We start from the raw sequence: 54,215 nt of genomic DNA, 5'->3' as shown, positions 1-54,215 counted from the left end.
AATCGTTGTCAATAACTTTTTCAAATTTTTTTCAACTTCTACTGCAACATACCCATAGTCCGTACGGGATTCGAACCCGTGTTACCGCCGTGAAAAGGCGGTGTCTTAACCCCTTGACCAACGGACCTTGAGCTTTTTCAACTCTTTCTATTATACCCACTTTTTCTGCCTTGTCAACTAATTTTTGGAAAAAGTAGTTGACAAAAACGAAAGCTATAATTAGCTAAAAATTGATTTTATATATTCTTAAGTAATATTACAATTCGGCAATTTGGTTTAAGTTAACTTCTGCCACAGTATCATTACCAAACATTGAAATAATCATTTTCACTTTGTTACTATCAATTTCAGTGATTTTCCCTGTGTAATCAGCAAAGGCACCATCAATGATTCGAACTGTTTGACCGACTTCAACATTGATATCGAACTCTTGCACCGTTTGTCCCATTGATACCAAGATATCTCTAATTTCTTGTTCCAAAAGTGGTGTTGGTTTTGATCTGTTACCGTGTGACCCAACAAATCCTGTAACGTTTGGTGTATTACGAACTACAAACCAAGCTTCATCAGTCATAACCATTTCTACAAGGACATAACCAGGGAAACGATTTTCTTCAACTTCTTTTTTCTTCCCATTTTTTTCGACTTGTACTGTTTGAGTTGGAATTTCTACACGTAGGATATTCTCCAACATATTGTAGGTTTGTGCACGTTGCAAGAGATTTTCTTTTACTTTATTTTCATAACCAGAATATGTCTGTAGGACAAACCATCCTTTATCAAAACTATCCATCTTTTTCCTTTCTTATTGGTAAACTTTTTTCAACCTATTTATACTATTTTAAAAAATGTTAATGAATCGAATCAATCCGCTAACGATTAACTGGTCAAAAATATAAATGATGACAACAAAGAAGGCAGTGTATTCCATGATAGATTTAAAATCTACCCAACTTTGTTTTCGTGTTGGCCAAGTTGTATCTTTAAGAAGTGTAAAGATATCCTTAATAAAACCCATTCTTTTCTCCTATCTCGTTTCTCGGTGTGTTGTGTATTTACCACAATGTTTACAAAATTTATTTACTTCTAAGCGAGTTGGTTTTGGATTACCACTAATTTTAATCGAGTAATTTCGCGAACCGCAAACCGCACAGGCTAAACTTGCTTTTTTAAGTACCATAGCGCCTCCGTACCATCTATTATAACAATAATCCTTGTCTTTGACAAGTTAAATTGCACTTTGCATTTTCTTATTTTTTAAAATAAAAAAGCCTAGGAATAATCCTAGACCCTATTTTACATTATTTACCAAGGTAGTATTCAGAAACTACGTTCAATTTTTCGTCAAATTCGAATACCAATGGTGGGAAGTTAGGGATTTCCACATCCATGATTTCGTCGTCTGACAATTGTTTGATGTGTTTTACAAGGGCGCGGATTGAGTTACCGTGTGCACCTACGAATACGTTTTTACCATCTTTAAGTGCTGGAGCGATTTTATCTTCCCAGAATGGAAGAGCGCGTTCCAAAGTCACTTTCAAGTTTTCAGCATCTGGAATGACTGAGTCATCAAGTGAAGCGTAACGACGGTCTGTGTGAGCTGAGTGCTCATCATCACGAGCCATTGCTGGAGGCAATACATCGTATGAACGACGCCAGATGTGAACTTGCTCATCACCAAATTGTTCAGCAGCTTCAGCTTTGTTTTTACCAGTCAAACCACCGTAGTGACGTTCGTTCAAGCGCCATGATTTTTCAACTGGAACCCAAAGTTGGTCAGATGCTTCAAGTGCAAGGTTAGTTGTTTTGATTGCACGTTTCAATACTGAAGTGTAAGCTTGGTCAAATTCAATACCAGCTTCTTTGATCAATTTACCAGCATCGATAGCTTGTTGAGTACCTTTTTCAGAAAGATCTACGTCAGCCCATCCTGTGAAAAGGTTAGCTTTGTTCCATTCAGACTCACCGTGGCGAGCGAAAACCAATTTTACCATTAGTTGGATTCTCCTTTTATTTTTCGAGGTTGCCCTCGTTTATCTATTCTATTTTACACAATTTTTCACAAAAAAGCTAGTTAAAATCAACGAAAAGAGAAGAGCTCTTGGACTCTTCCCTAAAAAATAATTTATTCTTCAATTCTAAATTGTTTCAAGCTTGCTAGGTACAGAGCCCCACCAATCACAAGGACAATTCCACCAATCCACCCAAGGAAAGGAATCAAGGCAACTACAGATCCAACGATAAATAGAATCGATGGTGCTAGTGAAATACGATTGTCATCCTTATAGTAGACAAGTGAGAGGATTCCAAGAATGAGGGTTGCAATTTTCACTAAAGAGAAAACAATGAAAATAATGCCCAAAATTAGCCCTGCAGCATCTTCGTCTTCAGAAATGGCTGCAAGAAATACCATAAAAATTGGTAAGAAAGCTAAAATTGCCCCTGCAATAATACCAATAAAGCCATCTACTTGTGCTAGTGTTTTTGTCTTCATAAATATCTCCTTTTATTTTAATAAGGTATATTATACCATATTTTTATTAAAGTTATTATTTTTTAAAAAAATACAGGAAGACCCTGTATTTTTGTTAGATTATTTAGCTTCAAATCCTTCTGTTACTGCATCCGCAAAGTTTTCTTCAACGATGCTTGCACAGTGATTACAGATGGTTGCATTATAGCTACGTTCTGCTGTACTTGGATCGATACGACGGCAACGATCACAAACTTCACCAGCCGCACGCTCAACCGTGAAGGCTACATCTTCAAAGGTCACTGCACCTTCTGGAGCGGGACCTTCAGCGATGGTCAATTTAGAGACGATCAAGAGTTGGGCTACATTGCTATCAACAGCTCCAAGAAGTGTTTTCACCACTTCATTTGGATAAACTGTCAAGTGAGCTTCTAGTGATTTACCAATCACTTTTTCATTACGTGCTTCTTCCAAGGCTTTTTGAGCTTGTCCACGGAAGTCCATAAAGGCTGCCCATGTATCCAAGATTTCCTCTTGATTAGCAAATGTTTGAGCTTCAGGTAATTCTGACAATTGAACAAAGTCTTCTGTTTCAAACTCGAGATATGACCAGATTTCTTCAGCAGTGTGAGGAAGAATTGGTGTTAAGAGCTTTGTGATTTTGACAAGGATGTCATAGAAGACTGTTTGCATCTGACGGCGTTCAAGAGATTTTGCACCTTCGATATAGACAACATCTTTGGCAAAGTCAAGATAGAAAGCAGACAGATCAACATTGATAAAGTTCACTAGGGCTTTATAGATTGTCAAGAACTCGAAGTTTGCATAAGCGTCACGAATAGTCTTAACAAGTTGGTTAAAGCGGATAGTCATGTATTTATCAACTGAACGAAGTTCTTCGTAAGCCACTGCATCCTCAGCTGGGTTAAAATCAGAAGTGTTAGCAATCAAGAAACGAAGCGTGTTACGGATCTTACGGTAAGTTTCAGAAACTTGACTCAAGATATCCATAGAGATACGTACATCGTTACTTGAGTCTACACTGGTTACCCAGAGACGCAAGATTTCTGCACCAAATTGTTTTTCAACGTCGCTTGGAGCAATGGTATTTCCAAGAGATTTAGACATCTTCTCACCTTTACCATCAAGGGCAAAACCTTGTGACAAGATTTGTTTATAAGGCGCTACACCATGGTTCGCCACAGATGTGATGAGTGATGAGTTGAACCAACCACGGTATTGGTCTGAACCTTCTAGGTAGAGGTCGGCTGGATATTTAAGCTCTGGACGGTTTACCACGACACCATTCCATGATGAACCAGAGTCGAACCATACATCCATGATATCTGTTTCTTTCTTGAACTCACCATTCGGTGAACCTGGATGGGTAAATCCTTCTGGCAAAAGGTCTTTGGCATCACGTTCCCACCAGATGATGGAACCGTGCTCTTCAAAGAGTTGAGCCACATGCTCGATGGTTTCAGCTGTCATGATTGGTGTTCCATCTTCTGCGTAGAAGATAGGAAGTGGAACTCCCCAAGCACGTTGACGAGAGATAACCCAATCACCACGGTCACGAATCATATTGTAGAGACGAACTTTACCCCACTCTGAGTGGAATTTGACTTTTTCAATTTCGTCCAATATTTCTTGACGGAATTTTGATACAGAGGCAAACCATTGTGGCACGGCACGCCAGATGATTGGTTTTTTCGTACGCCAGTCAAATGGGTAGGAGTGAGAGATTTCTTCTTGAGCAAGAAGTAAATCACCAAGTTTTTCAATAACCGTTGGCACAACCTTGTCGTAGAATTGACCTTCGAACTCTGCACCTGCATTGGCCATCATGATCCCTCGTTCGTTAACAGTCACAGCAACTTCAAGACCATTAGCCACACCAACATTGTAGTCATCCTCACCAAAACCAGGAGCTGTATGGACGATACCAGTACCGGACTCTGTTGTAACGTGGTCACCAAGGATAACGAGTTCATCTACTGCTGTATCCCATGGGTGCTCTGTCACAATATGGTTCAATTCTTGACCACGGTAAGTAGCCAAAACTTGAACGTCAGACCAACCGAATTTCTCAGACAAGCTGTCCAACAATTCTGAAGCAACCACAAACTTACGAGCTTCGCCAGCTGGTTGAACCAAAACGTAATCAATATCTGCACCAACAGTCAAACCACGAGAAGCAGTGATAGTAAATGGAGTTGTTGTCCAAACAACGATGTAAGTATCTGTATCTAGGACACCCTTGCCATCTTTAACCTTGTTGGCATAGTAAAGTGAAGTTGAAACCAAATCATGGTATTCAATTTCAGCTTCTGCAAGAGCAGACTCGGATGACCATGACCAGTAAACTGGCTTGGCACCACGGTAGATATATCCTTTATTAGCCATTTCACCGAAGACACGGATTTGCGCTGCTTCATAGTCAGGCGTCAAGGTTACATATGGATTTTCCCAGTCACCAGAAACACCCAAACGTTTAAAGTCTTCGCGTTGTTTATCTACTTGAGACAGAGCGTATTCACGGCAAAGTTTCAAGTATTCAACAAGGTCCATCTCTTTGCGTTTGACACCTTGTTTTGCCAAAACTTGCTCGATTGGCAGCCCATGAGTATCCCAACCTGGGATGTAAGGTGCGTAAAATCCTGACATAGACTTAGAACGAACAATGATATCTTTTGAAATCTTGTTCATGGCATGTCCAACGTGAATGTTTCCGTTGGCATAGGGAGGGCCATCATGAAGCGTGAAATGCGGTTTTCCTTCATTTAATTCTTGACGACGTTGATAGAGTTTTGCTTCTTCCCATTCTTTTTGCCAAACTGGCTCTTTTGTCGGAAGACCGGCACGCATTGGAAATTCAGTTTTTCCAAGATTAAGGGTATCTTTGAGTTTCATTATATCTCCTTTATTATATAGACAAATTAAAAACCACGACTCGCTAAAAAGGACGAAAATCGTGGTACCACCTTTATTCGGAAAAAGACTTGGTCTTCTTCCCTCTTTTCCCGTAACGTGGGCAACGTCAAATCTTACTATTTTCAGATTTGATACTAAGAGAGGATAAATTTACCAACAGGGATTGTAGGACTTCCACCATCTCCTACTCGCTAGAAATGTGATTGATAAATTCTTGTTCTCTAATAAGTTTCTTATAAAATTAGAACTGATTCTTGTTGAGCATCGGTATCGTCTTGAGGTCCTTCCTCATGTGCTGGCTCAACAGGAGTTTCAGCAACTGGCTGAACTTCAACTTCAACTTCAGTTGACTCTTCAGCAACTTGTTCAGCCTCTAACAATTCTTTGTTAGCTGCTTCAATACGCGCTTGAAGCTCTGCAACTTCTTCTGGAGAAAATTGACGAGTCATGTCAATTGGTTCTTCATCATGATATGAAGATACATCTTCACCCAAAACTTCTTCGACAACTTCCTTGAATGCTTCGTCGCTCGTTTGAAGATAAGTTGCAGTCGGACGCAAAATTTCTTCCCAATCTGATGAATCAACAATAGCCAACTGACTTTCGATTGTTGATTTCAAACGTTGGTGGAAGACGCGACTCTTGTTCTTCAACTCTTCAGTTTCTACAGCAACTTTTTTAGCATTATCTGTAGCTTGTCGCAAGATTTCATTAGCCTTGTATTTAGCTTCATCAAGCAAACGTTGAGCGTCTTGCTCAGCCTGCTTAATGATGTTATTAGAACGGTCATTCGCAGCTTGTTTTACACGTTCAGCTGTGTCTTGGGCAATCAAAACTGACTGACTCAACGAATCTTTGATTTCGTCAAAATACGACAAACGTTCTTCTAAGTTTTTAATGTGTTGTTCTTTTTCATGATTGCTTCGTACAAGTGCTTCATAGTCACGAACAACAATATCTAAAAATTCATCAACTTCTTCACGGTTAAAACCTCTAAACTGAACACCAAAGGTTTTATCCTTAATTTCTAACGATGTAATTGGCATATTTTTCCTCACTTACTTAATAAAAAATAGAATCATTAATTGCTTCTGGTTCTTGCTCGTTTGTTTCTTCTCTTTTAGGGGTATCGGATGTATACTCAGAGGGAGCTTCTTTTTCACTTGATAATCTTCTTTTAGGGATATTATCCGTAAAATTTAAGAGACATTCTTCTAAATCTTTGATATAGATTTCATTTTCTTGCTTATAACGATATAATTCCTCATAATCATTAAAAAGATTTTCTAAAAAAACATCAACTTTGTCAGTGTCATAACCTCTGAATTTAATCGAGAATTTTATATCTCTAATTTCTGAAGGATTCATTGACATTTTCCCCTCATCTACTTGATAACAATTGGACTGTTAATTTTTTCTTATCCTTTTTGGTTTGACCATTTTCTTTGAGTAAGATAATTCGACCAAAGCGTCTGACGCTGATTAAATCACCAATTTTTACCGGATAGTCCGATTTTTCAACTATATGATAGTTGACTTGAACCAACTTTTTTTCAACCAAAGCCGAAGTTTGGGAACGAGATAATTTCAATATGCTAGATAAGAAGGTATCCAGACGAAGACTTGAAACCAAGACTTCTTTTTCTTGATAGTCATCTTTGGATTCTATTATATCTGAAAAAGGACGTTCTACTAAACTTACAGGCAACTTGGAAATCTTTTGAATTCCATCCTGGAAAAGAGTGGTAAATCTTCGATCGACAATAATTTGGGCTTTATCTTCTGTCACCAGAATGTCTCCGAATAACTTCCGGTCAATACCTAGTCGATTGAGAACTGTACCCAATATCTTTGAATGGGTCAGTTGCTGAAACTTGCTGGGATACACGATCTCAAGCAAGGTCATTTCAAAATCTTCCAAACTTGGCGTGAAGTAATCAGGCGCTAAAATAACCCTAGCGTATTCCGAAGAGATATAACTCGTACTAGAGAAGACTTTTATCCCTCTATTATTTCCCAAAGTTTCCAAGATAAATACTTGGTGAGGATTTATAAAAGGAGATAAAATCGGTGCATAGTGCTCCTCGACTTGACTCAACCATTCCAACCCCTTATCGATGAATGGAATATCCTCCGTTGCGAAATGTTGGTAAAGCTCCTTGCTCATAATACGACCAGCAAATTGATGAGATAGCGGCTAATCATGCGTAAGAGAATTAGGGCAATCCAAACAGAGAAATCCAAACCTGCGATTTGAAGAGGTAGACGTTTTAGAGGTTCAAGAATTGGTTTACACAAAGTCTCTAAAAATTTCCCCAACTGGGTGTCATAGGCATTTGGAAACCATGATAATAGAGCAAAAGCTACAAGTATCAGTGAATAGATATCTGTAGCATTTTGGATAAAACGAATTATTAGAAACATTAACGTACTCTATTTCTCTTCATGTCAAAATCGTACTCTTCGCTTTGAGCTTCTTCTGGCAAACGAATATCCTCAATGTTTACCACAACACCAACAGGCGTCAAAAGATACATTGTGTTCGCTACTTTTCTTAACTCACCAGCAAGGACATGACGTGCTCCATCCAAGTAATCCAAACAACGACGAGCTTGAACTTCTGTCATATATTGGAAGTCAATCAAGATACTTTCATTTCCAGCCAACAAATCAACAATATCTGTTGCGTCTTCGTAACGGCGTGGGTAACGAACATCGATGGTTACTTTTTCAGTAGAGCGATGGCTTTCAATTGCTAGTTGTTGTTGACGGGCATGAAGTTTTGTAATATTTTTCTCTTTTGCTTCGACTGAAGAAGATTCTTGAGCAGCAGCTTGCTGTGGCAATTCTCTTTTTTGAGGAACCGAAGCTAGTGAACGTTCAGGTTGTGCAGCTACAACTTCTGAAGCAACTTCATCTCCATCTTCTGTAAAGTAATCTATAAATTTATCAAATTTATCTTTTAATGACATGATTATTTCCTATTTAAAAAATGCTGTACCAATTCGAACGAAAGTTGAGCCACACTGAATCGCTTCTTTATAGTCACGGCTCATTCCCATACTTAGTTCTGTCATTGGCATATTGGGGAGTTGTTGTTCGCGAATGTATTGTTGCAACTCTTGCGTTTCTTTAAAGATTTTTTGCAACTCTTCTGTTTGGGCCTCAAAGGGAGCCATGGTCATAAGTCCAACATACTCGATTTGATCCAAGCTAGACAAGTCTGGCAAGACTGTCAATAGTTCTTCTTTTGAAAAACCGTGCTTGCTTTCCTCTCCAGAAATATTGACCTGCAAAAAACATTTAACTGTTCGATCGGCACGTTTTTGAATCTCTTGGGCTAATTTCAAAGAATCTAAAGCGTGAAAATAATCAACATAAGGAATGATATCCTTGACTTTTCTTCTTTGTAAGCTACCAATCAAGTGCCAAGTAACATCTTTATCACTTAAAGCATGATACTTTTCAAGAAATTTGTCGACACGGTTTTCACCGATGTGTTTGACTCCTTGGTCAATCAAATTTGCTGCAGTTGCAATATCAACATATTTGGTTACGGCAATTACAGAAACCGAACCGTCTTCACGGCCGGTTTCTTGAATTGCTTTTGTAACCTGTTGAAATACCTGATTTGTATTTTCTTTTAAATCCATCTCTATTAACGATTTTTAAAGAATGGTGGTGTTTCCAACTCATCTTCGTCAGAAGCTGGTGCTTCAAAACGCTCAACTGGAGATACGACTGATTCACCTTGACGAACAATTGAATCACGTCTCAAGTCCCAATCACCAAAAGCTGATGCTTTAGGCGCTTCAGTGTGACGTTGTGAAGGAGTTGGAAGTTCAGCTGTTTCTGCCAAATCAAAATGACGGTCATAAGTGTGTGTATGTCCAGATTTTACTGGTTCACGGAATGACGCTTGTCTTGGTTGTGGCGCTACAACTTTTTCGACTGCATCTTGACGAACTCCAGTAGCAACAACAGTTACACGGATTTCATCTTTCATTGATTCATCAATAGAAGTACCGAGCCAGATATTTACGCCATGTCCAGCAGCTTGATTGACGATTTCAGAAGCTTCTTCTGCTTCAATCAAGGTCATATCCAAACCACCAGTTACGTTAACGATAACATCTTCTGCTCCATCAATAGTTGTTTCAAGAAGTGGTGAGTAGATAGCTTTTCGAGCTGCTTCGATAACACGCTCTTCTCCGCTACCGATACCGATACCCATAAGGGCATTTCCTTTATTGGCCATTACTGTCTTCACGTCTGCGAAGTCCAAGTTGATTAAACCAGGATTTGTAATCAAATCTGTAATCCCTTGAACACCTTGACGAAGAACGTTATCTGCTTCAGACAAAGCTTCAAGAAGAGGAGTTTTCTTGTCAACAATTTCTAATAAGTTATTGTTTGAGATAATCAAGAGAGTATCAACATGTTCGCGAAGTTCGTTAATCCCTTGGACTGCGAATTGACCACGTTTGCTTCCTTCGAAACCGAATGGACGTGTTACAACACCGACAGTCAAAGCCCCTAAACCTTTAGCAATACGAGCGATAACTGGTGCAGCACCTGTACCAGAACCACCACCCATACCAGCAGTGATGAAGACCATATCTGCACCACTGATAGCTTCAGTAATTACTTCTTCGCTTTCTTCAGCAGCCTTACGACCAACTTCAGGCTGTCCTCCAGCACCAAGTCCGCGAGTTAATTTTGGACCAAGTTGGATAACTGTTTCAGCTTTTGTACTGCTCAAGGCTTGTACATCTGTGTTGGCTGCGATGAACTCAACACCTGAAACGCCTTCGTCAACCATGCGGTTAATGGCGTTTCCACCGCCACCACCGACACCAATTACTTTAATTACTGCACCTTGTGCTGCTGCTGTATCAAATGAAAATGTCATATTTTATTCCTCTATCCTATTCATCAAACATGCTTCCGATTAAGCTACGGAATCGCTCAGTTAATTTTGGTTTCTCTTCTGATTGATTTTGAGTTGTTGAATCAGCAACATAAGTTGATTCTGCTGATTCAGTTGAAGTTGTACCAAACACTGAACGTTGAGAAGCCGCAGGTTTTTCCTGACTTGAAGTTCTGAAGTCAATTGGTTGTTGACGCAAAACTTGATCTCCTCTGATAGCTCTTTGAGCCAAAACATTAATTTCTGTAAGGCTTCCAGCAAATTCAGACAAACTAATTACATGAGCAAATGCAGGATTGCGGATACCCACTTGGTTTGGAACGTAAAGTTTTACACGAACTCCAAGTACTTCTTGGGCAAGCTCAACGATACCTGGTAGAATAGCATTTCCACCAATCAGAGCAATACCTCCCGGCAAGTCCAATAAATGTCTTCTTTCCAAATCTTGTTTGATTTGTTCAAAGATGTGTTTCAATCTAGCTGAAATAATTTGAGCCAAGTATTCTTCTGTAACTTCTACAGGTTCTACTTCCCCAATCACTTCAACTTGGAAAGTTTCTTTGCTTGCAAGTTGCGGATAAGCTTCACCGTAGTTAAGCTTCAAACCTTCTGCAATCTTCTTAGAAGTTTTAAGAACTTTTGAAATGTCTTTAGTGACGTAATCGCCACCTTCTTGGTAAACATTTGTGTATTGTAGCTCTTGATTACGGATAGTTGCAACACTTGTTTGGCCACCACCCATATCGATAACAGTCGCTCCAAACTCACGTTCGCCTTCGTTAAGAACAGAATTTACAATTGCAAGTGGTGAAATAATCACGTTATCAACTTGAACTCCAACACGTTCTACAGTTTTACGAAGGTTGTGAAGAATGGTTCTTGGACCTGTATAGAGAAGTCCACGCATTTCCAAACGAACACCCATCATACCACGAGGGTCACGAATACCTTGGAAACCATCAACAACGAACTCTTCTGGCACAAACGTAATCACTTCACGGTCAGGTGTCATGCTTTTTGTCAAAGCTGATTTGACTACATTTTCAACATCCTGATCTGTAATTTCTTTTGTGTCTGAGGTTACAGGAATCATTCCTTGAGTTGGCTCCACTTGCAACAAGTTTGCTGGAAGTCCAACATTTACAGACTTGATAGAAATTCCTGCTTTTTCTTCTGCTTGAGAAATTGCAGACTTGATAGCCGTTGCTGCGGCTTCAATGTCAACGATAATCCCATCCTTGACACCTTTACTTTTGGCGTTGCTAACACCGATTACATTTACTTCACCATCTACAAGCTCAGCAACTAACACTTTAATTGAGCTCGTTCCAATATCTAAGCCTGTAAAGAAACCATTTCTAGTCATTACATTGCGTCCTCTCTATCTTCCAAGTTTCACACTTTGATTTTTTTAATAGCTACAAGAAGGCATAGCTATTCACAGAATATTATATCACAAAAATCCGATTCGTGGCTATTTTTTTATGATTTTATCGAAGGTTTTTCATTAAATTTCTTTTAATATTCTATTACAAGTCCATCTTTTTTACTTTTTCTTTAAATAACATTGTAAAACAGTCAAACTAACTGAAAAAACGGTTCTGAAATTCATTATATTTTCCAAGATTTTTCATGCGACTGTTCCCGTTTTCATAATTGAATAGAAATCTTAATAGTACTCCTAAAAATGAATTATTTATATTCATTATTTATATTCATTTTTTATACTAGATTTATCATCTCTTTAACAAAAAAGAAGTCTAAAAAAGACTTCTCATTTCGTTAATTTTTTTAGAGCACTAGTTAGATAAAAACCTTCTCTGATTTTCTTACCGATATGTTTAGCATTCCCGACCAAACCTTGATAATCGGATTCTGATAGATTCTCAATCGTAGTTTTTATATCATGAAGTGACTCTACTGCAATCCCACAGTCATTCTCAAGGACAAAGTGAGACAAGGCTGACTGACTCCAAACCACTAGAGGAAAACCGGATGCCAAGTATAGCGACGCCTTGTGAGAATTGTTGAAGCGAAGGTATTCACCAAAGACACCACTGCACGTGTCAGCACTATCACCATCCCAGACAAGTCCAAAGCCTCCCTCAAGAACTGAAGGTAACTCATCAGGCAGGAAGGAACCAAAGTAGATTTCGTTTAAAAGAGCTCTATTCTCATCAAAGCCGACACCATAGAGATTATAAGAAGGTTCTGCAGGAAGTTTATAAAGATAACCCGCTTTTTCCTGAGCCAAATTACCTGCGACAATAATGGGCTGATCTTTTGTTTGGCCGCTCTTTTCTTGAAAATCTGGAATCAAATAGTCGAAAATGCCAAGACTTACAATCTTATCTTCTGCAATCCCTTTGTCCACTAAAACAGATTTCATGATTGGATTATGAGCAATCACTCCATCAGCTATCTTCAACAAACTTGATTCTTGAAGATGAACCCGAATCTTATGTTTTAAAGGTACTGTATCCAAATTAGCATATCGTAAAGCTTCCAAATCATGGATAATAAAGTAGACTTTCACCCCACTCCGCTGGATTTTTCTTACCAAGCGAGTGGTGAAAAAACTATGGTGGAGCATGGGAAATTGAATCAATAATTGATCCCCTGATTTCAACTGAGAGAAAGCTTGAGCCAGAGCTTTCGCCTTGTGTTGTTGGGCTTTAACGGTTCCCATATGGTACCAATCCTCAACTGTTAACAACAAAGGTTGATAACCTTCTCGTTTGACGATCTCCTCGACATCATTTCTAGCCTTATTCCCGGCGTTTCGAGCACCAGAATCTTTTAAAAACTCTTCTTTTAGAAAATACTTCATGAATCACTGTTTCTTTCAATCAAATTCATTTGCTACGACTTCCAAAGCACGCTCAATAACCACATGCATGTCGTAGTATTTATAGTCTGCTAGGCGTCCACAGAAGATGACCTTGTCATTTTTAGCGGCTTCTTCTTGGTACTTAGCAAACATGCCATTGTTCTTTTCATCGTTGATTGGGTAATATGGTTCGTCTCCACGTTTCCAATCAGCAGGGTACTCACGAGTGATAACCGTCTTCGGTTGAGTCCCATACTCGAAGTGCTTATGTTCGATGATACGAGTATAAGGAATCTCACGCTCTGTATAGTTGACCACAGCATTCCCTTGATGATTTTCCTCATCCAAGATCTCGTGTTCAAAACGAAGACTACGGTATTCCAACTCACCATGTTTGTAGTCAAAGTACTGGTCAATCATCCCTGTAAAGACAACTTTCTCAGCTGATTTTTCCAGCTCTTCACGATTAGCAAAGAAATCAACCCCAAGTTCTACTTCTACATCGCCCAGCATGTTTTCGATGATGACGTTGTAGCCACCGATTGGAATTCCTTGGTAACGGTCATTAAAGTAGTTGTTATCAAAGGTCAAACGCACTGGGAGGCGCTTAATGATGAAAGGAGGAAGGTCTGTTGCAGAACGTCCCCATTGCTTTTCTGTATAGCCCTTGATCAATTTTTCATAGATATCAGGACCAATTAACTTGATAGCCTGTTCTTCCAAGTTTTTGGGCTCAACATCCTTCATATCCGCCGTTTGCTCCGCAATCTTATTCTTGACTTCTTGTGGTGTCTTAGTTCCCCACATAGCGTAGAAGGTATTCATGTTGAAAGGAAGATTGTAAAGGCTCCCCTTGTAGTTAGCCACTGGCGAGTTGATATAGTTGTTAAATTCAGCAAATTGGTTCACATAGTCCCAGACTTTTTTGTTAGAAGTATGGAAAATGTGGGCACCATACTTGTGGACATTGATGTCTTCAACATTTTCACAGTAGATATTTCCACCGATGTGATCACGCTTGTCAATCACTTTTACTTTTTTGCCACGTTTTGTAGCTTCGTGTGCAAAGATTGCTCCAGACAAACCTGCACCAACGATTAAATAGTCATACATATTAAAACTCCGTTAATAAACTCTACAATTTCTTATTAATGCCGACTCAGAATCAGCAAAAGTTAGTTGTTTTTTAGAAAGGTATCCTATCATGCATTAGACCAGCCTAATATCTAGTACTAGAGCTAGGTCGCATTTAATGCAACAATATCATTTGATTCTTTTTTGCTAAAAGTATTTGTCGTAAATAGTAAAAACATGAATATATTATATGTAGGAACAAACCAAAAAGCTTCAATCATACAGTTAAAAGCAATCAATGATAAAATCGCAACGAATAAATATTGACCATCCTTATACTGTTTTCTCGAGGCGACAACATAAATTACGATCAATAGGACTACAGGAACTATTCCATATGTAAACAACATCTGCACATAAGAAGAATCTACATAGTTATACCCAATTACAGATTCTGTTTTTCCACCTGATCCGATAAATTGAACGTTTCTAGTCCCAAATAGATGCACTTCAAATGTAGTAAATGCATTCCTGCCTAGAGCCAGCCTTCCCGTAATTAATTTGTTTATCGATACTAAAAATGGATCAGACCATGAAAACTTGTATGATAAATAGGTAACAACTGAAGCGAAGACAACAGCCGAATAAGGTAGCAAGGCAAAAATTTTTAATTTTTTCCCCTTGCTAAAATAAAAATAAGTGAAAATAACCGTCGCTAACAAGATTGACAAAGCATTTAAACGTGCATCACAGTATTTTATAATAAAAGCTGATAGCAAGAAGCCAAATAGAGTTCTGGTCCATATCAATTTATCTTTTAAAAGATAAGAAATTGCTAAAAATAGATAGAAGCAATGTGATGCAAAGTCCGTAGGATAAATAAACCCAAACGAATTTCGAATAACACCCGCACGATTATACTGCAAGTTAGGAACCATGCCAACCAGCGATAAAAGAAAAACACCAACTACGAGAATACCAGCTACAACTACATAGTTCCTCAAAACTACTTTCATATCTACATTAACCAAGAGGACTAGTAGCATCGAATAGACTAGAAAATTAAGTCTGTTCGTTTGAAAATACACTAAAACCCCTGAAAGCAACAATAGAATAGAAAGTATTAGATATTTGTATGAGACCCGCATTTTATACAAAAAACGAAGCCCTAAAAGCAATACAACCAAAAATAGGAAATTTACTTTGACTTGAAAAAAAGTCCTATCCAGCATCGTAGTTGATATGGTATTAAAAAACACCACTACAGATACAACAATGCTGACTAGTAGGTTTTCAAATTTAATTTTTATCATATTTTTTGAAAAAGAATCATACAGGGTGAATGATAAGAAAAAGAAATATGGAATTGAATGAGAAAAAATATTTCTTTAATCTTCTAGTTCACTTATACTCTTCTATCCTCCCTTTCCTAACTATTTAATCAACCAAAGCGAATTTAATCTATAAAAGAGTTTATTTTACAATAAGACTATAAGCTACTGAAATTTCTATTTATTCCTTTCAATTTCACTTATTTCAATAACTGCTGTTTCAACTCTTTTGGACTAATTACCTTTAAGAATAGTATTTGAAAAACGTAAAGTATCGCTCCTATTGTAGCAAATACCATAACATTTATAACAGGCGTAAAATTCACTGTAGTTTTTACAACGAATAGTGCACCGTACATAAGAGCTGATGCTCCTATAATTTTAACTGTCGAAGCTAGAATAGGCACTTCCTTTAAATAGTTTCTTGTAAAATACAGTTGAATAGCCCATACTAAGGCTTCTGTTAATACAGAAACAATGGCTGCTCCGATATAACCTAATTTAGGTAGTAATAATAAATTTAAACCGACACTCACAATAGCTGGAATAGTTGTCGAAATCATAAATTCTTTATTTTTATTATGTGGAATCAAGATTTGAATACCCATAATATTTGTCCAGCCAATAAAGAACATTCTAAAAATCATAATTGCTATCGCATATTTAGCATCTTGGAAATCCTGCCCTAAGAAAAATTGCACGAAATCATCATTAACAATTAACATTCCTGCTATTATAGGAAAAATGACTAAATTGTATATTAAGAAAGACATCTGATGCATTTTGTTTACAGCCTTGTGATCTCCAGTTGATAGGAGATTGGCAACACGAGGAAGCATTACGCTTCCTAACGAGGTCACTAGTGTAAGTAAAATATTAACCAATTTTAAGGCTTGGTCATAAATTCCGACGTCTTTAGTTGAGGCTAATGCCCCTAGCATAGTACGATCCAAAGTAACATATAGCGAAATAGCTATTTGCGGCAAAAACAAGAGAATAACTGGTTTCAAGTGTTGTTTAGCATAGGACCAATCAAAATGTGGCTTCCCGATAAATTCTCTAGCTGGCCACCACATACTAAACTGCCCCAATAATTCAAATATTGTTAGCAAAAACACATAAAGATATAAATCATTTGCTGATTTTACAAATAAGAAGATTGAAATGACACCGACCAGTTTAACAGTAATATTCCTAACTGTTATCTTACGAAAATCCTCTAACCCTTGAAATAACCAGGAGATATCCATCCCTTTAGATACCAGACTCAAGCCCAAAATATATGCGACGGGATTTTGCATAAATGACAAGGACAGACATAAGAGAATGTATAAGCATATCGACAGAATGGTCGCACCAAACTGCAAGGTGTATATGCCCCAAAAGTTTTTTCGGATATCTTTACGATGGCCTGAAATTTCTTTTGTACCATAATTGGCCACGCCCAATGTCGCCAATAAAATAAAGTAGGTTACAATTGAATTGAAATAACCATAAGTTCCTAAATCAGCTGAACTAAACACCCTGGTTACATAAGGTGTCGTTATAATAGGAAGAATGATCACTAGAAGTTGATAGGAAAGATTATACGCATAGTTTTTTAAGACTTTCATAAGTTTCTAACCAATCTTTCCTCTAATTTTCTTATATAATCTTGGTGATAGCAACAATAACAAATATTTCACTTTATTTTTCCCTGTTATATTTGGATTAGGAATAATATCGTTAAAGTATCTAGTGTATTCTTTTCTGATTTTATTAACATCCGAATACATACCTGAACTGAGCATAGCATGGACAACATGTAGACCATTAAAGACGTAGCGGACATTTAAAGCTCTTCTCATTTCCTTATCATTAGGATAGTCTCGTTCGACATAGCTTCTATTCCATTCCATGGCTTTGTAAAAATTCAAGAGACGTTCACTGTACTTCGAGTTAACAGTACTTCCCATGCGTCGGTAGTATTTATAAACACTTCTATACCCAACCGCAATTTCAGGACAGTAATGAATATGCTCATAAGCCATTGCCAAATCTTCGTATATCATTCCCTCTGGATAAGGATACTGAAGTAAAATCTCTTTCTTATAGAGTTTACCACCTGGATGTGTTCCAACACTATTTCCGTAAAACATCCGAACAAGGCCTGTATAACGATCTAATTTCTCACTATTTTCGAGAGAAATGTCGTCAGTATTCAATTCTGTTTGATAAGTTCGTACTTCAACAATTGATGTTACGACTAAATCAACTGCGTATTTATCTCTCAAAGCAACTAAATACTCGACAGCTTTCAAATCGTAATAATCATCAGAATCTAAAAACATAATCCAATCAGAAGATGATGCTTGGACTCCAATATTTCTAGCACGAGATTGCCCCCCATTTTCAATATGAAGAACTCTAATGCGCTCATCTTCCTGAGCATACTGGTCACAAATTTCTCCAGAATGATCTGTAGAACCATCGTCTACCAGTATGATTTCTATATTTTTATAGGTCTGTTGTCGTAGACTTTCTACACAATAGCTCAGGCAGTCTTCGACATTGTATACTGGAACAACAATAGAAACCTTATCCATTATGATAATCCTTCCAAAATGATATCAACAACTCGTTTACACGCTTTACCATCTCCATAAGGATTACTAGCTTTGCTCATCTTATTATATTCTTCTTCATTTTCTAAAAGAAGCTTGAAATTCGTATAAATATTTTCTTCTTCTGTTCCTACCAATTTCAAAGTTCCTGCCGCAATCCCTTCAGGACGTTCTGTGGTATCACGCATGACTAAAACTGGTTTCCCTAAGGATGGCGCTTCTTCTTGAACTCCACCAGAATCTGTCAAAATCATGTAGCTTTGGTTCATGAAATTATGGAAATCAATAACTTCTAAAGGTTCAATGATTTTCATGCGTTCATTATCCCCAAAGACTTTACTTGCCAACTCACGAACCTTAGGGTTTTTATGAATTGGGTAAACAACTTTTACATCTTCAAATTCATTTAAAATACGATTAACAGCATTAAACATATTTTCCATTGGTTGCCCAAGATTTTCACGTCTGTGAGCTGTCAACATAATCAATTTACTACCCTTAGCCCATTCTAAAATTGGATGGTCATAGTCTTCTTGAACAGTTGTTTTCAGAGCATCAATGACAGTATTCCCAGTCACAAAGATATTTTTTCTTCCTTCTTTCAGAAGATTCTCCTTGGCCATTTCTGTTGGTGCAAAATGATAATCCGCAATAATAGAAGTTGTTTGACGGTTAAACTCCTCAGGAAAAGGGCTCTGGAGATTATAAGTTCGCAACCCTGCTTCCACGTGCCCAACTTTTATTCCCATGTAAAAGGCAGCCAAAGCTGTGGCAAATGTTGTGCTGGTATCCCCATGTACCAGAACAATATCAGGATTTTCTTGTTCAAGCACAGCTTGAATCTTATCTAGAATACTAGTCGTAATTGTAAAGAGAGTTTGATTGGCCTTCATAATCCCCAAATCATAATCTGGAACGACCTTAAAGACATCTAAAACTTGCTCCAGCATTTCCTTATGTTGTCCAGTTACACAGACAATAGTCTTGATTGAATCATTTTCCTTCAACTCATTTACTAACGGACACATTTTTATTGCTTCTGGACGTGTCCCAAAAACCAACATGACTTTTTTCATTTTGATTCTCCCTGTATTTCTCTATACAATGCTCGATAGTTTTCCAAAAACATAGGATAACTAAATCTGTTTTCATAGTCTTTTTTTGCTTGGCTAGAAAGTTCCTGTCTTAGTGTTGCATCTGTAGCTAATTTATCAATAGCAGATGCTAGAGCAGCAGGGTCTTTTGCTGGGACTAAAACCCCATTTTTATTTGTTACAACTTCGTTTAATCCCGGTATATCAGTCGCAACTATGGTTTTACTATTCATAAATGCCTCAATGGCAACTAAACCAAATCCTTCAAATACTGAAGGTAAAACACAAAAATCAAAACTATTGATACATTCAGCAATGTCCTTGCGATATCCTAAAAAAATTACCGAATCTTGAAGGTCTAGCTCTTTAACCTTGTTTTCCAACTCTTCTCGAAGCTCACCATCACCAACGATAAACAATCGAATATCCTTAACAGTCAATAAAGACATGGCATCAAGGAGATAAGTCAAGCCTTTTTGCTCAGATAACCTGGCAATACAGCCAAGTTTAATCCCATCATAACTTATAATCTCATCGACCTGGTCATCCGTTTCTTTTAAAATGACTCCATTATAAATAACCCGGCTATCAGCAATGCCTACGTCTTCTTTTAAGTTTTTATTTACAGCTTCTCCCACTGCTACACTTTTAGCATTTTTTAAAGCAAATCCATATAGAGGCAGTTTATCTTTAAAGACATTGTGGGCTGTATAAACGTGTATCAATTTTGGATGAACAAGTTTTAATAAACGGATATAAAAAGCAGCCATCCGATGATGAGTGTGGACTATTGTTATCCCTTTTTGTTTGATAATCTGGTGAATACTAAAGAGTAGCTTTAATACCGTCACGGGATTTTTACTATCGATATCTAAAATTTTATGATGTTGAATCCCTTGAGCAGCCAGTTTGCTCTCCCAAAGACCACCCGTAGATGCGACATGAACACTGTCAAACTCATCTTTCAAATCTGAGCTCAACTGGTAAACAATACGCTCCGCACCACCTATATCCATGGTACGCGAAATATGTAAAATACTATTTTTTCGATTTTCGTTTTTCATCTAAAACTCGCTTAATAAAAGTGGCATTCCCTACAAAATAACGTTTAAAGAGGCGTCTAGGTTCATTTGCCACTCGGAACAGCCACTCAAGATGCGCATGTTGCATCCATAAAGGAGCTCGTTTAATATGGCCAGATAAAACGTCAAAACTACCTCCAACTCCCATAAAGACCGAGTTTACTCCATTGTCCATAAACTTCTGGATCAAGTACTCCTTTTTAGGAGAGGTAATGCCAACAAAGACAAAGTCAGGATTTTTCTCACGAATATCCTCTTGAATAGCCTCCTCCTCTTCTGCAGAGAAATAGCCATTGCGATGACCCTCTACTCGGAGATTCGGATAATCCTTTTTAAAGATGGTCAGCATATCGTTCAAGACTTCCTCTTTTGCGCCGAAAAAGTAGACAGAGTAGCCTTTTTCATTGGCCAAGCGAAGCAATTCCTGCATCAAATCAATCCCAGCGACTCTCTCAGGAACTTGATAACCCAAAAAACGGGAAGCAAGAACAACTGAAGCCCCATCCGCATTAATGATTTCAGAATCGTTAACAATCTTTTTAATAGATTCATCTGTTTGGCATTGATTGATTTTGTCCGCGTTCACTCCCATTAGATGGAGTGGACGTTGCTCAAGAACAAATTTTTCAACAGCTTGGACAGTTTCGTCCATTGTTAAGGGGTCAATTCTGACCCCCATTAAATCAAAACTATTCAATTTAATCTCCCCACGTAGACTCAAAATGACCCTTACGCTCAGCTTCTTTGGGTAATTGCATGTAATCACCGTATATTTTTGTCAAATATTCATCGGGATTTGCATGACAACTAATTTTTAAGTTTTCAAACTCTAGTAATTGCGGTTCCCCGAACACTTCTTTTCTTGCGAGTTCTCGTTCGCGGTAGGAACCTAAGACATTTCCGACCATGCTACTAGTCTCGTAATCATATTGTTTAATGATACTTTGTAATTTTTTGTTAATTTTTGAAGTGTTTAAGAGTTTATTTAATTTTAAGGCTTTCGAAACTTTCACAATCGCATTTTCTAACGAACCTCTATCTCTCTCATGTATGCGATCGATGACAGAAATTTTAGACAAGGCACGATACAATTTTATTTTATTCGTATGCAACCAGTAATGGATTCCGTCTTCTGGGTAACCATCTAAGGGAAAGATATCAATAAAAGGACTACACCATTCATTGCCAAATTGAATTTGGATTGAAGTATCCATAATCGAAGTATTGCCTAGATTATCATCGTGAAGTCTTAAAATAACACTTTCAGGAAGCTCTTGCTCACAGATTGACAAGAATTTTTCGTAATCTTTCCTAGGCATCCCTAGATCCATATCGTCATCCCATGGGATAAAACCCTTATGACGAATAGCGCCGAGTAACGTCCCACCCAAGGCGTAATAACGCAAATCATGTTTTTTACAAAGATCGATATAACTTTCTAAAAGAGTTAACTCTCCTAATTGAATCTCTCTCACTTTATTCATTGAATCACTTTGCTCCATCTCTCATCACAACTACTTTTATTGTTTTTAATAAAATTTCGAAGTCTTTCCAAATTGTCCAATCATCGATATAGGCCACATCTAGTTTGACAACATCATCAAAGTTGGTAATTTCACTACGACCACTAATTTGCCACAAGCCAGTAATTCCTGGTTTGAAACTCAAACGACGTTTTTGTTCAGGTGTGTATTTTTCGTATTCGTCCACTGTTGGAGGTCGAGTTCCTACTAGGCTCATATCACCAATCAACACATTCCAAAATTGGGGCAGTTCATCCAAACTTGTCTTTCGAATAAAGTGTCCAATTTTGGTAACGCGAGGGTCATTGTCCATCTTAAACATACCACCTTGCATGGTATTTTGGTCCATCAATTGCTCCTTGATTTCTTCCGCATCTACCCTCATAGAACGGAATTTATAAAAAGTGAAATGACGACCATTTTTTCCTATTCGGGTTTGAGAAAAAATTGCTGGTCCACCATCTTTTCGAATCATTGGAACAAGGACTATACTTACTAGTCCACAGATGATTAACCCAACAATTGCCCCTAAAATATCAATAATTCGTTTGGCGACTATGTGGCTTGGTTTATATAAGTTTGTAGAAAAAGTTACTACATTCAAACCAGCCATCTCATGAATTTGTTTGTTGCGACCTAAATTTTTATCAAAAGCATTTAGATTAACTGTAACATCAATCCCCATCGTTTCAAATTGCGAAATGATGCTACCGATATCATAATCCTCACTAGGCAGGTTCACAAAAACTTCGTCTACAACTTCATGAGTTGCATAATTAATGAGGTTTTCTCGAGGAATAACCGTTACTTTATTGTGTTTAAAATCTGGTTTATCTAGTACACTCACAGCAACAAGTTTCCCACCGACATCAGTTGCATTTAACAAACGGTCGATAACCTTCTCAATTCGGGATGTCGCAGTGATCAAAATGATTTTACGGCTCCCCTTTAAATTATGGTTAAAATGGACCCAATATTTTTTGATAACAAAACTCAGGAAATAATTAAACACTCCGTACAAAGATAGGAAGTAAATCATACCACGCCTTGAAATAACAAATTGGTCTTTCAGGAAAAAACTAGAAAAACTAATCAGCAATGCGAAAAAGATGATGTATTTTATTATCTCTATCAATTCGACGGATTGACTGCGTTTAAAAAAATCCTTACCGTAGCCACTGATATAAAAAGCTGCAAAATGAAGAAAATACAGAACAAAAACCGTTTTTGCAACAATTTCTGTTTCAGATACAGAGATTAGTATATAAGCTAATATACTGACCAGTATACTCTGTAAAAACGCTAAAGTTACGTTGTAGAAACCCCTTCCTTCCATACTTCCTCCCTAAACTTATTTTTTACCGTAGGCACCGTAATTCCCGTATCCGCCATATGTACCGTAAGTACCATATTTTTCAAGTTGAATATTAAATTTATTCAGAATAACTCCTAAGAATGGTGTTCCTGTTTGCTCTAGCTGGTCTTTAGCTTTTTGAACTTCTCTCCGTTTTGTTGCAGAAGCTTCAGTCACCAGGATAGAGGCATCACATTTTTGTACGATAATCGCTGCATCAATGACAATTCCGATAGGAGCTGTATCTACAATGATATAGTCAAAGTATTTGCGCAAGGTCTCAATCATTGCTTCAAATTTTTCACTTTGAAGAAGAGCAGTTGGGTTTGGCGAAACGGCTCCTGATTGAATGACAAACAAGTTTTCTACGTTTGTTTCACACAAACCATGAGATAGATCTTTGGTTCCTGACAAGTAGTCTGTCAAACCTGTAATTTTTTCTCGAGACTTAAAGACACCTGACATGACTGAATTACGAATGTCGGCATCGATAAGGAGCGTCTTGTAGCCTGCACGCGCGAAAGCCCAAGCTATATTGGTTGAAGTGGTAGATTTCCCTTCTCCAGGTCTAACCGAAGAAAGTGCAATTACTTTTAGACCATCTCCACTCAACTGGATGTTAGTCCGTAGTGCGTTATAATACTCCTCAGCTTTTTTTATAGAGTTTAATCGTTGTTCTGATAATTCTAACTTTGCCATATTTCCCTCTTTACTTTAATTTCTCAAGATTTGGAATAACACCTAAAAGCGAGAGGTGCATCACTTCTTCGATATCTTCTGGACGTTTCACTCGATCATCCAACAATTCAACTAAAAGCACGATAATCGTAACGAATCCCACACCTGCTATAGTAGCCATCATTGTATTACGACGAATATTTGGTGAAGATGGTGATGTTGCTGGTCTTGCTTCCTCAAGTGTGGTTACATCTGACACCCGTGTTACAGAAATAATTTTCTGAGCGGCTACTTCTCTGAGTGCATTGGCAATACGACTTGCTTCCTCAGGATTGCCATCTCGAACCGAGATAGATACAATACGAGTGTCTGCCGGAACTGTTACTGAAACTTTTCTTCCAAGAGTTTTTGCATCCATAGGTAATTTTTGGTCGGCAACTACTTTTTCAAGAACATCCTGAGAGAGGATGATTTCACGGTAGTCTTTTACCAAGTAAGCACCCGCCTGCAAATCTTGGTTGGTCAAGCCAGGCTTATCTGCTTGGTTACGATTGACAACGTAGATGCGGGTAGTACTGGTGTACTGAGGTTTTATCACAAACGAGCTATAGGCAAACGCTGCTAGACCTGCTATTATTGCAGTTAAGACGATGAGGAATTTTCGTTTCCAAAGCACTTTTACCAATTGAAATACATCAATTTCAAATTTTTCTTGTTCTTTCATCATTTCTCCTAAATAAGTTGGTCATTTATAATGTTTAATGGGTTTGTTTCAAACAGTTCATGAGCTTTTTCTGCTCCGTATTTTTTAGCGATGAGTTCATAAGCTTCTCTCATATACGGCGGGCGATTATCTAAATTGTGCATATCGCTAGCCACTACATGTACTAGGTCCTTGTCCAAGAAGTATCTAGCACGCTTTTTCATAAACTTGTAGCTGTCACCAAACAGTCGTGGTTTTAATACACTCGAACTATTAATCTGCATATAGCATCCCATATTAATGAGCTCTCTTACTTTTTTCTCATCGTTTTCCAAGGTGTGGTAGCGCTCAATATGAGCAACCACAGGTGTAATCCCTAACATTAGAACTTTGGTCAAAGCGTTATGAATATCTCTGTAGGGTGTATTCATGCTAAACTCAATCAAAGCATAACGACTTCCATTGAGTTTTGGTATAATTCCCTGTTCAAGTTTTTCTAAAACATCACTGGAAAAATAAATTTCAGCCCCGTAAACTATATTCAAATCTGGCGCAATTTCTTGAGCCAACTGTTTAACTTCGCTAAAATTAGCTGCAATTTTGTCTTCTGGCGTTTCAAACATCCCTTTTCTACGATGAGAGGTCGAAACAATGGTTCGAACACCTTGCGCATAAGCTTCCTCAAGGAGAGCCTTGCTCTCAGCTTTATTTTTAGGTCCATCGTCAACATCGAAAACAATATGTGAATGAATATCAATCATCTTATTTTCCTTCCATGGTATCTTTAATGGCCGTTTTAACAGTTTCCAAGCTTGTTGGGTCGATTTCTAACATGTAAAGATTGCTATCCGGCATAGCGTAAGACGGAAGGCCCATACGACCAGTCCCTTTTAAATCTTGATTGGTTACTGTATATTTCCCTCCACTTGCCAACTGAGTATTGACAAGACTTACCATTGTTTCTGGAGGCATATTGGTCTGAATTGAATCCTGCAAGCTCTGAATAATACTGTCATAGTTTTTTAGAGATTCTGCTGAAGTCAATTTCTGGATAATAGCCGCAATGACTTTTTGTTGGTTGCGACCGCGATCCCCATCACCATCCGCAAGCGAATAACGTTCACGCACAAATCCCAAAGCTTGTTCAGAATCCAGATGGACATTGCCGACTGGGAAGTGGTATTTCCCATGACGCGATGTGAATTCTTGGTCATTATAGACATCAACACCTCCAAGAAGGTCAATCAGTTTCAAGAAAGAGGTGAAATTAAGTCGAGCATAATAGTTCAAGTCGATACCATAAAGATTTTCTAAGGTATGGATAGAAGCATCTACGCCATAGATACCCGCATGCGTCAACTTATCGTTTTGGTTGTTTCCACCATCTGCAATAGGGACATAGGCATCTCGAGGAGTTGTCGTCAAGAGAATCTTCTTAGTATCTTGATTCACTGTCATGATGATATTGACATCTGAACGCGAAACAGAACTGATTGGACCATAGGTGTCAATACCGCTGATATAAACATTAAAAGAATTTCCTGTAGCTGCCTTAGGCGCTTCCACTTTCTTAGTCAAGTCCTTGGTATAGATTTTCTTGATCTTCTTAGCGTGGTCAGGATATTCCTGCTCAATCAGATTTTCAAAAACGCCATTTAAGACAATTGCTTTGGTTTCTCCGTCTAACAAACTCTTATAGGCCGCTAGGTAAGAAGAAGCTTCCTCAACTGTCAATTCCTTATTTTGAGTTGTTTTAATGTCATCTATCAATTTTTTGATATTCTCAGCATCTGTTCCTGTTGGAGCTGATACACTAGAAAGTTGAGAAACATTATCGATCTCACTATCTGCAAGTACTGCCACACTCATAGAGTAGCTTGAATAATTTGAAGTTGCATTGAACTGATTGGCGAGCCCTACAAATCGATTGACAGCTACTAATGCTACCGAACTAAATAAGACTGAGACCAACAGAATTATCAGGGTAAGAACCTTAGCTTTTCGCTTGACTACCAACAAGAGGGATAATAATGCTATGAGCACTAAGACGACTGACAAGATGATATTAAAATAACTGACCGCTAAAATCTGATATCTAAAAATCAAAAATAATAAACAAGAAGCAAGAACAGCATAGATTAGCAACAAACCTATGTTTAAACTCTGCTGAAATTTATCAGTTTTACTTTTTTTTATGCGTCTACCTTTCATGGAATACCTCTTCAAAACATTTTAATTTAATTATATCATAAAGTAACTTTAAAGGCTATCTCCATCCGTCATGGAAGCGCTTGTTTTTAAAAATATTTTTAGTTAATGTATATTTACTATCATCTTTTTTCTATGTTTTGTGTTTCCAAAACACAACAAAAACAGAGCTCTTAACAAGCTCCATTTTTTATTATTTAACGTGACTTTCGAATTCTTTTTGATTCTTTTCAACTGAATTTTTACGTTCTTGTTCCCATTTGGCTTTAGCTTCGTCAAATTGAGCAGTTGTTACCACTTCTGTTTGCAATTTCATATACTTATAGTTGCTACCAGTCCCTTTGATTCCGACAAGTGAGTAAGCTCGTGTAAATGGTGTCACACGTGTTACTGAAGCTCCACCACCGTTTGAATTTACAGGGAGCAATAGCGAACTATCAATCAGCCAAGCTTGTGCGTCTGCATAATTTTCATAACGTTTGGCTACGTCTGTATTTTCTGCATCTGCCGCTTTCAATTTTTGAGTATATTGGTCCAATCCGATATTTGTAATCTTATCAGTATCCTTGCTTGGATCAAGTCCTAAAATCTTGAGATAGAATCCATCCTCAGCGTTGAAAGGATTGAGGTAAGTTGATGGATCTTGGTAGTCTGCAGACCAACCATCCAAGTTCAAATCATAGTCATGATCAGCTATAGTTGGCGCTTGGAATGTCGCATTGGCATAGTCTTCTGTTGAAATTTGAACGACATCAATCACTACATTTTCAGCTCCAAGAGTTGATTCGACCGACTGTTTAATCGAATTGATCTTAGGAAGCAGGGTTTTATTCACCTGATCCACCGGCAAGTCCAAATGAATCGGGAATGTCACACCTTGTGCTTCTAGTTCTTTTTTAGCCTCTGCAAACTGAGCTTGAGCTTTTTCTTTATTGAAGTAGCCGTCTTGAGCGTCTTCAAGATTCATATTTGACCACTGCGTACCGTAGTTTACCAACTTAGATGAAACTGTCTCACCAAAAGTCTTGTCACCTACTTGCACGAAAGTTGGTGGCACAAGTGTGTTACGAAGAGTGTTTTTAGCTGCTTCTTCTCCGTTAGACTGAGCCGAGTAGGCTGTACGGTCAATGGCAAAGTTGATAGCTTGACGGAAGTTTTTATTCAAAATCGCAGCTTGGGTAGCTTGTTTTTGCTCATCGCTAGTCTTAGCTGTATGATTGTATGTTTGGCGATTAACGTTAAAATTATAGTACCAAGAAGTCGCATCCTGCAAGCTATAGACGATATTATCCTTGTATTTCTCCTTTGTCTTAGCAAAGTTTGAACTATTTGGATAGACTCCTGCAGATGAATAAGCACCACTTTCAAAGTTACGAATCGTCATATCTTGGTCAGAACCATCCACATAAGCCAACTTAACTCTTTCAATTGTCACTTTTTCTTGATCGTAGTAATGAGGGTTCTTCATGTACTCAAGTGATGATTTTGATGTGAATTCTTTTAACAAATAAGGACCACTATAGAGAATACCATCTGGTTTTAATTCTCCAAACTCTTTACCTTTAGAAGCTAAGAACTCTTCATTGACTGGAAAGAGGATACTATTGGTTGTTTTAGAGTTCCAAAATGGCTCTGGACGTGTCAAACTATATTGGACAGTGTAATCATCTATAGCTTTCACACCAACATTTGAAAAGTCAGTGTTTACTCCTGTCACATAATCATTTAATCCCTTAATTGAGTTCTGAATCAAATCGAGAGCTTGACTCTTGTTATCAGCTGCATACTTGATACCTGTGACGAAATCTTGTGCTTTAATTGGGGCGTACTCTTCCCCGTCAGCAGTGAACCATTTAGCATCTTGACGAAGTTTATAAGTGTAAGTCAAGCCATCCTTTGAAACACTCCAATCTTCTGCAAGAGCAGGAATGAGATTCCCATAATTGTCATTTTCAAGCAAACCATCTACCAAGTTGGTTACAACAGCGGTATTGTCACCAGAGTAATCCAACAGGTAGTTGAAGGTTGTCGGGTCGGCACCAAATGTTGACGAGTAGGTTTTAGCATCTGATGCTGACTTCCCACACGCTGTCAATAAGACCGCCGCGGCAAGCGTCAACCCCGCTCCAATCAGTCGTTTTTTGAGTTTCATGATTCATTTTCTCCTTATATGTTAGGTTTTATGACATAAGTCTATTTTATCAAATTTCACTCTAAAAGTAAAGTTATTTAATTATTTGCCCTCTCGTCAGTATATGAAAAAAAGAAAGAAATCCCGCATAAAACCAGGATTTCTTTCATCGTTGTTTAAGATTATTTAACGTGGTTGGCTAACTCTTTTTGATATTTAGCGTTTGTTTCAAGTTTCTCTTTTTGCCATTTCTTAAGAGCTTCTTCGTATTCTTTAGTGGTTACAATATCATTTTGCAACTCTAAACCTTTAAATACAAACGGATCTCCCTTGATCCCAACTTGAGAGTAGGCTTTCGAAAATGGTACTGTACGACTAACTGTAGGAGAACCTCCTGAAGATGCTACAGGAATAAGGAGTGAGCTATCAGATACCCAAGCCTGTGCTTTGGCATATTTTTCATAACGTTTGTTAAGGTTGGTTGTTTCTGATGCTGCATCATCCAAGAGTTTCTTGTACTCATCAAGTCCAACTTGAGCCATGACTTCTGGATCTTTACCTTTTGTGATACCCAAGTGTTTAAGGGCAGAACCCTTCTTAGCATCCAAGATATTTAGATAGGTAGCTGGATCTTGATAGTCTGGTCCCCAACCAGTTCCGTTCAAGTCATAGTCTTTTTGAGAAGGGACCTTAGCTTGAGATGTAATACTCATTTTCTCATTATCTGTCATTTGAAGCACATCGATGACAACATTTTCAGTTCCAAGTGCTGCTTCGACAGATTGTTTGAGGGAGTTGGTTTGTTGAACAGCAATAACATCTGTTTGTTCAACTGGAATATCCAAATGGATTGGGAAGGTTACACCTTTAGCTTGCAATTCTGATTTTGCTTTTTCAAAGGCAGCTTTTGCTTTTGTTGGATTGTAAAGAGTGTCTTTACCATCTGTCAAAGCTACATCTTTCCATTGGTCTCCGTATGTTACCAATTGTTCTTGAGCCAATTCACCGAAGGTCTTTTCACCGACCTGAACATAGTCATAAGGTACAAGGCTGGTACGGATAATCTTGTCTGCTCCTTCTTCACCGTTCATCTGAGCAGAGTAAGAATGACGATCAAGAGCAAAGTTGATTGCCTGGCGGAAGTTTTTATTGAGAAGCGCTTCTCTTGTAGAAGTTTTTTGTGCTTCATCTGTCTTTGCAGTTTTATTGTAAGACTGACGATTCACGTTGAAAGTAAAGTAATAGCTGGTCGCTTCTTGCGGACTATAGACAATCTTATCCCCGTATTCTTGCTTAGTTGAATCAAAGTTTGAACTTGTTGGGAAGAGACGAGCTGTTGTATAGGCTCCTGATGAGAAACTACGAATCAATGATTCTTGGTCAGATCCATCGTAGAAAGTCAGTTTGACGTGGTCAATCTTAACATTGTCTTTATCCCAATAATTTGGATTTTTTTCGTACTCGATCACTGATTTTGAAGTGAAGTTCTTCAAAATATATGGTCCATTATAGAGAATCCCTGAAGGTGTAGCTGCACCATAATCTTTACCTTGAGAATTCAGGAATTCTTCATTAACTGGGAGCATAGTCGCTGTTGTTACCTTAGAATTCCAGAAGCTTTCTGGTTGATTCAAGGTGTATTGAACAGTGTAGTCGTCAATTGCTTTAACTCCAACTGTTGAGAAGTCATTGCTTTCACCACTGACGTATTCTGCCAAACCTTTGATAGAATCTTGGATCAGACTTAAGCCATCTGACTTACCATCAGCCGCATGTTTCAAACCAGTCACAAAGTCTTGAGCCTTGACCTCGGCGTACTCCTCACCTTCAGAAGTATACCATTTGACACCTTTACGTAGTTTGTAAGTATAGGTCAAACCGTCTTGTGAAACCGACCAGTCTTCAGCAAGAGATGGAATCAAGTTTCCGTACTTGTCATTTTCCAAGAGTCCGTCGACCAAGTTAGCAATGACGTCCGATGTTGAACTTTTACTAGTAACGCTATAGTCCAATGTTGATGGATCGATGGCATATACGTATGAAAATGTTGTAGGAGCATCTGCTTTTTTCTCTGTCTTTCCACAAGCCGCTAAAAGAAGAGCTGCACTCATCGTTATCCCTGCTACTGCGAGCAACTTTTTCGATTTCATCGGTATTCTCCTTTAAAATACTATTTTTCACCATTATACCCTATTTTTTTATAAAAGCAAGGGTTTTCATGCAATTTTTTAGAAAATTCAAACAAATATTTTTTTAAGAAATTTCTACACTTATTTTAGAAAAAACTCAAGCATCTTGGATACTTGAGTTTTTTAGGTTTAATTGGCCAATTCGACACAGAATGCATCCCAAGGAGCTAGTGTTAGTTGCTCGAGCTTTTCTTGAACCTCGGTGTTAGCAACCAAGATTGATTTGAGAACCCCATTAAAGTGAAATTCTTGTTCTTGATTTGAGAGGTTAGCTACTACTAGGAAACGACGTTCCCCGTCCTTGCGAATATAGGCAAAAACTTTCTCAGCCGTTTCTAATAATTCAAAGTCAGCTTGAACCAGCCAGCTGTTTTCTTTGCGAATTTGAACTAATTTTTGATAAGTATAGAAGATGGAATCTGGATTTGCTAAAGCCTCTTCTACATTAATCTTCGCATAGTTTGGATTGACTCCTAACCATGGTTTCGCGCTTGAAAAGCCAGCGTAGTCTGTCGTGTCCCATTGCATTGGGGTACGCGCATTATCGCGTCCAATCACACGAATGCTATCCATAATTTGCTCTAGCGGTACACCTTGTTCTAGCGCTTCTTTGGCATAGTTGATAGATTCAATATCTTCTACTTGGTCCAGTGTTTCAAATGGGAAATTGGTCATGCCGATTTCTTCGCCTTGATAAATATAAGGTGTTCCTCTCATAAGATGAAGCAAGATTGCATACGCTTTAGCAGATTTTTCGCGATATTCTCGGTCATTTCCCCAGATAGAGACGATTCGTGGAAGATCATGGTTATTCCAGAAAAGGGAATTCCAGCCATCCTCAACTCCTAATTCTGTCTGCCACTTGTTGAAAATCTCTTTTAATTTCCCTACATTTAGCTCTTTTTGGTAATGCCACTTAGGTTGTCCTTCCTGATACTGAAGACAGATATGTTCAAATTGGAAGACCATAGACAACTCTTTACCTTCTGGATTCGAATATTTCTTGGCCTCTTCTGGATTTGCTCCCCAAGTCTCCCCTACTGTCAAAAGGTCTTTGCCGCCGAAAGTAGCCTGATTCATTTCCTTGAGGTAGGGATGAAGCATGGGACCATTGTTGACAACCTTCTGGTCAGGTATCTTCCCAATCATGTCAATAACGTCCATACGGAATCCACCAATCCCTTTATCAATCCAGAAATTCATCATCTCATAGATTTTATGGCGGAGCTCTTCGTTTTCCCAGTTGAGGTCTGGTTGTTTCTTACTGAAAAAGTGTAGATAGTATTGACCAGATTTTTCATCATATTCCCACGCAGAACCGCTGAAAGTAGAGGTTAAATCATTGGGTTCATTACGCCAGATATAGTAGTCTCGCTCAGGACTAACAGGATTTTCACGCGCTTCGATAAACCAAGCATGCTCATCGGATGTATGATTGACAACCAAATCCATAATGATTCGAATATCTCGTTTTTTGGCTTCAGCAATCAGCTGGTCCATATCTTCCATGGTTCCAAAGATAGAAGCGATGTCTTGATAATTGGCAATATCATAACCATTGTCATCCATAGGGCTATCATAAACTGGAGAAAGCCAAATTGCTGTGATCCCAAGCTTAGCTAGATAGTCTAACTTACTAGTAATTCCAGGCAAATCACCAATCCCATCTCCATTACTATCCTTGAAGCTTTTAGGGTAGACTTGATAAACAACTGCATTATGCCACCATTTTTCTTGCATATTTTCACCTCTTTTAAATTCACTTTACTCCATCATAGACTTTTTTTATCGTTTGTGCAAGCGTTTGCTTTATCTTTTTTCTTACTTTTATTACTCTCTAGTTTCTTATCTTCTATTTTTTTTATATAATAGAAAATAGAGGTAAAAAAATGAAAAAACAAGCTTTTAGTTCTGAAAAATATCTAAATTTACAACGTGACCATATTTTGGAGCGTATTAACCAGTTTGACGGCAAGCTTTACTTGGAGTTTGGAGGCAAGATGTTGGAGGACTTCCACGCTGCCCGTGTCCTTCCTGGCTATGAGCCGGATAACAAAATCAAACTCTTGCAAGAGTTGAAAGAACAAGTCGAGGTTGTTATTGCCATTAACGCTAGCAATATCGAGCACTCAAAGGCTCGTGGTGACTTGGGTATTTCTTACGACCAAGAAGTGCTTCGTTTGATTGACAAATTCAACGAACTTGGTATCTTTGTTGGCTCTGTCGTTATCACTCAATACGCTGGTCAACCTGCAGCAGATGCCTTCCGTAACCAATTAGAAAAAAATGGGATTGATTCGTATCTCCACTACCCAATCAAGGGATATCCGACAGATATGGACCATATCATCTCGCCTGAAGGTATGGGTAAAAACGACTATATCAAAACGAGTCGCAATTTAATTGTCGTGACTGCTCCAGGACCTGGTTCAGGTAAGTTGGCAACTTGTATGTCTAACATGTACCACGACCAACTGAATGGCGTCAAATCTGGTTATGCTAAGTTTGAAACCTTCCCAGTTTGGAATCTACCTCTCCATCATCCGGTTAACTTAGCCTATGAGGCTGCTACTGCAGACCTAGATGATGTCAACATGATTGACCCATTCCATCTTCAAACTTACGGAGAAACAACTGTCAACTATAATCGTGATATCGAGATTTTTCCTGTTCTCAAGCGTATGCTCGAACGTATCTTGGGTAAATCTCCTTATGCATCTCCAACTGACATGGGTGTTAATATGGTTGGTTTTGCAATCACGGATAACGACGCTGCCATTGAAGCTTCAAAACAAGAAATTATCCGTCGCTACTATCAAACAGTACTCGACTTTAAAGCCGAAAAGGTTGCTGAGTCTGCTGTCAAGAAAATCGAACTTCTCATGAATGATCTCGGCATCACACCAGCTGACCGTAAGGTCGCTGTTGCCGCTCGACAAAAAGCTGAAGAAACAGATGGACCTGCTCTAGCACTTGAGTTACCTTCTGGTGAAATTGTCACTGGTAAGAATTCAGAACTCTTTGGTCCAACAGCTGCTGCTGTGATCAATGCTATCAAAAAGTCAGCTAACATCGATGCCGAAACAAAATTAATTGAACCAGAAGTGGTGAAACCAATCCAAGGTTTGAAAATCAATCACTTAGGTAGTCGAAATCCACGTCTTCATTCTAACGAGATTCTCATCGCTCTTGCAATTACAGCCATGCAGAATCCGGATGCAGATCGCGCCATGAAAGAACTCGGAAACCTCAAAGGAAGCGAAGCTCATTCTACGATTATCTTAACAGATGAAGACAAGAACGTTCTCCGTAAATTGGGAATTAACGTAACCTTTGATCCATACTACCAATACGATCGTTTATATCGTAAATAGATTGAAGACTCGTAAGAACTTCTTATCAAGTATCACCCCTCCTCGATAGATTTCAAATCTCTCTTAAGGGGTGACTTCCTTTTATGCTAGAATTCCGACAATCTTCGGTTATCTTCTTTTCTAATTATTCTAACATTACTTCGGGAGTTTATTTATAATGAGAGAACTACTCAGCCAAAAAGAGCAAAGGCAATTAAAAATTTTAGAGTATTTGTTTGAAAATACTGACTGGATTTACCTAGATGACTTATCTAAAATCATTGGTTACAATGCTCGTATCATCAAGAGTGATATCAAGGATTTACGTGAAATTTTCCCTGACTTTGATATCAGACACTCAACTGCAGGGATTATGATGGTGAATACGAAAAATAATGGTATCGAGCGAATTTACCAATATTTTTTACAAACATCTGATTATTTCCAAATTTTAAAAACCTTCTTCCTTTTGGACAGTCCCTTTACTTATGAGCATCTTTCTGAATCTTTGGATATTTCCCTTCCTTCTTTGCGAAAGAAAGTTGCGCATATCAATAAGATTCTCGATGGAACCTACCGCTTCAAGCTCAAGGTAACCCCTATCTCTATTATTGGAGATGAAAAAGATATTCGATTTTTCTTCTCCCAGTATTTCCATGAAGCTTATAGCTTTTTAGAGTGGCCTTTCACAGAAATCAAAGAAGCAGACATCGATAGCTTTGTTTCCTTCTTTATCAATTTGGCAAAATTCCCTGCAAAATATCAGAACCTCTACCAAATCAGAACTCAGGCTACAGTCGATTTGCACCGAATGAAGAGAGGTTATTTTGTTCGTTTCCCAAAACAAACCACTTCCTGGTTGAGCCCTATCTACGACCAACTCTCTGATTTTCAGCATCAGTTACAAGACTTGGCCAAAGGGCTTAATATTGAAGTCACTCCTGAAACCATCAATCAGATTTTCAGTCCCTTTGCTGAGCCTGGTCTTTTCTTTACAGTCGAAGATTTCCTAGAGGCTCGTCAGTCTTACGAACAAGTCAATCGTTCCTATCATGCTGCTCGAGATATCCTAGACAACTTGACTCGTAGATTTAGCGTTCAATTTTCAAATACGGATACTTTGATTTGGAACCTGCACAACACTGCCTTGCTTGAGCGAAGAGAAATCAACTCCGAATCGATCATTTCACAAAACAAGGATTATACGCTTGGAAAAATTAAAAAATTCTTCCCTAAATTTTATGAAGCAACCGTCTTTGAAATGTTGCGATACAAAAACATTATGGGACAAAAGGAGAAGACTCCTGCCCTTTCTCACCTGATCTACACGCTGTTCACTCACGCTGAGGGGCTTACAGATCAATTATTTGAACATAAAAAGAAAGTCAAAATCTTAGTTCTGAGTGAGTATGACTTTGCCCATCCACAATTCTTGATTTCTCTCTACGAATTCCATACTTCAAATAATATCCAGTATGAAACATGGGATAAGGAAACCCTAAATATTGAAGAAATCATGGACAGTGACTACGATGCTATCATCACTAACTTTGATATCAAAGACATTGAAGACAAGTTAGTGATTAATATCAGTCGACTATCTATCTTGCAAGTTGTCAACGAACTTAATAAGATTTCCATGCAAGATTTATAATAAAAAAGTCTAGTTAAACTAGACTTTTTTATTATTCTACTGTAACTGATTTCGCAAGGTTCCGTGGTTTATCCACATCAAGTCCACGATGTAGGGTTGCAAAGTAAGCGACTAGTTGCGTTGGTACGACCATTGAGATTGGTGAGAGGTAAGGGTGTACGGTCGTAAGAACGATATCGTCTGTATCTTTGGCAACATTTTCTTCTGCGATTGTGAGGACCTTAGCGCCACGCGCTGCCACTTCTTGGATATTCCCACGAGTGTGGTTAGCAAGAACTGGGTCTGACAAGAGGGCTAAAACAGGTGTTCCATCCTCAATCAAGGCAATGGTTCCATGCTTGAGTTCTCCTGCCGCAAAACCTTCACATTGGATGTAAGAGATTTCTTTGAGCTTGAGACTGGCTTCCATGGCTACATAGTAATCTTGACCACGTCCGATGTAAAAGGCATTGCGTGTCGTTTCAAGAAGCTCACGAACCTTGCTATCAATCAATTCTTTTTCTGAAAGGGTTGACTCGATAGACTGAGCGACGATAGACAACTCATGAACCAAATCGAAAGTTTTGGCTTTTTCATTGCCATTTGCTTCACCAACTGCTTTTGCAAGGAAGGCAAGGGCTGCGATTTGCGCAGTATATGCCTTGGTTGAAGCTACGGCAATTTCAGGACCTGCATGAAGCAACATAGTATGGTTAGCTTCACGAGAAAGAGTGGATCCTGGCACATTTGTCACTGTCAAGCTTGGGATTCCCATTTCATTGGCCTTGACCAAAACCTGACGGCTATCAGCTGTTTCACCAGATTGGCTGATAAAGATGAAGAGTGGTTTCTGGCTGAGAAGTGGCATACCGTAACCCCACTCAGAAGAGATCCCAAGTTCAACTGGCGTATCTGTCAATTCTTCCAACATTTTCTTAGAAGCAAATCCTGCGTGGTAAGAAGTCCCAGCTGCTAGAATGTAGATGCGGTCTGCCTCTTGAACAGCCTTGATGATAGCCGAATCTACCACTACTTGACCAGCCTCATCTGTGTAAGCTTGGATCAACTTGCGCATCACCGTTGGTTGCTCATCGATTTCCTTGAGCATGTAGTAAGGATATGTTCCCTTACCGATATCTGACAAGTCAAGTTCAGCAGTGTAACTAGAACGCTCACGACGATTGCCATCATAGTCTTGAACTTCAACGCTATCAGCTTTCACGATGACCAACTCTTGGTCATGGATTTCCATGTATTGGTTAGTTTCACGAATCATGGCCATGGCATCTGAGCATACCATGTTGTAGCCTTCTCCAAGACCAATCAAAAGTGGTGATTTGTTCTTGGCTACATAGATGACATCTGGATTTTCAGAGTCGATCAAGGCAAAGGCATAAGAACCACGGATGATATGAAGAGCTTTTTTGAAGGCTTCAAGTACTGACAAGCCGTCTTCTTCTGCAAATTTTCCAATCAAGTGAACGGCGATTTCTGTATCTGTTTGTCCCTTGAAGTTGTGCCCTGCAAGGTATTCTTCCTTAATTTCAAGATAGTTTTCGATCACCCCATTGTGGACCAAGACAAAACGTCCTGTCTCAGAGCGATGTGGGTGAGCGTTATCTTCTGTTGGTTTCCCGTGAGTGGCCCAACGAGTATGTCCGATACCAGTTGTTCCCTCAACGTCAGCTGTCTTAGCAGACAATTCTGCGATACGACCAACAGCCTTGACCAAATGACTTTCAGCACCACCTAGAACAAAAATTCCAGCCGAATCGTAACCACGGTATTCGAGTTTTTCAAGTCCTTGAATCAAAATATCAGTTGCATTTGTGTTTCCAACAACACCAACAATTCCACACATAGTATATACGACACAGACAAACTGTGCTTTCTCCTTAAAATTGGTATAGTCTAATTCTCGCTTTGAAGAATCAGCAAAAACAGTATATACTTGTTTCTTTCACTTGTCAAGGATAAAAATTGGTATAGCTCAATTGCTTTTAGACTGCAAATAAAGAACCATTCAAGAAATAGCTCTTGAATGGCTTAGAAATATAGCTAATCAACTGATATCCATACCCTATCTAACACTAGATATCATAGTTTATCTTTCCTCACTCCTCGCAGCCAATTATTTATTAGGTTGGATGGGATAGGCGCTTTCAAAAGTATCCACTATCTCTACTAAATGATCATCCAAATAGGCCATGGCTTGATTTCTGATTGGAGCAGGAATTCCATAGTAGGCTTGCGCAAGACCTCCACAGATGGCAGCGATGGTATCGCTATCTCCTCCTATGGAAATAGCATTTCTGATAGCATCTTCAAAATCTTGTGACTCGAAAAAGGCTTGGAAAGCCTGAGGAACTGATCCTTGACAAGTCACATCAAAACTATAGTCCTCACGAATTTGGTCCAGGGTAAAGTCCATGGGATAGTAATTTTTATCGATGTAGTCTCTGATTTCATGGCGGCTAGAACCAGTTCTAGCCAAGAAGATAGCTACTGCAACTGCTTCTGCACCTTTTAGTCCCTCAGGATGGTCGTGGCTGACTTCTGTCACTGCTTGTGACAAGGCTTTTGCCTGTTCTATGCTATCTGCCACAAAGCCAACAGGGCTAATTCTCATGGCAGATCCATTGCCATAACTCCCATAGGGTTGAGGATCATCTGAAAAGATCCAGTAGAAAAAATGACCGCCATAGCCACAATTTGGATATTGTCTCCCTATCTCTTGCATATATTTCACTGCATTTTTCGAGAGTTGACTCCAGTCTTCCCTACTAGCCAATAAGGCTTTAGCAACCGCCAACGTCATGATACTATCGTCGGTCGGACAAGAATCACGAGTGAACAAATCAAACTCTTTACTCTTATGATTATCCGCCTCAAATCGGGAACCAATAATATCTCCAATAACTGCTCCTAGCATAAGCTACCTCCTAGAAGTTTTTCTCCTGTTCACAGGCAATACTTCATGAATTTCCTTCATTATACCATGTTTACTAATGTTTCAGTATTTCCTATGCAATCTATGGGCGCTTTTGTTTGGATTCCACATAGGTATAGGTTCGAGTACGTGGACAATCTTTTTCCATCTTCACTCTAAAATAAAACCGATGTTCCCTTCCGTCCTTGGCATTTTCCTTATTCAAGACAAAGTAGTCCTTTTGGTTAATGGCCATGGTTCGTAGAATATCATCAATCAAGAAAGTCAAGGGTACATTCATGGCAGAGTATTTTTGGAAATCTTCTTCAAAGCGGATGTAATCATCTGAGAAGTAATCCATCTGCAATCTGTTTTCATATAACTCTTTTCTAGTCATCAACTTCCTCCTGACACAGTTGGATGGCGAGAATATCATCTACCCTTATTAATCGATAGCCTTCATCCGTTCTAACCGAGATTTCTTGAGGAGATAATTCTCTTACTTCTCCCAATATCATGCTTTTATGATTTTTCTCCTTGACCATAAAAGAACCTTTTAGTCGTCCAACGTAGAGCTGGGAAAGTAGCAACAACTTCTCGACTGAATTCAAATCTGTCGATAAATCGACACGATTTTTTTCTGCATCGAGTGAACTGGTATGCTCCGATAGAAAAAAGCCCATCCACTTCTGCATGCCTGGATCCTGATAATTCCTCGCGGATTGGAAGGGCAAATAAGAGCGATCAATCATTTTAGTCCATCTAATCCTCCAGCAGAGTGCCCTCCGATCAGCTTACTTCTGGCAATACTTCTCGATGCATCCTCTAAGGCAGTCGCCTTCAAGAGAGAAGTAAAGCCGAATTGCTCTCGAATGGAATCAATGGCGGTCTGGAGCCTTTCTTCTTTTTCTACTTTATCAACATCATCAAAAAGGGAAATCAACCCAAAGGATTCGTCCACAAATCCTGAATAACTAACGGCTACACTCCTGACAGCTCCAGAAGTATATTTGCTATGGAATAATTTCAGTACATAACTGACTAAAAGACTGGTATTATTGGTCGGCTCCACCTTCATCTGGGTATGGATGGAGCGTTTTTGTTCCTGCTTAGAAAACCCAAGATGTATAGAAACGACCGTTGTCTTTTTCCCAGCCCGTCGAAGCCTGATAGCCACCTGCTCAGCCATCTCTCGAAGGATAATTTCGATGTCTCGCTGCTTGACATAATCTCTCGGTAAAATTTGCGAATTGCCTAAGCCGTGAGATTTGGCTTTATAGGGCTTGTGAACATTACTCTCATCAATTCCATTAGCATGAAACCACAAGCGAAGTCCAGCTTGCCCAAGTTCTTTCTTCAGGAAATCCGGATTGCTATTGGCTAATTCCTTAATCGAATAGATTTCCAAGCTATTCAAGCGCTTCTCCATCCGATGCCCAATCCCCCAAAAGTCGGTCATCTTTGGAATGGACCAGACCTTGTCTTCCACATCCTGGTAAGACCAATTGGCTCGCATGGTCGGTGTGTGCTTGGCTTCATTATCCAAGGCCAACTTAGCAAGCAGGGGATTGGCATTCGACATACCGACTGTTGAGTAAATCCCTGTCTGCCGCCAGATATCCCTCTGGATACGAGCCGAAAGCATATCTAGCTTATCTCTACGAGAAATCTGCTGGTCTGGGACAAAATAATTGAGCGAACTGGTCAGGTCAATGAAACCTTCATCAATAGAGTAGGGATAGATATCATCTGGACTGCCATAATTCTGGAAAATGCGCTGAATGTCCATATTGACCGCGATATACTTATCCATCCGAGGAGGGACAATGACGGTCACTCGAGCCCAGTCTTCGATGAATTTCACATAGTCTGGGTCTGTCCGTAAACCTTGTTTCTTGGCATTGTAGTAGGAAAATTTACGCGTCTTGATATCAAAGGGAAGGTCATAAGCACGACCGACATTGGCTTTCCCAAAGACCTTTTTAAACATAGGCGAGGATGCAAGAATAAGCCCAACAGAATTATCCGCCCGACTCATGACACAAAGGGAGGTTTTGAGGGGATGAAGTCCTCTTTCCACACACTCAACGCTAGCATAAAAGGACTTCATATCGACAAAGGCAATATCACTTTTGGGCTCTCTGGAATAATCAAAGTAGCCCATAGACTATCCCTCCATGGGTACGAAATTGCCTACGATAATACCCACAATCCGCGGATCTTCTTCGTAAGAAATGTGAATATCCTTATATTTAGGATTGATGGAGACCAAACGCAGACCATCTTCTTCTCGATAGACCCGTTTGATATAGGTCTGATTGTTGCAAACCACTGCATAGACTGCCCCGTCATAATCAAATCCGGTCTCCCGAATCAGAGCTACTGAACCATTTTGATATTTGGGTTCCATAGAATCCCCTGATACCCAGGAAGCAAAATCGTGAGCCAGTTCTTCATTGAAATAAACCGTATCGAAGTTTCGATCATCATAAACCGAGGCCCCAATCCCAGCCGACATGCGTTCGTAGACATGATACTCGTAGAGTTTTTCTGAAATGGCAGTCACCTTCTTGGCTTGTTCTTCTTGAGCCAAATTGCGAGCATAGACTATCACCTTTTCTTTTCCTTTATTGGAAAGGCTATTATAGAGGCGGACAATTTCGATTTGAGTAAAATAGCCTTTTGGTACTTTTAAAAGATCTTCTAGCTGTTTAACTTTTTCTTTAGAAGGCTCCTTGACTCCACGCTCCCAAGCTGAATAAGCCTGAAAACTAATTCCAAGTCGCTCTGCAATCTCTTTTTGTGTTAGTTTTAGCTCTTTCCTACGAGCTTTGAGTTTTTCTGGTTGGTACATGTTTTACCTCCTAGTGTGATGCTTTCATTGAAGGTTGACTTTATTTTAAAAAATTCAACCTTTTTGGTTTAGTTTTATTATATAAAAAAAGCAGACGAATGTCTAGCGGAAAAATCGAGCTTTACTAAATGTAATTATCTATTATCAAAAAGGTAGGACTAAATCCTACCTTATAGCTTATTTAACTTTTTTGAATTTAGCAATCTTCATGTAATTACTAAACACATCCTTATCTTTATCCTTAAGTGAAGGGTTTTTCACATCCTTAAAAGTTAACACATCTCCAGACACTTCATAACTAATTTCGGTTTTTCCTTGATTAGTTTCCGATACAAGAGTTTTTGATTTTTGATCCACTTTCAAATCAACCGTTTGATTAGACTTTTTCCCAGCTAAATCTGACTCAATTTTCATCTCCCCTTTATCATCATTGATAGTGATAGAAATAGAAACTTTATAATTATCACCAACTAAAGATTGGAGCTCAGACGGTACAATTTGTTTCATTTCCTCTTTTGTGGGTTCAAAAACATAGGTTCCATTATCTTTTTTTGAGTTACAAGCCACAAGAAAAACCGCAGCAACTGCCAACAAAACTCCTAAGAAAAGACGCTTCAAAGATTTCATTTCAATCTCCTTTTAAAATTTAATATCTATATTCTATCAAATAATAAAGGTATTATCAAATAATTATAGAATTAAATCTAGACAATGTATAGGACTCAGTTAAACTCAATCTGAAATTTGATATCTAAGAAATCTCTATACCACAATCAAATGTTATAGCTTTCATCCTTCATCTACAGTATACTAATCGAAAAACACCCCATGGTATGAACCATGAAGTGCTTTGAAACGTTGATAGTATCGTATTGATTAACGTTTTGAGGCAACTGACTTTGTCACGTTGCAGCCACAAAAGATACTTCCTAAATACTAAATAGTTAAAATGAATAATAGTTTGTCAGAATGTTGATCTTCAATTTAGTAGTTTCAACGAAAAAAACTATCGATTGACAGTTTTTCTTTACATACTTACTTTTTGTTCCTAACTAAAAACTATAGAAACTGACTTATTTTATTACAAACTATATTATTAGACTTTTCTTTCTTCCACTTGTTTGTAATAATTTTTATTCTCCCGATATCGAGCCTCTAATACATCCTCAATATGATTCTTATACTCTTGATGATAACTATCCAAATTGTTCTCGATTTCGTAAATATAAGGTTGGATTTCAGCAAAACTACAATCTCTACACGCATAGGTAAGAGTATCTAGAAGATTAGATGTCTCCCTATTAAATCTTTGGTAGTAATTATCTAAATCTATTTCCAAACGCTCTAAGTCTCGCAGTTTACGATTATGCTCATCCTCTAGTTTCTGAAGTTCCTTTTTATCCATGACCAGTTTTCTCCTAGTTTTTGATTGGACTTTGTAAAGTAGGTGTTTGTATGGTCTGGGTTAAGTAAGTTTCAGCTGCATCTGCCGCTTTCCCCTCAAATCCACCCTTAATATTGTTCACATAGGTCTTAGAAGCATACTCTTTCATATTTGCAGCTGCTTCTTGCAACTCTTTCGCTAACTCAGCTCCTTTAGCAAGAATTGACAACTCTTTTGCGGTTACCAAGCCCCCAACTGCTTGTCGTTCTTGTTCTTTCATTCTTTCTTTGAAGCCTCTGTCGAGTTGCTCTCTTGTAATTAAAGTATCCTCATCCGTTAGGACTAACATTTTTCCCCCTCCATGTTTGTTTTACATCCGCCAATAGATTATTAAAAGCCTCAGCGCTTTCCGTATCTATAGTCTCAAAGGAAGCACTAGCTTTAACCAGGCTTTCCCCTAGTTGCTCGATTTGTGTCAGGAAGGATTTGGCTGCTGTCTCCGTATCGCTCGCAAGACCTTCATCCCAAAAATTTGTCGTATCAAAACCAGAAAGTAGATTCGTAACTTCTGAACTTGACAAGTATCCAACCATGTCAAACGCTGTCTGTCTTGTTTCTTTTATCATGTTTTGAATATCTTCCTTAGCATCTGAAAGTAAGGTTTTCACATATTTAACTTTATCTTCCATATCAAAATTCGCTAACTGGGCTGCTGTCTGAAGCAACTGAGCTCGAACCAAGATTCTTTGATTTCCTGAAAGATTGCCGTATCTCAGTTGTTCCTGATAACGAGGAATAGCCTCATAATCCCACTTTATAGATTCCTGACGAGCTTCTTCGACGATTTTACTATATTCAGTTGTAAAATTCTCGTAAACAGCATAACCAATAGCTGCCTTTATTTTAAACTCACCTCTCCTAATTGAATTTAAAATATTAGCTGCTACATTTTCGTCAACTCCTAAAGCCCTAAGAGAATCCAAAGATGTCGCAATCAATCGAGCTAGCTTTTCACCTGCCCTGAGTAATTCGGGATGAAAATCTTCAGACGCGGTCAACAAGTTCCCTGTTCCATCCGATTGGAAAACACCAAAGTCATGGGAACTTTCCGGATCAGAAATCTGGGTATAGTGCAAGGGAACAAGGACATTGACCTTACCGACTGGTTTTTTGAGGAGTTCATCGGAATCCCCAGGTAATTTGGTAATGGTGTGTTCTCGATTAAGCATGCCCACGATATCAAAAGGATTGACATAATACTCGATTTTTTCGCTAATCTTTTGGATTTTCTCATCGCTGAGACCCATTTTCTTTAAACTCTTTGTCGTGTCTGGACCGTCAAAGAGAACAACTTTGCCGATTTTCTTCAGTTCTTGATCAGTGAGTCCAGCTACCCCTTGCGCAGAGACAATGGTCCCTAGGGAGTGAGCTGCGATGTCCATCGTAGCTTGCGGAGCTTTTTCAGTCATCTCTGCGATCTTCGTTTTCATTCCCACTGTCGCTAACTTAGCTTGCGGTGTATGGATATGATTGAGAGCGAACTTAGCGTCGTTGTCGATCCAGTCATTCCAATTTTCCAAACTGATGGCATCGCTCCCGCGGATAGCCATATAGGTTTTCGTAGTATCTTCCCCCAAGGTCGGCGTATCCGTTAAGTAGTAGGCACTAAAACCAGCTTCATCATCAGTTAAGAGTCCTTTTTGATAACGTTTGTGATGAATATCCTGCCTCATCCCATTCGTATCCGGAACTGGTGTCGATGTGACTTTATAAGTATCTCTCAAATCAGGATCCGGTTGCAAGTAGACTTTACCATCATGAGGAAGTTTTTTACCTCCGGGGGTGATTTCCCATTCTCTTTTATCTTTATTATAAAATTTATTATCTCTAGAGAAATCAAACAGCTGATAATCAAGAGCATTGTTATCTGGCGGAAAATTATTGGGGCGCCCATTATATGCAGATTGTGCTAAATCTGCATAAAAATTATCAAAGGTTTTTAAATTACTATTAGTCATAATAATACCATCCCCCATCCCTATAAATTCTTATAGGCTGCATTTCATAAATTCCAAATTCCTTTGGTATACTGTTTGCATTATTGTCTAAAGAAAATCCAACCATGAATTTCGTCTTATCATTATTATTTACCTTTCCTCTAAGTGTCAACATATAGCCACCACCTTGTGGAGTTCCATTTCCTACTTGACTAACCTTCATACTATCCCAATCGAACTGAACACTTTCAACTTTAGGACTTAAAGACTTGACAAAATCAGCCATATCTTCTTCATGTTCTTTCAAATAAGCCAACTGCTTAGCTCGTGGGCTCAGAGTTATTCCTCCAAATAGATTTGTCTCTTGTGCCATCCATGCGCCTCCTCCAAAAATTACAAGGGCTAAAACTAACCAAAGTAAAGTACGTTTTTTCATCTCTTTCCTCCTATATAGCGGAATCTATGTATATTATATCAGAAATGTAAAAAAAAATACTTTTAGCAAGTATTGTAAGTCAATAGGGAATGAGTGATTATAAATTTGAGTAAAAATTATCAAAGGTTTTTAAGTTACTGTTAGTCAAAAATCCTTCCTCCTACTCTTAAATAATTGGCTAAAGCCATTGAATTAGGAATAATTTTACCATTCTCAATATCAAAAGTTACATTCCAGGAAGAGGACTCAATATGATTAAAGCTACCATATACATTTACAATTTCTCCTCCTCCTTGAGGAGTCCCATTCCCGACTTTTTCCCATTTGGTTTCATCCCAAGCAATCTGAACAGATTCAATCTTTGAATTTTTAGACTTTACAAAATCCTTAATCTCCTCTTCATGCTCCTTTAAATAAGCCAACTGCTTAGATCGCGGACTCAGAGTTATCCCTCCAAATAGATTTGTTTCTTGTGCCATCCATGCGCCTCCTCCGAATACTACAAGAGGCAAAACCAGCCAAAGTAAGGTACGTTTTTTCATCTTCTTCCTCCTATATAGCGGAATCTATGTATATTATATCATGAATATAAAAAAAAATACTTTTGGTAAGTATTCGAAGTCAGTAGGGAATGAGTGATGTTAAATTTGAGTAAAAAATATCAAAGGATTTTAAATTACTATTAGTCAAAAAGTTTACCTCCAACACGTAAAGGACTACCAATTCCGATAGAATTAATTAAAATTTTTCCATCTTTAATCTTAATAATAACACTCCAGCTTGAGTTTGATATATTATTAAACCCTCCATAAACCTGAACAATATCGCCACCTCCTTGAGGTGTACCATTTCCTATCTTATCCCATTGTGTCTGTTTCCAATCTATTTGAATAGATTCGACTTTAGGATTTAATGATTTTACAAAATCTTCTATCTCTTGTTCGTTCTCCTTTAGATAAGCCAACTGCTTGGCTCGTGGGCTCAGAGTTATTCCTCCAAATAAATTTGTTTCCTGTGCCATCCATGCTCCTCCTCCAAGTACTACAAGAGCTAAAACAAGCCAAAGTAAGGTACGTTTTTTCATCTCTTTCCTCCTATATAGTGGAATCTATGTATATTATATCATGAATATAAAAAAAAATACTTTTAGCAAGTATTCGAAGTCAACAGGGAATGAGTGATGTTAAATTGGAGTAAAAAATATCAAAGGTTTTTAAATTGCTATTACTCAAATGGTTTCCCTCCAATGCCAAGGCCATTAACTAATGTCATCGAAGCTAAATCAACTTTTCCATCATCTACAATTATCATTATATGCCAACCAGAATTATCAATGTTATTAAACGTTCCATAAACATCAATAATATCTCCTCCTCCTTGAGGTGTACCATTTCCTACCTTATCCCATTGCGTCTGTCTCCAATCAATCTGAACAGATTCTATCTGTGCATTTTGAGATTTTACAAACTCTTTAATCTCTTCTTCATGCTCCTTTAGATAAGCTAACTGCTTAGATCGCGGACTCAGAGTTATTCCTCCAAATAGATTTGTTTCCTGCGCCATCCATGCGCCTCCTCCAAATACTACAAGGGCTAAAAACAGCCAAAGTAAAGTACGTTTTTTCATGATTATCCTCCTTAAACGTGGATTCTAAACCTATTATATCATGAATGTAAAAATTTCTAAGCATTCTATGTCAATAGTGGCGAGCAGTGAAGTCAAATTTCTGTAATCATCAAAAAAATACCCCATAGTGTGAACCATGAAGTGTTTCGAAACGTTTATAGTATCGTATTGATTAACGTTTTGAGGCAACTGACTTCGTCAGTTTGCAGCCACATTTGTAAGCGACTAAAGTCGCAACAACTGTGTCAATTGCACCAATTTAGTCAGAAAGTATAAAAAAGAACACCCCGAAAGGTGCTCTTTGTAAATATAGTCATTCTTTCGAAGAACGTCTACTAAATTGTAATACTTTACAAGCTTTTTTCAATCCTGGTTTGAAAAGTCTGGCTTTTAGGACATCTCAAAAGTGCTCAATAGCAACCGTCAGAAGAGTTTCTGCCGATTTTGATTTCAAGAAATAGGAATAGATGTATTTAAAATAGTGCAATTTCTTAACGCAAAACTTTCAATCCTATCCTCTTCCTTCTTATCCTAACAAAGTTTGTAATATTGGAATAACAACGATAAATAGAACCGTACTTAGAGTCACCACATTCGTAGAGAATTCCACATCTCCTTTTCCCTGATTAGCAAGGATCGGAAGAACAGCTAAAGCTGGTGTAGCGGACTGAATCATAAAGGTCTTAAATTCTACTGTCGCCATATTTGATGCAAAGAACTTCAATACAAGAAGCATGATTAGAGGAGCTAGGATAAAACGTCCAACTAAAGTGACAATTGTATCTTTATCAAAAGTAATAGTATTCAAGCCTGCCTTTGCAAGAACGATACCAATATAAATCAGAGATAGGGGAGTAACGATATTTCCAACATAGGTTAAGGTATTCGTTGCGAAATCTGGAATAGAGATTCGAAGAATCAAAAATAGCAGAGCCACAAGAAAACCTACAAGCGGAGCTGGTAGCAATTTCTTCCAGTCAAATTTACTTGTCTCCTTGCTTTGACCCGATTTACTGTCACTCGTCATCAAATACACGCCCAATGTCCAGGTGGAAATCGTGTTGGTGATATAGTAAATTAAGAAATAAGGAAGAGCCTGATCCCCAAAAAGAGCAACGTTTAAAGGTAAACCAATAAAAATAGTGTTGGCATTCACAAAGGTATTCATCATGGTTCCTCGCCGTCCTGGACGAACCTTGAAAACCATAACAGCAATATAAGCTACGATATAGCCCAAGATAAAGGCCACAAATGTATAAAGGAGACCTCCAGAAAGACTGATTAGTTTATCTAGTGTCAGGTATTTCATTACCGACACAAAGATTGACGCTGGCAAGGCTACATTCATGATCAAACGAGATAGGTTAGGTCCAAAGGCATCTCCAAACCATCCCTTCACCTGAAGAATATACCCCAAAACAATAATAGCGATAATCGGAATGATACTCGTAATCGAGGTTAAAAAGAGTGACATAGGTATCCTTTCTAAATTACTTAAGTCCACAGCCCATACAAATCTGTCGCTAGCGAAGGATAGACAGCAGCAGTGAATTATTTATACTCTGGATACCACTTCAAATCACGAACTGCTTTGGCCATATCTGTTTCCTTAGCACGCGCAAGACCTTGCTCTTGTGCTTTTTTAGCGACTGCTTCTGCTACTTTAATAGAAACATCTGCTACATACTTGAATGGTGGCAAGACAGGAGCCCCTGGTTGGCCTGGATTGACAATACCACTCAATGAATGAGCTGCTGCTCCAATCATTTCATCAGTCAAAAGACTTGCTTCAGAAGCCAACATACCTAGACCAAGACCTGGGTAAATCAAGGCATTATTGGCTTGACCAATCACATAGTCGACACCTTTATAAGGAACCGTATCAGCAGGAATTCCTGTTGCGACAAAAGCTTTACCATCTGACCATTCAATCAAATCTTTGGCACTAGCTTCAGCTAGTTTAGTTGGATTTGACAAAGGGAAAATCATCGGACGTTCTGTATTTTCACACATAGCCTCTACTATTTCTTTAGTGAAAGTATTAGGCTGAGTCGAAGTTCCTACAAGAATTGTTGGTTTCACAGTCTTCACTACTTCAAGCAGGTCAGTCAACTTGTCTGCGTTACTAAAGTCAGCACGTTTCTTAGCAAATGGTTTTTGCTCTGGTGTCAAGTCATCCATGTCATCAAAGAGAAGACCTTGTTTATCAACCATAAAGAAACGTTTATAGGCTTCTTCTTCAGAAAGACCTTCACTCACCATTTCACGAAGAACACGAGAGGCAATTCCTGCACCCGCAGTACCACCACCATAGCAGAGATAAACTTGATCTGTTAATTTTTCACCACTAATATCTAGTGAACCAAAGATACCACCTAGGGTAACGATTCCTGTACCTTGAATATCATCATTAAAAGTTGGAATTTGTTTCCGGTATTTTTCAAGAATATTGGCAGCATTCGAGCGGCCGAAGTCTTCCCAGTGAAGGTAGAGTTTAGGAAAAAGACGTTCTGCTGTTTGAACAAATTGGTCAATAAAGTCGTAGTAACGATCTCCGCGAACCCGTTCGTGACGATTTCCTAAGTAATTAGGATTATTACGAAGTTCTTCACGGTTAGTCCCTGCATCAATAACTAAAGGAAGGACCATAGAAGGATCGATTCCAGCAGCACCCGTATAGACCATCAATTTCCCAACAGAAATATCGACACCATTTGTTCCCCAGTCACCGATTCCAAGAATTCCTTCTGCATCTGTTACAACAATGAGACGAATCTCGCGATCCCCAGCAGCATTTTTCAAAGTGGCTTCAATATTTTCAGGATGATTGATATCAAGATATCCCGCATATTGGGGATCTACAAAGAGGTCACTATAGCCTTCAATGGTATCTGCAATGGTTGGATCGTATACAATTGGATTAAATTCCTCCAAATGTTGAGAAAAGAGGTAATAGAAAAGAGTCCGGTTGGTATTAAAAATTTCCATTAGGAAAAGACGTTTTTCCAAATCATTGGCTTTTGTTTGCATTTGCGCATAAGTTTGCGCCGCTTGTTCTTCAATCGTTTGAACATACGGTGGCAGTAAACCAATAAGACCTAGTTCCTTTCGCTCCTCTAAGGTAAAGGCAGTACCTTTATTGAGGAAAGGGTTGTTTAAAATATCATGTGCAGTCATAGTGCAACCTCCTTTTTATTTCTATTATACCACTTAAAATGAATTGTTCGGAAAACTTTGTTGTTTAAAAAATACGATTGTATCCGCATATGTTATAATGAGTCTACGAGAACAATTTTCTAATAAGCTCTTTTATACTTAAAACACTATTATTGATGATCCTTCAAGTTGTTATATTTTATAAAGTTCTGAACTCATAAAACTCTCGATGATCACTCTTTCCTAAAAGTTTCGAGTAAAAGAAACTAATCATACAAATTGGCAATCCGAATTAAAATAAATATTATATAAGTTTGTTATACAATACTTTGTATTTTTTAAGATGTTTTTTTGTCATGCAAAACTTGTATTCTATTTATATGACGAATAAAAACTATTTACAACACTATATTTCCCAAAAAGTGAAATATTTTCGAACACAGAAAAAAATGAGCCAGGAAGAACTTTCGGAACAAGCGGGGCTCGGGCTTAAGTATATCAATCAACTTGAAAACCAAAATGTGAATCTGACCATTCACAGTCTTGAAAAAGTGATTGTCGCCCTAGAGATGACCCCAGAGGAATTTTTCAATTTTGATAGCCTTGAATCAACCTCTGATAAGACCGACAATCTTTCACTCAAAAGAATCAACATGAAGATTAAACAGCTCCCTATTGATAAACGAGAAAAGATGTTGGTCATTTTTGAAAGTATCTTAGATAACCTCTGATATCCCTGACTCACTTACATTTTAACCGGCGAATACTCGTATAGTCAAATTGTAGGATACGGATAAAATTTATTTATCTGGTGATTTCCAATTTTTTCTCCATTTAATGAAAGTGAGCCCCTATGAATTTAAAAGATCTACAATATTTTTATGACCTTTGCCAGCTTCAATCCTATACGGAAGTAGCAAAACTACATAAAGTCAGCCAACCATCTATTTCTTATGCCATCAAGCGCTTAGAGGAATCTTTTAATTGCAAATTGATTCACCATGATCCTTCACATCGTTCCTTCAAACTCACTCCTCAAGGGCAAATCCTTCTAAAGCATACAGAAAAGATCTTACCTGAGGTTATTTCTACTCGCAAAGAAATTAATCGTTCCTTGGCCCAATACTCTACTGTAGGATTCCCTCCTATTATCATTCAGTATCTCTTTGCTGCCTTAAACGAAAAAGATAAATTCGATTTTTTAAAAAAAGTACGCCCTATCCGCGGTGGCTCCGTAGAGTTATTAAATCTTCTCCTCAAGGGAGACCTTGATGCAAGCCTACTCGGCTTGATTGAACCACTCAATCATCCTTCAATAGAGACACATGAGCTCTTTCATAAAGAACTGTATGTCGTTTTATCTAAGAACCATCCTCTTTCTACTGCTCCTTCCCTTGCTTTTGAAGAATTAGTAGATCAATCTTTTATACTTTTAGACGAACACTTTGTTCACCTGAAAGCTTTTGAACTACTTAATCAAAAACATCAAAACAAGGCAGAAATATTCTTTAAGAGTGACGACATTGTCATCATTAAAGAACTTTTAAAGAAAGGGATTGGCCTTAGTTTACTGGCTGATATCGCACTTTCTGATGAAGATGATGATTTAATAAAAATCCCTCTAATACCTGAGGACCAGATAACATTTACAGTTTATTATGCTTATCTCAAATCAGCTACACTGTCATCAGAAGTAGAAGCCTTATTTCATCTCATTAAATCCTATGAATAGAAAAAAACTCTAACTATCAACTACCTGATAGCTAGAGTTTTTTTACATTATAGGTATTAGACTAAAGCACGAAGGAATAGGATATGATCGCCGAATTTTTCATTTACCCGATACCCTTCAAGGAGATTTCTAATCATAAATCCACAAGATATCAATAAAAAAGAACACCCCGAAAGGTGCTCTTTGTAAGTATAGTCATTCTTTCGAAGAACGTTTACTAAATTGTGATGCTTTACGAGCTTTCTTAAGACCTGGTTTGGCTAACCTAACAACTAAGCTCTTTCAAATACGTTCAATTAAGCTATTTTTAACTACTAAAATCTCAACTAATCTTAAATAGTTTTATTTAAATAGGATAAGTTTTTCTGTAAAATAATCCTCAACGAGTCAGCTATATCAGTTATTTACCCTAAATTAGAAAATGAGTGCCAAAAACGATAAGACGAAATATCATCCCTACTTCAAAAAGTAAGGATGATATTTTACTATAGACCTATTCTGAAAAAATTAATACAAATGTGAATATAAATCTAGGATAGGTACACCTTTTTTATATAAGAAATTGCCTATTGCCTTTTCAATATCATGACGTCTATATCCATTTGGAATATTGCCTAACGGAAAAAGCAATACAAAAGACTCATCCCATTTTAGTCCTAAGTTATGAAGAATAATACCAGCAGAATTATACTCCCATTCATCTTTATCTCGCTTTTCATACTCATTATATACTCGAATTTTTGAATTATACTCAGATTTATTCTTAGGAATTTGAAAGTTAACATCATTACTTGTAGCAACAACTCCAAGATGGCCATTGTTAGCAAATTTTAACCATACTAGATCTTTTTCACTATTCAAGCTATACTCCTTTTGTATTTCTCTATAGTCAATCTTTTGGGGATCTATCCTAGGTTTTTTAGTCGTTCTAATTCCAACTTTTTCTAAAAATGCTAAAATCTCTTCTTCTATTATTTCTATTGCTACTACAGGTTTACTATTTTGTCTTTCTGCTTCTTTAAAACGAGACTCCCCATAATGTACTGATTGGCAATACTGTTTCCCTTGATCTGTGTATCCAAAAGCTCCATCGATATCAATAACTAAATATTGTTCTAGTAAACTATTCATTTAACACCTCCTGATAGGTTATTATATAATACGTTTTGATTATTGTCAAAAAACTATAAATACTTGGAATTAAAAAGCTTTTTAATCACACTCCATTTTCAAACAAACTGTAACAATCAAAAAATTCTGGCTATTTCAACAATACTTTTTTAACTTTATCTACAAAATTTTTACAAAAATTCTTGACTTTCTGTTTAGATAGCGCTAAAATATAGTGGTCGTCGTTCTACCACATATCCTAAAAAGGAGATTCGTATGAAAATTTACACTTATTCAGACTTTCTGAAAGATAAAACTGCATTAACTTTTGAAGAAGCCGGGGAAATTTATGGCAATCTAGTTAGCTCTTTAAATACAAAAGATCCTGATTTTCTTGAAAACTGGATTACGTTAATCGAATTAGCAGCGGAATATACTGAACTTCGAGTCAGATCTGAAACAATTTCACTACCCAAAAGAGAGCAAAATGATATTTCTAGGAGATCTACTCATGAATCTTTTAGAAGACAACTAAAAGTTATTAAATATTTCTCTGAAAATGACGAAAAAAATACTAATTGGTATGATCAAATTACAGAGGATCGACAACGTCAGGGAGATTTTGCAAATTATTTAGCATATATCTACTCTGTAAATACTAGAAAAAAATAGATATAAAAAATATAATTTTTTATATATAATCAATAGGAGGATTTTATGGGAACTTGGAGACCAAATCGAGTCGTTCTAAACCAACCATTCAACGTTATAAAGGTCTTGGAGAGATGGATGACCACCAACTTTGGGAAACTACGATGAATCCTGACCATCGTCTCATGGCTCGTGTATCAGTAGATGACGCTGCAGA

The 54,215-nt window shown here is 38.1% G+C and carries 53 protein-coding genes, 1 tRNA gene, 2 pseudogenes and 1 other annotated feature; of the genes and pseudogenes, 6 read left to right on the top strand and 50 right to left on the bottom strand.

Features of this window, described 5'->3' with window-relative positions; all coding sequences use genetic code 11:
- Positions 1-55: 55 nt before the first annotated feature.
- The 33 genes and pseudogenes from QM923_RS09515 to QM923_RS09355 all read right to left on the bottom strand — a co-directional run bounded on the left by QM923_RS09515 (position 56) and on the right by QM923_RS09355 (position 32,877).
- A tRNA-Glu gene (locus tag QM923_RS09515) sits at positions 56-127 on the bottom strand.
- A gap of 129 nt (positions 128-256) precedes the next feature.
- Positions 257-793: a transcription termination/antitermination protein NusG gene (gene nusG / locus QM923_RS09510; protein WP_414291686.1), complete on the bottom strand. Its 537-nt coding sequence runs from the start codon at positions 791-793 to the stop codon at positions 257-259.
- Positions 794-841: 48 nt separating this feature from the next.
- Positions 842-1,018: a preprotein translocase subunit SecE gene (secE, locus tag QM923_RS09505; protein WP_004254104.1), complete on the bottom strand. Its 177-nt coding sequence runs from the start codon at positions 1,016-1,018 to the stop codon at positions 842-844.
- A gap of 9 nt (positions 1,019-1,027) precedes the next feature.
- A complete protein-coding gene (gene rpmG / locus QM923_RS09500; RefSeq protein WP_061767900.1) occupies positions 1,028-1,180 on the bottom strand; it encodes a 50S ribosomal protein L33 in 153 nt (50 codons plus the stop codon).
- 121 nt (positions 1,181-1,301) lie between these two features.
- Positions 1,302-1,994 (bottom strand): phosphoglycerate mutase, encoded by a 693-nt coding sequence (locus tag QM923_RS09495; protein WP_120701151.1) that lies wholly within the window; start codon positions 1,992-1,994, stop codon positions 1,302-1,304.
- A gap of 131 nt (positions 1,995-2,125) precedes the next feature.
- Positions 2,126-2,494 carry a hypothetical protein gene (locus tag QM923_RS09490; protein WP_004254107.1) on the bottom strand — a complete coding sequence of 123 codons (369 nt, stop codon included), beginning with the start codon at positions 2,492-2,494 and terminating at the stop codon, positions 2,126-2,128.
- Positions 2,495-2,593: 99 nt separating this feature from the next.
- Positions 2,594-5,386 (bottom strand): isoleucine--tRNA ligase, encoded by a 2,793-nt coding sequence (gene ileS, locus QM923_RS09485; RefSeq protein WP_414291685.1) that lies wholly within the window; start codon positions 5,384-5,386, stop codon positions 2,594-2,596.
- Between the two features lie 45 nt (positions 5,387-5,431).
- Positions 5,432-5,643, bottom strand: a binding site (T-box leader).
- Positions 5,641-6,453: a DivIVA domain-containing protein gene (locus QM923_RS09480; protein WP_414291684.1), complete on the bottom strand. Its 813-nt coding sequence runs from the start codon at positions 6,451-6,453 to the stop codon at positions 5,641-5,643. It overlaps the preceding feature by 3 nt.
- Before the next feature lie 16 nt (positions 6,454-6,469).
- Positions 6,470-6,775 carry a DivIVA domain-containing protein gene (locus QM923_RS09475; RefSeq protein WP_414291683.1) on the bottom strand — a complete coding sequence of 102 codons (306 nt, stop codon included), beginning with the start codon at positions 6,773-6,775 and terminating at the stop codon, positions 6,470-6,472.
- A 13-nt stretch (positions 6,776-6,788) separates the two neighbouring features.
- On the bottom strand, positions 6,789-7,574 hold the full coding sequence (locus tag QM923_RS09470; RefSeq protein WP_414291682.1) for a YlmH family RNA-binding protein: 786 nt from the start codon (positions 7,572-7,574) through the stop codon (positions 6,789-6,791).
- Entirely contained in the window at positions 7,571-7,831 is a 261-nt protein-coding gene (locus QM923_RS09465; protein ID WP_314944723.1) for a YggT family protein, read from the bottom strand. Before QM923_RS09465 ends, QM923_RS09470 begins: the two co-directional genes overlap by 4 nt.
- Positions 7,831-8,379: a cell division protein SepF gene (locus QM923_RS09460; protein ID WP_254731009.1), complete on the bottom strand. Its 549-nt coding sequence runs from the start codon at positions 8,377-8,379 to the stop codon at positions 7,831-7,833. Before QM923_RS09460 ends, QM923_RS09465 begins: the two co-directional genes overlap by 1 nt.
- A 9-nt stretch (positions 8,380-8,388) precedes the next feature.
- Positions 8,389-9,060 carry a YggS family pyridoxal phosphate-dependent enzyme gene (locus QM923_RS09455; RefSeq protein WP_414291681.1) on the bottom strand — a complete coding sequence of 224 codons (672 nt, stop codon included), beginning with the start codon at positions 9,058-9,060 and terminating at the stop codon, positions 8,389-8,391.
- A gap of 5 nt (positions 9,061-9,065) precedes the next feature.
- Positions 9,066-10,319 (bottom strand): cell division protein FtsZ, encoded by a 1,254-nt coding sequence (ftsZ, locus tag QM923_RS09450; RefSeq protein WP_223334523.1) that lies wholly within the window; start codon positions 10,317-10,319, stop codon positions 9,066-9,068.
- A gap of 16 nt (positions 10,320-10,335) precedes the next feature.
- Positions 10,336-10,536, bottom strand: coding sequence for a cell division protein FtsA C-terminal domain-containing protein (locus tag QM923_RS09445; protein ID WP_414291688.1), 201 nt, complete (start codon positions 10,534-10,536; stop codon positions 10,336-10,338).
- A pseudogene (gene ftsA, locus QM923_RS09440) lies at positions 10,512-11,703 on the bottom strand (cell division protein FtsA); the annotation flags it as partial. The pseudogene ftsA and the gene QM923_RS09445, both read right to left, overlap by 25 nt.
- Before the next feature lie 408 nt (positions 11,704-12,111).
- Entirely contained in the window at positions 12,112-13,167 is a 1,056-nt protein-coding gene (locus QM923_RS09435) for a galactofuranosyltransferase (protein ID WP_414291680.1), read from the bottom strand.
- Between the two features lie 15 nt (positions 13,168-13,182).
- Complete coding sequence (gene glf / locus QM923_RS09430) at positions 13,183-14,280, bottom strand: UDP-galactopyranose mutase (protein WP_414291679.1); 1,098 nt, start codon at positions 14,278-14,280, stop codon at positions 13,183-13,185.
- A gap of 125 nt (positions 14,281-14,405) precedes the next feature.
- Positions 14,406-15,554: a polysaccharide polymerase gene (locus QM923_RS09425; protein WP_414291678.1), complete on the bottom strand. Its 1,149-nt coding sequence runs from the start codon at positions 15,552-15,554 to the stop codon at positions 14,406-14,408.
- A 218-nt stretch (positions 15,555-15,772) separates the two neighbouring features.
- A complete protein-coding gene (locus tag QM923_RS09420; protein ID WP_414291677.1) occupies positions 15,773-17,185 on the bottom strand; it encodes a flippase in 1,413 nt (470 codons plus the stop codon).
- A 6-nt stretch (positions 17,186-17,191) separates the two neighbouring features.
- The gene (locus QM923_RS09415; protein ID WP_414291676.1) at positions 17,192-18,157 is read right to left on the bottom strand and encodes a glycosyltransferase family 2 protein; all 966 of its coding nucleotides are present in this window, start codon (positions 18,155-18,157) and stop codon (positions 17,192-17,194) included.
- On the bottom strand, positions 18,157-19,251 hold the full coding sequence (wecB, locus tag QM923_RS09410) for a non-hydrolyzing UDP-N-acetylglucosamine 2-epimerase (protein ID WP_414291675.1): 1,095 nt from the start codon (positions 19,249-19,251) through the stop codon (positions 18,157-18,159). The genes QM923_RS09415 and wecB overlap by 1 nt, the downstream gene beginning before the upstream one ends.
- Entirely contained in the window at positions 19,248-20,333 is a 1,086-nt protein-coding gene (locus QM923_RS09405) for a glycosyltransferase family 4 protein (protein WP_414291674.1), read from the bottom strand. The genes wecB and QM923_RS09405 overlap by 4 nt, the downstream gene beginning before the upstream one ends.
- Positions 20,308-21,030 (bottom strand): WecB/TagA/CpsF family glycosyltransferase, encoded by a 723-nt coding sequence (locus QM923_RS09400; RefSeq protein WP_414291687.1) that lies wholly within the window; start codon positions 21,028-21,030, stop codon positions 20,308-20,310. The genes QM923_RS09405 and QM923_RS09400 overlap by 26 nt, the downstream gene beginning before the upstream one ends.
- 19 nt (positions 21,031-21,049) lie before the next feature.
- Entirely contained in the window at positions 21,050-21,835 is a 786-nt protein-coding gene (locus tag QM923_RS09395) for a LicD family protein (protein ID WP_414291673.1), read from the bottom strand.
- A 4-nt stretch (positions 21,836-21,839) separates the two neighbouring features.
- Complete coding sequence (locus QM923_RS09390; protein ID WP_414291672.1) at positions 21,840-23,210, bottom strand: sugar transferase; 1,371 nt, start codon at positions 23,208-23,210, stop codon at positions 21,840-21,842.
- A gap of 15 nt (positions 23,211-23,225) precedes the next feature.
- Entirely contained in the window at positions 23,226-23,927 is a 702-nt protein-coding gene (locus QM923_RS09385; RefSeq protein ID WP_414291671.1) for a tyrosine-protein kinase, read from the bottom strand.
- Positions 23,928-23,937: 10 nt separating this feature from the next.
- On the bottom strand, positions 23,938-24,630 hold the full coding sequence (locus QM923_RS09380; RefSeq protein ID WP_414291670.1) for a capsular polysaccharide biosynthesis protein: 693 nt from the start codon (positions 24,628-24,630) through the stop codon (positions 23,938-23,940).
- A gap of 8 nt (positions 24,631-24,638) precedes the next feature.
- Positions 24,639-25,370: a capsular polysaccharide biosynthesis protein Cps4B gene (gene cps4B / locus QM923_RS09375; protein ID WP_414291669.1), complete on the bottom strand. Its 732-nt coding sequence runs from the start codon at positions 25,368-25,370 to the stop codon at positions 24,639-24,641.
- 1 nt (position 25,371) lies between these two features.
- The gene (gene cpsA, locus QM923_RS09370) at positions 25,372-26,820 is read right to left on the bottom strand and encodes an LCP family glycopolymer transferase CpsA (protein ID WP_414291668.1); all 1,449 of its coding nucleotides are present in this window, start codon (positions 26,818-26,820) and stop codon (positions 25,372-25,374) included.
- Positions 26,821-27,010: 190 nt separating this feature from the next.
- Positions 27,011-28,969, bottom strand: a complete 1,959-nt coding sequence (locus QM923_RS09365) for a peptide ABC transporter substrate-binding protein (RefSeq protein ID WP_414291667.1) — start codon at positions 28,967-28,969, stop codon at positions 27,011-27,013.
- Between the two features lie 161 nt (positions 28,970-29,130).
- Positions 29,131-31,098 (bottom strand): peptide ABC transporter substrate-binding protein, encoded by a 1,968-nt coding sequence (locus QM923_RS09360; RefSeq protein WP_414291666.1) that lies wholly within the window; start codon positions 31,096-31,098, stop codon positions 29,131-29,133.
- A 168-nt stretch (positions 31,099-31,266) separates the two neighbouring features.
- A complete protein-coding gene (locus QM923_RS09355; RefSeq protein ID WP_414291665.1) occupies positions 31,267-32,877 on the bottom strand; it encodes a glycoside hydrolase family 13 protein in 1,611 nt (536 codons plus the stop codon).
- Between the two features lie 149 nt (positions 32,878-33,026).
- Between QM923_RS09355 and QM923_RS09350 the strand changes: the two genes are divergently transcribed.
- Positions 33,027-34,511: a DUF1846 domain-containing protein gene (locus QM923_RS09350; protein ID WP_414291664.1), complete on the top strand. Its 1,485-nt coding sequence runs from the start codon at positions 33,027-33,029 to the stop codon at positions 34,509-34,511.
- 157 nt (positions 34,512-34,668) lie between these two features.
- Positions 34,669-36,144: a M protein trans-acting positive regulator PRD domain-containing protein gene (locus QM923_RS09345; protein WP_414291663.1), complete on the top strand. Its 1,476-nt coding sequence runs from the start codon at positions 34,669-34,671 to the stop codon at positions 36,142-36,144.
- Positions 36,145-36,175: 31 nt separating this feature from the next.
- Here QM923_RS09345 and glmS read toward each other — a convergent pair whose 3' ends face one another.
- The 16 genes from glmS to QM923_RS09265 form a co-directional block, all read right to left on the bottom strand.
- On the bottom strand, positions 36,176-37,984 hold the full coding sequence (glmS, locus tag QM923_RS09340) for a glutamine--fructose-6-phosphate transaminase (isomerizing) (RefSeq protein WP_414291662.1): 1,809 nt from the start codon (positions 37,982-37,984) through the stop codon (positions 36,176-36,178).
- 270 nt (positions 37,985-38,254) lie between these two features.
- Entirely contained in the window at positions 38,255-39,055 is an 801-nt protein-coding gene (locus QM923_RS09335; protein ID WP_414291661.1) for an ADP-ribosylglycohydrolase family protein, read from the bottom strand.
- 100 nt (positions 39,056-39,155) lie between these two features.
- On the bottom strand, positions 39,156-39,449 hold the full coding sequence (locus tag QM923_RS09330; RefSeq protein ID WP_414291660.1) for a DUF5960 family protein: 294 nt from the start codon (positions 39,447-39,449) through the stop codon (positions 39,156-39,158).
- A complete protein-coding gene (locus QM923_RS09325) occupies positions 39,442-39,804 on the bottom strand; it encodes a hypothetical protein (protein ID WP_414291659.1) in 363 nt (120 codons plus the stop codon). Before QM923_RS09325 ends, QM923_RS09330 begins: the two co-directional genes overlap by 8 nt.
- Positions 39,801-41,216: a Y-family DNA polymerase gene (locus tag QM923_RS09320; protein ID WP_414291658.1), complete on the bottom strand. Its 1,416-nt coding sequence runs from the start codon at positions 41,214-41,216 to the stop codon at positions 39,801-39,803. Before QM923_RS09320 ends, QM923_RS09325 begins: the two co-directional genes overlap by 4 nt.
- Positions 41,217-41,219: 3 nt before the next feature.
- A complete protein-coding gene (locus QM923_RS09315; protein ID WP_414291657.1) occupies positions 41,220-41,906 on the bottom strand; it encodes an XRE family transcriptional regulator in 687 nt (228 codons plus the stop codon).
- Between the two features lie 177 nt (positions 41,907-42,083).
- Complete coding sequence (locus QM923_RS09310; RefSeq protein WP_414291656.1) at positions 42,084-42,533, bottom strand: hypothetical protein; 450 nt, start codon at positions 42,531-42,533, stop codon at positions 42,084-42,086.
- 469 nt (positions 42,534-43,002) lie between these two features.
- Positions 43,003-43,311, bottom strand: coding sequence for a hypothetical protein (locus QM923_RS09305; RefSeq protein WP_414291655.1), 309 nt, complete (start codon positions 43,309-43,311; stop codon positions 43,003-43,005).
- Between the two features lie 13 nt (positions 43,312-43,324).
- A complete protein-coding gene (locus QM923_RS09300) occupies positions 43,325-43,639 on the bottom strand; it encodes a hypothetical protein (RefSeq protein WP_414291654.1) in 315 nt (104 codons plus the stop codon).
- Entirely contained in the window at positions 43,620-45,308 is a 1,689-nt protein-coding gene (locus QM923_RS09295) for a DUF2974 domain-containing protein (RefSeq protein ID WP_414291653.1), read from the bottom strand. Before QM923_RS09295 ends, QM923_RS09300 begins: the two co-directional genes overlap by 20 nt.
- Positions 45,301-45,723: a hypothetical protein gene (locus QM923_RS09290; protein ID WP_414291652.1), complete on the bottom strand. Its 423-nt coding sequence runs from the start codon at positions 45,721-45,723 to the stop codon at positions 45,301-45,303. The genes QM923_RS09295 and QM923_RS09290 overlap by 8 nt, the downstream gene beginning before the upstream one ends.
- Before the next feature lie 140 nt (positions 45,724-45,863).
- On the bottom strand, positions 45,864-46,265 hold the full coding sequence (locus QM923_RS09285) for a hypothetical protein (RefSeq protein WP_414291651.1): 402 nt from the start codon (positions 46,263-46,265) through the stop codon (positions 45,864-45,866).
- Positions 46,266-46,405: 140 nt separating this feature from the next.
- On the bottom strand, positions 46,406-46,807 hold the full coding sequence (locus tag QM923_RS09280; protein WP_414291650.1) for a hypothetical protein: 402 nt from the start codon (positions 46,805-46,807) through the stop codon (positions 46,406-46,408).
- A gap of 140 nt (positions 46,808-46,947) precedes the next feature.
- Complete coding sequence (locus QM923_RS09275; RefSeq protein WP_414291649.1) at positions 46,948-47,349, bottom strand: hypothetical protein; 402 nt, start codon at positions 47,347-47,349, stop codon at positions 46,948-46,950.
- Between the two features lie 526 nt (positions 47,350-47,875).
- Positions 47,876-48,823 carry an AEC family transporter gene (locus QM923_RS09270; protein WP_414291648.1) on the bottom strand — a complete coding sequence of 316 codons (948 nt, stop codon included), beginning with the start codon at positions 48,821-48,823 and terminating at the stop codon, positions 47,876-47,878.
- Between the two features lie 77 nt (positions 48,824-48,900).
- Positions 48,901-50,526: a malolactic enzyme gene (locus QM923_RS09265; RefSeq protein WP_414291647.1), complete on the bottom strand. Its 1,626-nt coding sequence runs from the start codon at positions 50,524-50,526 to the stop codon at positions 48,901-48,903.
- Between the two features lie 359 nt (positions 50,527-50,885).
- On the opposite strand from QM923_RS09265, the gene QM923_RS09260 reads away from it, so the two are divergent.
- Positions 50,886-51,236: a helix-turn-helix domain-containing protein gene (locus QM923_RS09260; RefSeq protein WP_414291646.1), complete on the top strand. Its 351-nt coding sequence runs from the start codon at positions 50,886-50,888 to the stop codon at positions 51,234-51,236.
- 122 nt (positions 51,237-51,358) lie between these two features.
- Complete coding sequence (locus QM923_RS09255) at positions 51,359-52,237, top strand: LysR family transcriptional regulator (protein ID WP_414291645.1); 879 nt, start codon at positions 51,359-51,361, stop codon at positions 52,235-52,237.
- 507 nt (positions 52,238-52,744) lie between these two features.
- Here QM923_RS09255 and QM923_RS09250 read toward each other — a convergent pair.
- Positions 52,745-53,368 (bottom strand): hypothetical protein, encoded by a 624-nt coding sequence (locus QM923_RS09250; protein WP_001086726.1) that lies wholly within the window; start codon positions 53,366-53,368, stop codon positions 52,745-52,747.
- A 255-nt stretch (positions 53,369-53,623) separates the two neighbouring features.
- On the opposite strand from QM923_RS09250, the gene QM923_RS09245 reads away from it, so the two are divergent.
- On the top strand, positions 53,624-54,019 hold the full coding sequence (locus QM923_RS09245) for a hypothetical protein (protein ID WP_000708740.1): 396 nt from the start codon (positions 53,624-53,626) through the stop codon (positions 54,017-54,019).
- 71 nt (positions 54,020-54,090) lie between these two features.
- A pseudogene (locus QM923_RS09240) lies at positions 54,091-54,215 on the top strand (hypothetical protein); the annotation flags it as partial.

Origin of the sequence: Streptococcus infantis, from assembly GCF_047463275.1 — a bacterium.
In the GTDB taxonomy this organism is placed as follows: Bacteria; Bacillota; Bacilli; order Lactobacillales; family Streptococcaceae; genus Streptococcus; species Streptococcus infantis_AF.
This window is presented reverse-complemented; position numbering and strand designations above follow the sequence as displayed.

Bases quoted from the DNA above. Each gene is read 5' to 3' on its own strand.
- glmS (WP_414291662.1), bottom strand. From the start codon at position 37,984: ATGTGTGGAATTGTTGGTGTTGTTGGAAACACAAATGCAACTGATATT.
- QM923_RS09400 (WP_414291687.1), bottom strand. From the start codon at position 21,030: ATGGGGGTCAGAATTGACCCCTTAACAATGGACGAAACTGTCCAAGCT.
- QM923_RS09355 (WP_414291665.1), bottom strand. From the start codon at position 32,877: ATGCAAGAAAAATGGTGGCATAATGCAGTTGTTTATCAAGTCTACCCT.
- cps4B (WP_414291669.1), bottom strand. From the start codon at position 25,370: ATGATTGATATTCATTCACATATTGTTTTCGATGTTGACGATGGACCT.
- QM923_RS09380 (WP_414291670.1), bottom strand. From the start codon at position 24,630: ATGAAAGAACAAGAAAAATTTGAAATTGATGTATTTCAATTGGTAAAA.
- QM923_RS09470 (WP_414291682.1), bottom strand. From the start codon at position 7,574: ATGAGCAAGGAGCTTTACCAACATTTCGCAACGGAGGATATTCCATTC.
- QM923_RS09345 (WP_414291663.1), top strand. From the start codon at position 34,669: ATGAGAGAACTACTCAGCCAAAAAGAGCAAAGGCAATTAAAAATTTTA.
- QM923_RS09455 (WP_414291681.1), bottom strand. From the start codon at position 9,060: ATGGATTTAAAAGAAAATACAAATCAGGTATTTCAACAGGTTACAAAA.
- QM923_RS09300 (WP_414291654.1), bottom strand. From the start codon at position 43,639: ATGTTAGTCCTAACGGATGAGGATACTTTAATTACAAGAGAGCAACTC.
- QM923_RS09435 (WP_414291680.1), bottom strand. From the start codon at position 13,167: ATGAAGTATTTTCTAAAAGAAGAGTTTTTAAAAGATTCTGGTGCTCGA.
- QM923_RS09385 (WP_414291671.1), bottom strand. From the start codon at position 23,927: ATGGCAAAGTTAGAATTATCAGAACAACGATTAAACTCTATAAAAAAA.
- QM923_RS09495 (WP_120701151.1), bottom strand. From the start codon at position 1,994: ATGGTAAAATTGGTTTTCGCTCGCCACGGTGAGTCTGAATGGAACAAA.
- QM923_RS09490 (WP_004254107.1), bottom strand. From the start codon at position 2,494: ATGAAGACAAAAACACTAGCACAAGTAGATGGCTTTATTGGTATTATT.
- QM923_RS09425 (WP_414291678.1), bottom strand. From the start codon at position 15,554: ATGATAAAAATTAAATTTGAAAACCTACTAGTCAGCATTGTTGTATCT.
- QM923_RS09290 (WP_414291652.1), bottom strand. From the start codon at position 45,723: ATGAAAAAACGTACTTTACTTTGGTTAGTTTTAGCCCTTGTAATTTTT.
- QM923_RS09330 (WP_414291660.1), bottom strand. From the start codon at position 39,449: ATGACTAGAAAAGAGTTATATGAAAACAGATTGCAGATGGATTACTTC.
- QM923_RS09250 (WP_001086726.1), bottom strand. From the start codon at position 53,368: ATGAATAGTTTACTAGAACAATATTTAGTTATTGATATCGATGGAGCT.
- QM923_RS09275 (WP_414291649.1), bottom strand. From the start codon at position 47,349: ATGAAAAAACGTACTTTACTTTGGCTGTTTTTAGCCCTTGTAGTATTT.
- cpsA (WP_414291668.1), bottom strand. From the start codon at position 26,820: ATGAAAGGTAGACGCATAAAAAAAAGTAAAACTGATAAATTTCAGCAG.
- QM923_RS09325 (WP_414291659.1), bottom strand. From the start codon at position 39,804: ATGATTGATCGCTCTTATTTGCCCTTCCAATCCGCGAGGAATTATCAG.
- wecB (WP_414291675.1), bottom strand. From the start codon at position 19,251: ATGAAAAAAGTCATGTTGGTTTTTGGGACACGTCCAGAAGCAATAAAA.
- QM923_RS09270 (WP_414291648.1), bottom strand. From the start codon at position 48,823: ATGTCACTCTTTTTAACCTCGATTACGAGTATCATTCCGATTATCGCT.
- secE (WP_004254104.1), bottom strand. From the start codon at position 1,018: ATGGGTTTTATTAAGGATATCTTTACACTTCTTAAAGATACAACTTGG.
- QM923_RS09255 (WP_414291645.1), top strand. From the start codon at position 51,359: ATGAATTTAAAAGATCTACAATATTTTTATGACCTTTGCCAGCTTCAA.
- QM923_RS09350 (WP_414291664.1), top strand. From the start codon at position 33,027: ATGAAAAAACAAGCTTTTAGTTCTGAAAAATATCTAAATTTACAACGT.
- QM923_RS09465 (WP_314944723.1), bottom strand. From the start codon at position 7,831: ATGTTTCTAATAATTCGTTTTATCCAAAATGCTACAGATATCTATTCA.
- QM923_RS09475 (WP_414291683.1), bottom strand. From the start codon at position 6,775: ATGAATCCTTCAGAAATTAGAGATATAAAATTCTCGATTAAATTCAGA.
- QM923_RS09280 (WP_414291650.1), bottom strand. From the start codon at position 46,807: ATGAAAAAACGTACCTTACTTTGGCTTGTTTTAGCTCTTGTAGTACTT.
- QM923_RS09415 (WP_414291676.1), bottom strand. From the start codon at position 18,157: ATGGATAAGGTTTCTATTGTTGTTCCAGTATACAATGTCGAAGACTGC.
- nusG (WP_414291686.1), bottom strand. From the start codon at position 793: ATGGATAGTTTTGATAAAGGATGGTTTGTCCTACAGACATATTCTGGT.
- QM923_RS09305 (WP_414291655.1), bottom strand. From the start codon at position 43,311: ATGGATAAAAAGGAACTTCAGAAACTAGAGGATGAGCATAATCGTAAA.
- QM923_RS09320 (WP_414291658.1), bottom strand. From the start codon at position 41,216: ATGGGCTACTTTGATTATTCCAGAGAGCCCAAAAGTGATATTGCCTTT.
- QM923_RS09335 (WP_414291661.1), bottom strand. From the start codon at position 39,055: ATGCTAGGAGCAGTTATTGGAGATATTATTGGTTCCCGATTTGAGGCG.
- ftsZ (WP_223334523.1), bottom strand. From the start codon at position 10,319: ATGACATTTTCATTTGATACAGCAGCAGCACAAGGTGCAGTAATTAAA.
- rpmG (WP_061767900.1), bottom strand. From the start codon at position 1,180: ATGGTACTTAAAAAAGCAAGTTTAGCCTGTGCGGTTTGCGGTTCGCGA.
- QM923_RS09480 (WP_414291684.1), bottom strand. From the start codon at position 6,453: ATGCCAATTACATCGTTAGAAATTAAGGATAAAACCTTTGGTGTTCAG.
- ileS (WP_414291685.1), bottom strand. From the start codon at position 5,386: ATGAAACTCAAAGATACCCTTAATCTTGGAAAAACTGAATTTCCAATG.
- QM923_RS09245 (WP_000708740.1), top strand. From the start codon at position 53,624: ATGAAAATTTACACTTATTCAGACTTTCTGAAAGATAAAACTGCATTA.
- QM923_RS09460 (WP_254731009.1), bottom strand. From the start codon at position 8,379: ATGTCATTAAAAGATAAATTTGATAAATTTATAGATTACTTTACAGAA.
- QM923_RS09265 (WP_414291647.1), bottom strand. From the start codon at position 50,526: ATGACTGCACATGATATTTTAAACAACCCTTTCCTCAATAAAGGTACT.
- QM923_RS09315 (WP_414291657.1), bottom strand. From the start codon at position 41,906: ATGTACCAACCAGAAAAACTCAAAGCTCGTAGGAAAGAGCTAAAACTA.
- glf (WP_414291679.1), bottom strand. From the start codon at position 14,280: ATGTATGACTATTTAATCGTTGGTGCAGGTTTGTCTGGAGCAATCTTT.
- QM923_RS09360 (WP_414291666.1), bottom strand. From the start codon at position 31,098: ATGAAATCGAAAAAGTTGCTCGCAGTAGCAGGGATAACGATGAGTGCA.
- QM923_RS09310 (WP_414291656.1), bottom strand. From the start codon at position 42,533: ATGAAATCTTTGAAGCGTCTTTTCTTAGGAGTTTTGTTGGCAGTTGCT.
- QM923_RS09390 (WP_414291672.1), bottom strand. From the start codon at position 23,210: ATGGAAGGAAGGGGTTTCTACAACGTAACTTTAGCGTTTTTACAGAGT.
- QM923_RS09285 (WP_414291651.1), bottom strand. From the start codon at position 46,265: ATGAAAAAACGTACCTTACTTTGGCTGGTTTTGCCTCTTGTAGTATTC.
- QM923_RS09405 (WP_414291674.1), bottom strand. From the start codon at position 20,333: ATGAAAAACGAAAATCGAAAAAATAGTATTTTACATATTTCGCGTACC.
- QM923_RS09295 (WP_414291653.1), bottom strand. From the start codon at position 45,308: ATGACTAATAGTAATTTAAAAACCTTTGATAATTTTTATGCAGATTTA.
- QM923_RS09260 (WP_414291646.1), top strand. From the start codon at position 50,886: ATGACGAATAAAAACTATTTACAACACTATATTTCCCAAAAAGTGAAA.
- QM923_RS09420 (WP_414291677.1), bottom strand. From the start codon at position 17,185: ATGAAAGTCTTAAAAAACTATGCGTATAATCTTTCCTATCAACTTCTA.
- QM923_RS09395 (WP_414291673.1), bottom strand. From the start codon at position 21,835: ATGAATAAAGTGAGAGAGATTCAATTAGGAGAGTTAACTCTTTTAGAA.
- QM923_RS09365 (WP_414291667.1), bottom strand. From the start codon at position 28,969: ATGAAACTCAAAAAACGACTGATTGGAGCGGGGTTGACGCTTGCCGCG.